Origin of the sequence: Echinicola rosea, from assembly GCF_005281475.1 — a bacterium.
Classification (GTDB): domain Bacteria; phylum Bacteroidota; class Bacteroidia; order Cytophagales; family Cyclobacteriaceae; genus Echinicola; species Echinicola rosea.
The window spans coordinates 1,682,303-1,739,973 of sequence record NZ_CP040106.1; the positions used below are offsets into that span (position 1 = coordinate 1,682,303).

Here is a 57,671-nt window from a genome sequence, read left to right on the forward strand (position 1 = left end):
CCATCAATGAAAAGCTGGCAGCCAAGAGCCTCAACCGCCTTGGCTTTCAGCCGGAAATGCTGACCTATTTGGTGAGAAGGTATGCGGAGATCAGTGGAATGAATGCGCTGAAAGAATTGAAGCTTTTTTACGATTACAAGTACGAAACCAGCCTGAAGTACCAGACAAAGCATAAACTGAAAGGGCTGAGGAATTTATTATGGCATAGGGAAAAGCTGAAATCCCCCTGTTGAGTGTGATAAAGCCTTCCAATGTTGTGAAAATTGGAAGGCTTTATTTTTTTGGTTCTGATGATGAGACGATTATATCTTATCTTTCGTATAGAGAAATAAAAGCCATGAAATTTCACCTTTTAATATTGACCATTTTTTTGTTTTTTGGGGGAGTGTTGTGGGCGTGCAATGATGAAAAAAATTTTGGTGGGAAGTGCCCTCCTGTGGATCCTTATTTTAAAATTGAAAGTATCCGGTCCTATAATCTTAAAGTAGTAGGTTCCGGTAACAATCCTTGGACGGGTATTCCTGAAGGAGACCAGGTTTACTGGTGGAATTTTTTCATTCGTTTTGCCTTCGATTCGGAATATTTAGCACTTGAAGGTTTTGGTCCCAACAGTAACTTGAAGGCATTGTCATGTTTGCCTGCTGGCTATAAGGGAGATAAAGTAGGGGTTGATACCCTTTACCTGAAAACGCTATCTGATTTTAGCATGGATTATGCTGCAGGAGATACCCTAAACTCCATAATGCTGATGCAAGATTGGACTTTCAGCAGAGACAATTTTGAGGAGTTTTTTTCGATTGGTACATACCTAAAAGAAAATGGTGCGGGGATTAATCGGGAGGTTTTTGAAATGAAGATGACAGAAGGCCCGGCAAAAGCAGGTGAGTATACTTTTGAATTGATTTATGTGCTGAACAATGGAGACGTGTTTAGGCACACCACGGCACCTGTTTTATTGAGGAACTAATTACCAATGGATATGGTACAAAAAGTCGTATTATGGAAAAAGAGACTTGCCATTGGTTGGATAGTTCTACTCGTTTGCTTAGGCTTGACCCCAATGGCCATTGCGCAGGACGTCGTGGAAACACCAACCGTAAAGGATTCCGTTAGCGCTGCAATGGAAGAGGTCGCTGGGGATTATAGGTACATGGACGGTATTTATGATGCTACCATTACCCTGGATGAAAAAGGGATTTTCTGTCTAAACCGTACTACCTGTTTTGGTAGGCTTATAGAAAAGAAGGGCACTTGGAAGCTGATCGATCAGCAAGTATCTTTGACGGATGAAGATGGACAGACAGAAACGACCCGATTTATCCATGCAGAAGGCAAAACGTTATTGATGCGAGGGCCCTATGAGCGGGTAAGGGATTTTAAAAATATGCAAAACCAGACAACCCATTAATATACAATTCCATGAAAGACCTTCAATTAGTTACTGATCCAGCGGTGGAACAGGTTTATAGCAAATATCCAGATCATGTCAAGCCAAAGATGGTCGAGCTGAGAATGCTGGTGAGGGAGACTGCCAGGGAAATGGAAAATGTCGGAAAATTGGAGGAAACGCTGAGGTGGGGAGAGCCCAGCTTTATCACCAAGGTGGGCAGTACTCTGCGGATGGACTGGAAGGCAAAACAGCCAGACCAATATGCGCTATATTTTAAATGCACCAGCAAGTTGGTACCCAGTTTTAAGATGGCTTATCAGGATGTTTTTATGTTTGAGGGGACCAGGGCGATTGTTTTTCAGATGGATGACAGTATTCCTAAAGTGACACTGAAAAAATGTATCGGGGCAGCGCTGACCTATCATAAGGTGAAGCATTTACCCCTGTTGGGACTGGGGTGAAATTGTTTTTTGGGGTTTAAGTGTCTTATATCCGTTTGTATGACCAAAATTATGCTCAAATTAGGAGGTAATCTATGGCAACTACATCAGGAGATTTGTATGACCCGACATTTGTCAAAGGAATGTTTGACAGGATGTCCAACACCTATGGGCTGGCGAACTTGGTCACCTCCTTTGGGTTTACGGCCGTTTGGAGATACCAGTGTATTGCTGCTCTGCCCGTGTCCGAAGCACGGACAGCAGGCTATGACCTGATGTCAGGAATGGGGGAGTCGTGGCCTGCCATTCAGCGCCGTTTTGGAAAGGATGTTAGGATTATGGCAGTAGATATATCTGATGAGATGAATCATAAGGCTAGGCGAAATATTCAAAGGCATGGATATCAGAAAATTAAGTTAAGGCAATTGAATATACTGGACCATGACCTTCCGGAAGAATCCGCAGAATTTATTGTATCTACTTTTGGGCTAAAAACCTTTTCCCTAGTACAGCAAGAGGCTTTGGCCAAGGAGATGGCCAGGCTTTTAAAGCCGGGAGGTGCTTTTTCATTGATTGAGATTTCAGAACCAAGGCCAAGAATACTTAAATGGTTATATATGTTTTACTTAAAAGTGGTCATTCCATGGATTGGAAAGGTTTTTCTAGGGAATAAGGAGGATTACCGTATGCTGGGAAAGTATTGTGAACATTTCAAAAACAGCAGGGACTTTTACCGGTATCTTAAAGCCTATGGCATGGAAGTATCGTACAAATCATATTTTTTTGGATGTGCTACAGGTGTTTATGGAATAAAGCGGTAGTCTTATGTGATAGTATGTTTTTGGTTAAAAACATTTATATACGTAATTTATACCTACATTTTGTGTTAATACCTATGTTATTTATAAAAAATAGAAGTTATAAGGAAATGGGTAGGCTTTTTGCTAACTTAATGGAAACAACGCTGAGGATATCAGTAAAGTAAAATGACATTTTAAACCTAAATTCTATCATATATGAACAACGGATCATTTTTAGTAGCAGTAGCCTTAGTGATAGGGCTAGCTGCTTGTGACGGAAAGAAAACTTCCGAGACTACCACATCTGAAAGCATGGAAAGCCATGAAGCGTCAATGGAAAAGGAAATAGCGTTTACTGTAGCAGAGAAGTATTTTATGAAAAACGATGCGCCAAACTTGGCTGATCCCAAGATAGAGACTGCTAAGGAGTTTGCGAAGTTTTTTGGGTCTGCCACAGTGATGGGAGAAGATGGAAAGCCTACTGCAATCGATTTTCAGACCCAATATGTCATTGCGGTGACCAAATCGGCCACAAATGTGGACACTGAGCTTAGCCCGGTGAGTTTGGTAAGCGATGGAGAGGGAAAATTGACACTTTCTTACAAAGTGGAGAAAGGCGAAACTCAAAGCCATTCTATGAAACCGATTTTGATCGTTATTGTAGGGAAGACTGCTGACGGAGAGGTGACCGTAAGAGAAGTGGATTAAAACATGAAGTGTAGTTTTATACATTGCCCTGGGATAGGTTTATTCCAGGGCTTTTTTTTGTCTTATACCAAAATATCATAAACTTTGTCCATTAACCGATCATTATGCTCCGATATTTTGTGATTTATAAGCCTTTTGGTATTCTGAGCCAGTTTAGCGGAGATGCCAATACCCTCAAGGAACTTGGGGATTTTCCCAAGGATGTCTATCCTGTGGGGAGACTTGACAAAGACAGCGAAGGGCTGCTATTGATCACCAATGACAAGTCGCTTAACCATTACTTGCTCAATCCGCAATTTGGTCATCAGCGTACGTATTTGGCACAGGTGGAAGGGATTCCCGATGAAGTAGCCTTGCGGACTCTTGAAGCCGGGGTGTCCATAAAAGTGGACGGCAAAATGTACAAGACCAAGCCCGCCAAGGCCAAATTAAAAAAAAATGCGCCATTATTACCCGAAAGAGACCCGCCGATTCGTTATCGTAAGACAGTTCCCGATTCTTGGGTGGAGCTGGTGCTCATAGAAGGTAAAAATCGCCAAGTTCGCAAAATGACTGCGGCGGTAAACCATCCGACCCTCCGGTTGGTGCGGTGGTCGATGGAGGAATTGGATATTTCGGGCTTTGAAGTGGGCGAAATCAGGGAGCTGGATCAGGCAGGAATTTATCGGTTGCTGGCCGTAAGCCCAGCTAAGCTGCAGACAAAGGCACAGCCCGGTGGGAGACACCAAAAGCGACCATCACTGCCCAAAAGAAAAAAAGGGCGGTAAAACTTGTGATTTTCAAGGGGTGTTAAATTGTGTTAAAAGGCAATTTATTCTAATTTAGGCTTCTTAATTTAGCAAGATGGCTGTCCGCCAGCGATTTTATTTAACAAAGCAAAACATAAATCAACTCAGAATAATGCATCAGGAAAAGATTCAGGACGCGATCAAGGAGGTCAGAAAAGTGGTAGTGGGACAGGATCGAATGGTCAATCGGCTGTTGATCGGGCTTTTTACCAACGGGCATATTTTATTGGAAGGTGTGCCAGGGTTGGCCAAGACCTTGACGGTGAATACCCTCGCCAAAGTGCTTCACCTCGACTTTAACCGAATCCAATTCACACCCGATTTATTGCCGGCTGACCTTATTGGTACAATGATCTATAACCAGCAAAATGGTGATTTTGAGGTAAAGAAGGGACCGATCTTTTCCAATCTTATCTTGGCCGATGAGGTAAACCGTTCTCCTGCCAAGGTGCAGTCAGCCCTGCTGGAGGCCATGCAAGAGAAGCAAGTGACCATTGGTGAAAACACTTTTCAGCTGGATCGGCCTTTTTTGGTACTGGCCACCCAAAACCCCGTGGATCAGGAAGGTACTTATCCTTTACCGGAAGCCCAAGTGGATCGATTTATGATGAAGGTACATATCGACTATCCGGGGAAGGAGGACGAACTGGAAGTGATGCGCCGAATGGCCAATATGAGCTTTAGTTCAGAAGTGGAACCGATCCTTTCCAAGGAAGATGTTTTTGACATTAGGGACAAGATCAACCAAGTAGAAGTTTCAGAGCCGTTGGAACATTACATTATCGAACTGGTATTTGCTACGCGCTTCCCTGAGCAATATGGCTTGAAGGAAGAAGCGAAATATATTCAGTTTGGGGTATCGCCTCGTGCCAGTATCAATCTTAACCTTGCATCACGGGCGGTGGCCTTTATGAATGGCCGTGACTATGTGCTTCCAGAGGACATCAAAGATGTCGCCGAAGATGTACTCAATCACCGGATTATTCTTAATTATGAGGCTGAAGCGGACAATGTCAACACCAGAGACTTGATCCAGATCATCTTGGATAAGATTCCGATTAACAAATCGGTAACATTGAAATAACCGTCTTGAATATGATATGCAAAGCCTTTGATTCGTCAAAGGCTTTTTTTTTGGTCTTTTGTTAATTCAATATTAAAACGCCTGATCTTTTTTAAAAAATACATAATTGGAAAAATTCCATGGCGAGCAAAAATTGATTCAGCTTTGTGGAGCGAAAACAAAAAAAGCAAACAAACTAAATCAATTTCATATCATGAAAAAACTCAATCTACTCTTTTTAATGTTGATCGGAGCATCGGTGATGTTCACGTCTTGTAGTGATGATGATCCAACTCCGACCCCAAATCCAGATCCGGAAGATGAAATGGTTCTAAGTGAAAACATCGCCGAAGATATGACCTTGGAGTCCGGCAATGTGTACACCCTTGCCAGCAGAGTGTCTGTATTGGATGGTGTTACTTTGACCATCGAGCCAGGTGTAATCATCAAGGGTGAAGCCGGTTCAGGAGCAAACGCCACTGCGCTGATCATCGCCAGAGGAGGTAAGATCATGGCAGAGGGTACTGCTGATTCTCCCATTATCTTCACTACTATCGCCGACGAAATCATGCCGGGTGAAGTTTTCCATGAAGATGGACTTGCACCCTCTCAGAATGGTCTTTGGGGTGGTCTATTGATCCTAGGTAGAGCACCTATTTCGGTAGGTGGTGATAATACTGAAGCTCAAATCGAAGGCATTCCACCATCCGATACCAACGGTCTTTACGGAGGATCCGATGCTGAAGATGACTCTGGTGTATTGAAATATGTTTCTATCCGTCATGGAGGTGCTAACATCGGAGACGGTAACGAAATCAACGGATTGACACTAGGTGGCGTAGGTTCTACTACCGTGATCGAAAATGTAGAAGTGATCGGTAACCAAGATGACGGTATCGAGTGGTTCGGTGGTACAGTTAGCGTTAAAAATGCAATTGTATGGAATGCTGGTGATGATGCTATCGATGCTGATCAGTCTTGGAATGGTGTTCTTGATAACTTTATCGTTGTAAATGCTGGTGACAAGACTTTTGAGCTTGATGGACCAGAAGGTGCTTATGTAGATGGAAACTACACGTTGACCAATGGATCTATCATCGCCGGGAGCGCAGCAGGTTTGGTGGACAATGACGAAAACACCAATGTGAACATGTCTAACATCTACTTTACTAGTTTGATGGATGGCCAGACGTTTGACGAACTACCGACTGTAGCCAGTGAGTTCAGCAACTTTGAAGTGACACTTCCTGAAGGTGGTACAGTAGCGGACTTCTTCTTGGGTGGATCTGCTGATTTCACTACAGCTGTAGCAGAAGGAGAAAATACGGTAGGTGCTGACAAGTCTGTTTTTGCAGGATGGTCTTGGACTTCCGTATCAGGCTCCTTGGACATTTTGAAATAATACAATAATCATCCACATAAAGAAGGGATCGTTCTCGATCCCTTCACTTTACTTTTTAAACTTAAAATCGTTCGCTGTAACATATAATTCTAAAAACAATGAAAAAGATCTTTGTAGCCTTTACCTTCTTGGTATTTGCTGCTATCCCTCAACTCGCTTTGGCCCAGCAGGGAACCATTCGAGGAAACATTATTGACGAAGGTTTAGGAGAACCTTTGATCGGGGTTTCTGTGTTGGTTAAAGAAACACAGACCGGTGCTGTTACGGACCTGGACGGAGCTTTTGAAATCAAGCTTGCGCCCGGAACTTATTCGCTTGTAGCGTCTTTCATTTCTTTTAACAAAGTAGAAATCAGTGGTGTAGAGGTAAAGCCTGGTGAGGTCACACTATTAAGTGACATCAAAATGGGGGAGGCTACTGAAGAATTGGAGTCTGTAGTGGTATCTGCCAAAGCGATCAGGACCACTGAGGCAGCCTTGATGACCGTAAAGCGAAATGCTGCCAATGTGATTGACGGTATTTCTGCTTCCACTTTCAGAAAAATCGGGGACAGCGACGCTGCTTCTGCCATCAAAAGGGTGACGGGAGTTTCCATCGAGGGTGGAAAATATGTTTACATTCGTGGTCTGGGCGATCGCTATACCAAAACCGTTTTGAACGGTGTGGATATTCCTGGGCTGGATCCTGACCGAAACTCTATCCAAATGGACATTTTCCCCACTAACGTGGTGGATAATATTATTGTATCCAAGTCATTTACCAGTAACCTGCCGGCAGACTTTACCGGAGGTGTTGTGGATATCGAAACGAAGGATTTTCCAGAAGAAAAAACATTCAAAGTAAGCATTAGTGGAGGTTACAATCCTTCCATGCACTTTAACAGTAACTACCTTCGTGTGAATGGTAGTGGTACAGATTTTTTAGGCTTTGATAATGGTTACCGTGATATTCCTACGGGAGGTAGTACAGATATACCCCAGTACGCTCAGGTGGTCGGCAATCCTGATGGCCCCAGAGGACAAGAATACCAAAGGATACTAAGGGACTTCAATCCCACCATGGGCGGTTATCGTGATCGCAGCTTGATGGACATGAGTCTAGGGCTATCTTATGGTAACCAAGTGGCCGTAGGGAATGATAATAAATTAGGCTATAACTTAGCATTGACCTATAGCAATGAAACTACCTTTTTCCAAGATGCAGAGTATAATTTGTTTGGTAAGCCAAGTGATGCCGGCGAATATGAGTTGACTCCACTAGAAACCCAGATTGGTGATTATGGAGTAAACAATGTCCTTCTGGGTGGAATGGCTGGCGTGGCCTACAAAACAGGTCTTTCCAAATTCAAATTGAATCTCCTTCGCCTGCAAAATGGCGAGTCCAAAGTGGGACAGTTTGATTTTGAGAGTACCAATGTAGGAACCGTTTACGGGGCTAATCAGTACAATATCGAATACAGTGAGCGTTCGTTGACCAATATCCTGTTAAGTGGTGAACATAAGTTGGGTCCAACAAATGATTGGGAGTTAAACTGGAAGGTTTCGCCAACTAGATCGGTAATCAATGATCCGGATGTAAGAATTCTTCGGTTCAGGGATACCAATAACTCTATCTCCACTGAGGTGGGACTTCCCGAGCGGATATGGAGAAATCTGGAGGAGGACAATGTAGTAGGAAAAGTAGATGTCATTAAGAACTACACGTTTAGGGATAGCCCTGCCAAGTTTGGTTTCGGAACCAGCTATACCTACAAGCAACGGGATTTCTTGATCCAGAGCTTTCAGTTTCCCATGGGCGATAACAACAATACTGATCCATTTAACGGGGATCCCAATGATGTGTTTACTGAAGACAGGTTGTTTTCGGCTGATCACGTGAACGGTATCCGGTATGATCCTTTGTTTTTGCCCAATAACCCGAATGAATACAATGCCAGCATCAATAACCTTGGTGTGTATGTAAATACGGAGATTACTCCTTGGGAAAAGCTTAAGGCGATCATCGGCGTTCGTATGGAAAAATATCAACAGTATTACACTGGTAAAAACCAGACGGCTACCATCGTTTACGATAATGAAAAGGTACTTGATGATACTGATTTCTTCCCTACCCTTAACTTGATCTATGACCTGGGAGAAATCCAAAACCTACGTTTTTCATATTCCAGAACTATCGCAAGGCCTTCATTTAAAGAGATGTCATATGCAGAAATTTTGGATCCGATTTCGGGAAGAACATTTGTAGGGGGCTTATTTGAAGAGCGGACAAATGGCGGTGCAGATGTGCTTTGGGATGGTAACCTACAGTCCACTCGAGTTCATAACTTGGACGCTCGCTGGGAAATGTTCCCTAAGCGGGGTGAGATATTTTCAGCCAGTCTTTTCCATAAAAGATTTGCCGATCCGATCGAAATGGTTCAGTTCCTTTCTGACCCTGGATCCTTCCAGCCTAGAAATGTAGGTGATGGGCAAGTGACAGGGGTAGAGTTGGAAGTGAGAAAGTCACTTGATATCATCACTCCGGCTGCAGAAAATTTCTTCTTTAATGCCAACCTTACCTTTACCCAATCCAGCATTCAGATGTCCGAATCTGAGTTACGGTCCAGAGAGCTTTCCGCAAGGGAAGGAGAAGAAATCTCTTCCACACGGGATATGGCCGGTCAAGCACCCTATATCATCAACACCGGGTTGGCCTACGAAAACTGGGAATCCGGATGGGAAGCTGGCGTTTACTATAACGTGCAGGGAAGCACTTTGTCTTATATAGGCTTTGCCAATAGAACGGACACTTACACGGTGCCTTTCCACAGCTTGAACCTGAACATCAACAAGTCATTTGGCGCAGATGACCGGTTCCAGACCGGCTTGAAGGTGACCAACTTGCTGAATGATAAAAAAGAAGAAGTGTTCCGCTCTTACAATGCTGCTGACCAAATCTTCACCAGCCTTTCTCCAGGTACGGAAATCAGCATCAAACTGGGCTACACTTTCTGATAATGTGCCTTCAATAGTTAGTTAATTAACCTTTATTATACGAAAACGTGGGTAGCAATATCCACGTTTTTTTCTTTTATTTTTCTATATTTCGACCATGTATTTGTTGTGCTTAGGTTTATTAGGCCATGAAATCAACATTTCTGTTTTACTCCTATCATGTTATGAATAAGAAATTGCTACTATTACTTTTTGTTGTTTTGGGAAATAATCTTTTTGCTCAGGACTTCGTCCCATTACAGGATTTTATTCCCTTGAATAAATACAAAATTGAAATCAAGGATTTGGATAAGTACAGCGCTTATTATTTTGAACAAATTTTAATGGATACTATAAGCGAAAAGCATTCAATTATATATGACACTTTATATAATATTGATTCCGAGTATATCATCTTTTTTTCAGCCAATAGTAAACCCAGTGAGCGTATCACCATAACCTATAATGATAGTGGCGATACAACCAGGCTGGTATATACAGATTGTATTAACCAAATAACAACATATCGCTACTATGACCAAGGCCAAAAGTTTGCTGAATATGAGTATAAGAGCCATACTGAAATTTCTGGCTGGGTGGTGGATGAAAAAGGGGAAAAATCAACATCAGATGTCGATTATTACCGCCCTAGGTTACGTGTCTCTTTTAAGGATCATGCGCAGTTTTTGGATAGGAACCTCAGGTTTCCAAAAGACTGTCGCCGAAAAGGGATCGAAGGAAATGTTTACTTGAGCCTCAAGATAGATTCCGAAGGAAAATTGATTGGAGTTGATGTGATGAACCCTGAGGATGTTGATTTGAGCCTACAGCATGAGGCCGTTAGGGTAATGTCGCGGTACCCTTGGGATTTTATACCCGCTCAGGACAGGTCAGGAAACCCCGTTGAAAGCGAGTTAAAACAGCCAATTAATTTTAGGCTTTAACAATTTTTAAAAATAGAATCAGTCAAAATCTGCCCAATCAGCGCTGTTTGCGTTCCATTAAAAAACGATGCTCCTCATTGACCCTCTTTCCAACCTTAAACCCGGAATATGCATTAGCCTATCTGTTGCTACCTGAAACTGCTTCAAAATCAGCCATTTCACTTTAGTTTTCGGCATAACCGTAGCGGTGCTACGCTAATGCCTCCAAACTAACTGATTTTCTTGCAATTTCAGCTCTCACTACGATTCCTAACGCATATTTGGGGTTCAATCCAGTTTAGTTAGTGTGTATCTGGAAAATATGGGTTCTATATTTTTCCCTTGGGCAGTTATTTTTCTAGCTAAATCCCTGGGTGGTTTTCATCCCTTTACCTTTGTTACTTTTTTGCTTCAGGTCAAAAAAGTGACCAAAAAACCCCGCCGCTGTGCAGCTATTGGGCTAAAATTAAAACCTTCCCTCATGCAGGCAAACTCCTTCATTTTAGCTTCCAACATTCTTTTGGTCAGCATTTCGTCAAACAAGCCTGCCTTTTTGCCCGCTCGCTTTTTAATTTCTTAACGCCCAATACCTGCAAGGCGGATTCAGTTAAAAAGTCCCAAAAATGTATGGCTTCCGTCATTGGCGGAGGGTCATATAGAAGGTGCAGGTGGTCACCTGCACCAAAAATGATTACACACAAAAGGGTAAGTTCCGTAGGAACGGCAGATATAAATGCATTTTGCCTGTGGCTGCTGCTGGTGATCCGAAAGTCTTGGATGAAATCCCCAATTTTCTAATCGTTCAGTTTTTCAATATGCCTTCTATTTCACAACACTTTCAGGGATTTTTTTATCTTTGGTATGCCCTAACGGTTTTTGGTTGGGATTGTGCACGATAGCGTACGCTTGGGGCTTTTGTATCAAATTGATTTTTCTTAAAAACTTTCAGAGAGCATGTTGACAAAACTTAGCAAATTACTTGGTGCTGCACTGCTGGTACCATTTGCCAGTTGGGCGCAGGTGGATGCCAAGATCGCGCAGTACCCCGATGTATCTGATTCGCATATCACTTTCAGCTATGGCGGTGATATTTGGGTTGTGGCCAAATCGGGTGGCTTGGCCAATCGGCTGACGACCTCAAAAGGGACAGAGTCCTTCCCCAAGTTTTCACCTGATGGCAGTAAGGTAGCCTTCAGTGGGGTCTATAACGGCAACACAGATGTCTATGTGATGCCCACCCAAGGTGGTGTTCCTGCACGATTGACCTACCACGGCATGAGTGATCGGATGGTGGACTGGTATGGTGACGGCGAGCACCTGCTTTTTGCCTCTTCCCGAGAAAGCGAAAAGCAGCGCTACAACCAATTCTATAAAGTGTCTGTGGACGGTGGACTGCCCGAGAAGCTCCCAGTTCCCTATGGGGAGTTTGGGATGATCTCCCCTGATGGCAGAAAGATCGCCTACACGCCCAAAAGCAGGGCATTTAGGACCTGGAAACGCTATAAAGGCGGTATGGCGACGGATATTTATACCTTTGATCTGGCTAGCAATGCTTCGGAGAATATAAGCAATAGCATCTTTAATGACGAATTTCCCATGTGGACGGAGGACAAGATCTATTTTTTGTCCGATCGCGGATCCCATCAGCGAAACAATATTTACAGCTATGACTTGACCAGCAAGGAAATTGAGCAAATCACCGATTTTAGTGATTTCGATGTGCTATTCCCAAGTATTGGAGATGAGGAAATTGTCTTTACGGCAGGCGGGGAAATTTACCTGCTGAACCTTTCTTCTGGAGAATATTTGCCAGTAAGCATACAGGTGAGCAGTGATGTGGCTTCCCTTATGCCCCGTAAGGAAAAAGTAAACGATTACATCCAAAATGTGTGGCCCAGCTATGACGGTAACCGAGCGGTGTTCGAAGCTAGAGGAGAGCTCTTCTCAGTTCCTGCCAAGGATGGTCCAGTGATCAATCTCACACAGTCTTCCGGAGTGGCGGAGCGCTATCCTTCTTGGTCACCTGACGGCCGCTACGTGGCATACTGGAGTGATCGCTCAGGCGAATATGAGTTGACAGTCAAAGACCTGAAAAACGGCGGTGAGGAAAAGGAACTCAGTGCTTACGGGGCTGGTTACCGTTATCAGCTATTTTGGTCTCCGGACAGCAAAAAGCTGGCTTTCGTGGACAAGGCGATGGACATTTATGTTTATGACAAGGAAAAAGACAAGACCACTCATGTGGACAAGCAGCTATCCCTGTTTCAATATGGCTTGGATAATTTTTCCGTTTCCTGGTCGCCCGATAGTCGCTACATGGCCTTCGAAAAGAACCTGACCAATCAGCACAATGCCATTGCGATTTTTGATACTGAAGAGACCAAGCTCCATCAGGTGACCTCGGGCTTTTACAGTGACAATAGTCCTGTTTTTGGGCCAGAGGGGAAGTATCTGTATTGTCTGACCAATAGGGACTTTGATCCCGTGTACAGTGACTTTGAGGGCACTTGGGTCTATGCCAATGCCACCCAGTTGGCGGCCATTCCCCTTACCAAGGACACCGTCAGTCCGCTAGCTCCAAAGAATGACAGCACATCGGTAAAAGCCGATGAAAAATCCGATAAAAAGAAAGACAAGGATAAAAAGAAAGATACTGCCGAAGAAGAGGAAAAAGAGGCCGATAAGGCCATTAAAATCGATTGGGACGGTTTGGAGCGACGAATGGTGGTTTTACCACCAGCAGCAGGGAATTATAGCAGCCTAGGTGCCGTGAAAGGCAAAGTCCTGTACCTCAAGCATCCTGTCACCGGTGCTGAATCCCACCAATCCGAACTGGCTTATTATGACTTAGAGGAGCGCGAATCCAAGACTGTGATGGGCAATGTCAGCGGTTATCGGTTGACGGCCAATGGTGAAAAAGCACTGGTGGTTTCCCAAGGTGCCTTTGGTATGATCGCCATCGGAGAGGGCAAGAAACTAGCGGACAAAATGCCCACTGACAGGATGGAGATGACCCTTGTGCCCAAAGAAGAATGGCGGCAGATTTTTAACGATGCCTGGCGTTTAGAAAGGGACTTCTTCTATGATCCCAATATGCACGGTGTGGACTGGGAGGCCATGCGGGACCATTATGGCAGATTAATCGATCATGCCATCACCCGGGAAGATGTCAACTACATCATCGGGGAGCTGATCGGGGAGATCAGTGCCTCTCACACCTACCGTGGCGGTGGAGATACAGAAAGTGCTTCCAGCAAGGCAGTGGGCTATTTGGGCATTGATTGGGGAGTGAAAGATGATGCCTATTACGTGAAGAAAATTATCCGTGGAGCCCCATGGGACAATGAGGCCAGATCACCACTCGATGAAGCTGGTGTGGATATCAGTGAAGGAGACTTTATCCTAGCGGTAAATGGTGTCCCATTGGATATGGAAAAGTCCCCTTGGGCAGCTTTTGAGGACTTGGCAGGTGAGACCGTGGAGCTTACGGTAAATGATCAGGCATCAAGGGATGGTGCCAAAAAAGTGATGGTCACCACTATGGGGACAGAAACCCGTTTGCGAAACCTCGCATGGATCGAATCCAATAGGAAGCGTGTAGAAGAAGCTACGGATGGCAAAATTGGGTATATCTATGTGCCAAGCACAGGCTATGACGGTCAACAAGAGCTGGCCAGGATGTTTTATGCGCAATTTGACAAAAAAGGGCTGGTCATCGATGAGCGCTTCAACAACGGCGGCCAGATTCCAGACCGGTTTATCGAATTGCTGAACAGAGAGCCATTGGCTTTTTGGGCTGTCAGGGATGGAGAGACTTGGCAATGGCCACAAGTCGCTAATTTTGGTCCGAAGGTAATGCTGATCAATGGCTGGAGTGGCTCAGGTGGTGATGCATTTCCGGATTATTTCCGTAAGGCAGGCCTTGGCCCACTGATCGGTACCAGGACTTGGGGAGGCCTGATCGGTATTTCTGGCGCACCTTCCTTGATCGATGGCGGTTCGGTGACAGTACCTACTTTTAGGATGTTTGATCCGAGTGGTGAGTGGTTTAAGGAAGGGCATGGTGTAGATCCCGATATTGAAGTGGAGGAAGATCCGACAGCCTTGGCCAATGGAAAGGATCCACAATTGGAGAAAGCTATTGAAGAGACCTTAAGGCTGTTAAAGGAACATCCTCCGGTCAAGCCAAACGTACCGGAATATGAAGTGAAATAAATCTAAGGATATGAAATTAGTGATGTGACATTTCTATATATTAAGATTTGCACATAGATCCCAAAAAAATAACTTAATCATGCCATGGCTGCACGTCATGGCATGATTTTTAAGTGAGTAATTGAAGAACCTGTGAATTTTTAGTAATTTAAATGATAATACCACATCAATATTTATGGTTTTACTGATCCTTTACCTGACGCTGGCGATAGGGGTGTCTTTTTTATGTTCCACGCTGGAAGCAGCATTACTAAGTATTACACCTTCGTACATTGCTACACAGCAGGAAAAGGGAAAAGCATATGCCACGCAGTTGATGCGGCTAAAAGAAAATATCAACCAGCCCTTGGCGGCTATTTTGTCCTTTAACACCATCGCACATACCGTAGGTGCTGCAGGTGTAGGGGCACAGGCGGTAGAGGTGTTTGGCCAGCAGTATTTTGGCTATATTTCTGCAGGATTGACCATTGCCATTTTGGTGTTATCTGAGATTATTCCCAAATCCATCGGCGCTAATTACTGGAAACAACTGGCGCCGTTTATTGGGGGAATCCTTAAGGTGATGATCTATGGGTTATATCCGTTGGTGAAGGTTTCGGAGTATTTGACGCAGTTTTTCAAATCCGAGGAACAGCATACCACCAGCCGTGAGGAATTGGCAGCCATGGCGACCATCGCCACCAAGGAAGGTGTCTTTAAGGAAGATGAGTCAAAGATCATCCAGAACCTGATCCGGTTTAGATCTATATTGGTGACCAATGTGATGACTCCCAGAACGGTCACGGTGGCCATGGAAGAAAATGAAACGGTAAAGGATTTTTATGCAAAGTCAGATTCGAGGAGATTTTCGAGATTTCCGATTTATAGCAAAACTATTGATGACATCACGGGTTATATCATGAAGCATGATGTGCTGGCAGAACTTGCAGAAGACCATTTTGGCAAAAAGCTTGTGGAGCTAAAGCGCGAGATTACCATCGTATATGAACATTACCCTATACCGTCGGTTTTGGAAACCATGCTGAACAAGCGGGAGCACATCGCCCTTGTCGTGGATAAATATGGAGGGATGTCAGGTATAGTAACCATGGAGGACATTCTGGAAACGCTGCTGGGAATGGAGATTCAGGACGAGAGCGATGAGGAGAAGGACATGCAGGTTTTGGCACGGAGCAAATGGGAAGAAAGGGCAAAAAAAATGGGGATTATCTTCGATACTCCTGGGGAGAACATCGATTAACCGAAATAATTTTAAAAGTACACTTAAGAGATTTTTATGGAAAAGCAATATCCCAGTAGCATCATACTGGCAGCAAAACTAATCGTCCTGTTTCTGACAGTGGCCATCGCCTACTTTTTGAAAAGTGTGTTGGTTCCATTGATGTTTGCATTGGTGATCGCTATTATGTTGTTCCCATTATGTAACTTTCTGGAGCGAATAAAACTGCCCAGGGCTGCAGCATCCATCATCTCGGTCATTGTAGCTACCTTGGTCCTTTCTGGCTTGCTGTATTTTATTGTTCACCAAGTTATCGTTATTGGTAAGGACGGACAGGATATTGCCAATAATTTTGGTGACATTTATGATAAAATCCAAAGTTGGTTGGAGTCAACCTTTGGGCTTCAGCCGGGAGAGCTTATCCAACGGATTCGCAAAGAGGGGCAAGAGTCCCTTTCTGGAGTTGGGAAATACCTGACATCTGTTTTCAGTTCAGCTGGAGGAACCCTGGCCAATGGTGTTTTGGTGCCACTTTATACGTTCTTTTTCTTGTATTACAGGGATTTTTTCAAAGATTTTCTGATACAGGCTATCAAAGGTGCTTCTGCAAGCAAGGTGATGAATACGATCAATAAAATCTATCATGTCATCCAAAGTTACTTGTTGGGGTTAGTGATGGTCATGGGCATCATTGCGGTGCTCAATACAGTGGGGCTGTTGGTGATGGGGCTTGAATACGCCTGGTTTTTTGGGACCTTGGCGGCGATCTTGATCTTGATTCCGTACATTGGGGTGGCGATCGGTTCGTTGGTTCCGGCATTATTTGCCTTGGCCACAATGGATAGCCCTTGGTATGCACTGGGCGTCATTGGTTGGTTTCAGGTGGTACAGTTTCTGGAAGGGAATTTCATCACGCCAAATATCGTAGGGGGAAAGGTCAGCTTGAACCCATTGGTAGCGATTATATCGTTGTTGTTGGGAGGAATGCTATTTGGCCTGGGAGGCTTGATCCTTGCCATTCCAATGGTGGCCGTGATGAAGATTATCTTTGAAATGACCGATGCCACGAAGCCTTTTAGTTTCCTGATTGGAGAGCCTGCAAATGATCATTTGAAGAGAGGTTCCTATGGCAAGTTGCTCGACAAGCATCACCTTAACGAAGAAGAAGACGATTCATCTTCTATTTAACGAAAGACAATATAACAAGAACATCATGACAAATCTTATTCGCATTATATTGGCAGTGATATTACCTCCTTTAGGGGTTTTTTTTACCGTGGGATTGGGCAAATCCTTTTGGATCAATATCCTGCTGACGCTTTTAGGGTTTATCCCTGGGATAATCCATGCCGTATGGATCATTGCCAAGCAGAGTGAACAATAAGGATAGGGAAAGTGTAAAGTAGATGGCTTGACCATGAAATTGACAAGGAAAAGGCTTGCCCATATCGTTTTTGAGTCTGACGATGCTGCTTCGAAGCGCTTTGATGTGGTGCTTTTGGTTGCGATTTTAGGCAGTGTGACGATTGCAATTTTAGATTCTGTTCAAGCACTGCACAATGCATATGGGACGGTATTTTATCTCCTAGAGTGGAGTTTTACGGTGCTTTTTACTATCGAATATCTGCTGCGGGTATGGCTGAGCAGACGTACTGCAGGCTATGTTTTTAGCTTTTACGGAATAGTGGATTTACTGGCGATCTTGCCCACTTACCTTAGCTTGGTCGTGGCCAATAGCCATTTTTTGGCAGTGGTCAGGGCCTTACGGTTTTTGAGAGTGCTCAGGGTGCTTAAGCTAGGGCGTTACTTGCGGGAGGCACAGGTACTGACGGATGCGTTGTACAACAGCCGTTTGAAAATCCAGGTTTTCTTAGGATCTGTCGTTACCATTGTTTTGGTAATGGGTACCGTCATGTTTTTTATCGAAGGGCCGGAGAGTGGATTTACCAGCATCCCCACAGCGATGTACTGGGCCATTGTCACCTTGACCACGGTAGGCTATGGCGATATCTCTCCTGCCACACCCTTGGGACAATTGATGGCCTCGCTGATCATGCTGCTGGGCTATGCGATCATTGCGGTTCCGACAGGAATAGTCACTTCGGAGATATCGGCTTCTGCAAAGCGGGAAAAGCAAGGCGATCGGGCCTGCCATACCTGCCATGCCATGGGGCATGATAAAGATGCCTATCACTGTAAATACTGTGGTACAAGGCTCTAATGCTAAATAAACCCTAAATTGTTATTCGTTTTATATCAAGTTGGCCTAACTTTACCGCATTTAATGGATAGGTATGTATGTAGATAAAAAGCTCATCAAACAAATCATCGAAAAAGTCATCTTGGTGCTTAGTTTTGCGGGGTTTGCCTTGGTGATATATGAAGAAGGCTTCAAAAAACCCTTCTTGACAGCGACAGATTCCCATATGGTGCTCAAGCTAATGCTGTCATTGATTTGGGCTGGTTATATTGCCCTGTACTTTTTGGTCAAGGCCAAAACGGGAGCCTTTACCAAAAAACGAATATCAGAACTGATCGCAATCCTGATCATCAGTGGGATATTGATGTTTATTTTTACGGATTATTCTATCCCGGGGCTTGACGTGGTCACCCAAGCGACGACCGACCGTTTCTTGGTGGATTTATTGGTGGCCGGGGTGTTTTTGATTGAGCTTTCAAAAATAAGCTTGGGTGTCAATGAATTACAGCTGAATCCCCCATTGATATTTATCCTGAGCTTTTTGGTGTTGATCCTTATTGGGACAGTTCTGTTAATGTTGCCCAATTCGGCTCATAAGCCCATCCATTTAATAGATGCCCTTTTTACTTCTACAAGTGCAGTATGTGTTACGGGGCTTATTGTGTTGGATACAGCCAAGGATTTTACGCTCTTCGGACAAATGATCATTATGCTCCTGTTTCAGTTGGGTGGTTTGGGAATGATGACTTTTACCAGTTTTTTTGGTTTTTTTTTCCGGGGAAGCTTCAGTATCCAGAACCAGCTTTTCCTAAAAGACTTTATAAATGAGGAGGACTTTGGCCAGATCTTCAGCACATTGCTGAAGATAATACTATTTACTTTTTTAGTAGAGGGAATAGCGGCCATCTTGATCTTTTTCTCATTGGAAAGTGAGCTTTTTGGAGGAGTGGGGGAAATGCTATTCTTCAGCATCTTTCACAGTATTTCCGGTTTCTGTAATGCAGGGTTTAGCATTCTCAGCGATGGCCTTTACGAGCAAGGGTTCCGAGACAATTATAATATGCAGCTGATCATAGCCTTTTCCATTATTTTGGGAGGGATAGGTTTTCCCGTGGTGCTCAGCTATTATGGGTATTTGAAGCATTTTATCCGGGGGATGTATAGAAAGTTTGTTTACAGGGAAAGCTACCGGCATTTGCCCCGAGTGGTGAATATCGGGACCAGATTGATCGTGATCACGACGGGGATATTGATACTGGTGGGTTTTGCTTCTTACTGGATGCTGGAATATGACCATACCTTGGCAGGGCGGGACAGCTATGGGAAAATGGTGACTGCCTTTTTTGGAGCGGTGACGCCACGTACAGCTGGATTTAATACCGTGGACATGACGGCACTTTCTGTACCTACCGTGCTGATATATTTGCTGCTGATGTGGATAGGAGCTTCTCCGGGTTCCACTGGAGGTGGTTTGAAGACCAGTACCTTTGCGGTGGCCATCCTGAGTTCTTTTAGCATTGCCAAAGGGAAAGATCGGGTGGAGGTGTTTAGAAGGGAAATATCAAGTAGCACCTTGAGAAAGGCTTTTGCAGTGACATTTCTTTCTTTTATGGTCATCGGGTCCGCCGTTTTTGCCTTGATGCTATTTGATCGTGACCTACCGTTGTTGAGTGTGGTTTTTGAGGCATTTTCTGCCTTTTCCACTGTAGGGCTAAGCTTAGGGATTACCGGGAGCTTGAGCTTTGGAAGCAAGATGGTATTGATACTGGCCATGTTTATTGGTCGGGTGGGGATACTGACGTTGTTGATTGCGGTGAGCAAGGGAGTGAAAAACCTGAGCTACCGTTACCCAGAAGAAAGTGTCTTTATTACCTGAGATCGAGATACGTATATTAGCGAGCAGTAAATGGTAAGAAATGGGGTTTATAGTGCTTAATATAGGGGATTTTGGAGTGTTGGTCGTATGACAGAACAACCAGTAACTTAATAAACTAACGATATGAAATTTATCATAGTAGGGATGGGCAATTTTGGGGCTTATTTGGCTGCCCGATTGACCGATAAAGGCCATGAAGTCATTGGTGTGGACAGTGATATGTCGAAAATCGAAGGGGTCAAGGAAAAGGTGACCCATACCATCTGCATGAATGCGACCGATAAACAAGCTGTCAAAAACTTGCCTATCAAGGATACCGATGTCGTGCTCATCGCCATTGGCGAAGATATGGGCGCTTCCATTATGGCCACGGCCGTTTTTAAGGAACTACAGGCCAAAAGGATCATCAGCCGGGCGATTACCAATACCCACGAGACGGTCATCAAGGCCATCGGTATCGATGAAATCATCCACCCCGAGGAAGAAACGGCCGAGCGATTGGCCAAAAAGTTGGAGATGAAAGGCGTAATCGACAGTTTTGATATTTCTGACGGGTACAACATCGTAGAGGTGAATGCACCGAAAGATTTTGTCGGCAAGACCATAGGGGAAACCGACATAAGAAACAGTTTTAATGTCAATATCCTGACGATTATCAAAGTACGGAACCGTCCCAATCTCTTTGGCAATATGCAAGAAAGGCAAAAGGTATTGGGCGTGGTCAGTGGAAACACTATTATAGAGGAAAATGATATCCTTGTACTTTTTGGAGATTTTAAAGATATCCAAAAGATTTTGGACCTGAATGAGGAGTAATAGGGATACTTGGTAAGGTGTGCGGGGGAAATAGAAGGTTGAAAAAGTGCGAGGCTATTTCGCAGATCGGTGTCATTACAGCTTGATTTGCGAAGCAGCCTCTTTTTTGATAGCTTCTGGCAGTTACTTTTTTACCAAAAACACCGTCAAGCTTCTCGGGCCATGGGCACCGATGACAAGGGATTGTTCGATATCCGCCGTTTTTGAGGGGCCGGCAATGAAGACACCGTAACCACCATCGGCTACATTGACCTTTTCATAGGCCTGATGCATGTTGGTAAGCAATGTTTCTTCGCGAATGACAATGATCAGGTGCTGGGCGATAAAGGGAAGTACACGGTGGACGACATTGTTTTCGGGCATCCAAATGGCACCATTTTCGGATACGCCAAGCTCTCCATTCAAAATGGCAAGTTCGACATGCTCCAAGTCGTGCGGATTGGAAATTTTGCTTACATCTACATTTCCATTTACCTCATCCACCAAGGAGGCGATGAGCTGGTCGTTTGTGTAATTTTCCTTTACGAAAGCATCCAGTTCTTCCAAAGTATCCACTACTTGTAACTTACCACCATTGCCGGTAAGACCCTTTTCGTAGCGCTCAATGAGGTTGGTTTCATCGGAAAACTTGAGCAAATCCGGTAAGGGGCTTGCGGCGGGTTTGTTCTTTTTGATGGCTCCTAATATGGCTTCCTTGCTGGTCATTGTTTTCTGTTTTTTTTGTACCATTCCTTAAAACTCTCCTTGGGAACCTCGGGTAGGTCCCGGTGTCTTCCCCAAACATTGATGCTGCTGTAAACCAAGCTTTTAGGGGTGATCTTCAGGGCGGTTCTTGCTACTTTCCCGGCCAGATCATATAGTACAGGTTTGCCAAAGGTCATTCCGGCCACTTTCATGGACAACTTTTTGCTTCGGTCCATGTCTGTGTTCTCAGCAATTACCTGACGCCATTTGTACAGTTGTTCGTGGATATTGATCTTCACCGGGCACACGTCTGAGCAGGAGCCACAAAGTGTCGAGGCAAATGGCAGTGAGCTGTATTTCTTGAGGTCCCTCCCAGGAGACAAGATCGATCCTATCGGCCCGGGCACAGTGTAGTTGTAGCTATGTCCTCCACTTCGTCTATAAATAGGGCAAGTATTCATACATGCGCCACAGCGGATACATTTCAGGGAGTTTTTAAAGTCCTCGCGACCAAGTTGGTCTGTTCTGCCATTGTCCACAAGGATGATGTACAGCTTTTTGCCTTCAGCAGGTCGGTGAAAGTGGGAGCTGTAATTGGTGATGCTCTGTCCTGTAGCACTCCGTGCCAAAAGCCGAAGGAATACCCCTAGGTCAGCGGCACGTGGGATGAGCTTTTCGATCCCCATACATGCGATATGGACATCAGCCAAGTGTGTTCCCATATCTGCATTGCCCTCATTTGTGCAGACCACAAAGCCTCCCGTCTCCGCAATGCCGAAGTTGACCCCGGTAATGGCGGCATTGGCCTGTACAAACTTTTTGCGGAGGTGTTGCCTCGCTGCTTCGGTCAGGTAGTTGGGGTCACTGGCACCTGCTTTGGTACCAATATGATTGTGGAAAATATCGCCAATGTCCTGTTTTTTGAGGTGGATGGCAGGTAAAACGATATGGCTTGGGGTCTGTTTGGCAAATTGGATGATGCGTTCGCCCAAGTCGGTGTCGACGACATCATAACCTTTCTTTTCTAAGTAATGGTTGAGTCCACATTCCTCGGTAAGGATGGATTTACTTTTGACAATATTTTTAACCTTGTTCTCTTGGAGGATGCGATAAACATGTTGGTTGTGCTCTTTGCCATCTTTGGCCCAGAGTACTTCGACACCATTGGCTTTCGCATTGGCCTCAAACTGTTCTAATAGCTCATCTATATGTGAAAGCACATAGTCTTTGGTGGCGGATGCCGTATCCCGTAAGGTCTCCCACTCAGGAATTCCCTGGGCAGAGCGGTCCCTGTTTGAGCGTACATGCCAGAGGGTGTCGTCGTGCCAATGTGTTCTGGCGTCATCTTTTATGAATTCTGCCGCTTCTTCGGCGTGGGTCTTTAATTTCATGTTTCCATTAAATTATGCTGTTACCTCTGATGCGGGACTATCAAAGGCTGGTTTTCGTACGTTGAGCTGCGAGCTCACTATTGATCGTGCCAGGGCATAGCCCTAGGCACAACGGGTTATCTCCATGATCTCACTTCTTGAGACTCAAATCTCAGTACTTCCTACTACTTCATTTCCATTCAGGATCTCGGCAATGTGCATTACTTTGATGGGGCTTTTTTGGCGTTTGAGCAGGCCTTGCATATGCATGAGGCAGGACATGTCCGCACCAGTAAGGACTTCTACACCATTGCGCTGATGATCTGCAATGCGGTCCTTTCCCATGGTGACAGAAATGGCTTCCTCGGCGATCGCAAATGTTCCTCCAAAGCCACAGCATTCATCCTTGCGGTCCAGTTCGACCATTTGGATGTTGCTCACCATGTTCAATAAGGAAAGGGGTTTGTTGAATTCTGGATCCATTCGTTCAGAGCATTTGGCCAACCGAAGCCCACGAAGCCCATGGCAGCTGGAGTGGAAGCCTACTCTGTAGGGGAAACTTGCATGCACTTGATCCACTTTCAGAATGTCCGTAAGAAATTCGCAGAGCTCAAAGATTTTGGGCGACCCTTCGGTTTTGGGAAGGACATGGTCCTTGACGTGAAGGGTGCAGCTTCCCGATGGTGCCACGATGTATTCGAATTCACCAAAGTTTTTCATGAATAGATCAGCGGAATCTTTCCCATAGCTTTCATAGCCGGAATTGGCCATTGGCTGGCCACAGCAGGTCTGAGAAAGGGGATAGATGACATCTACGCCATATTTTTCCAGAAGCTCCAAGGTTGCTTGTGCCGCTCCGGGATAAAACTGATCTACATAACAAGGTATAAAGAGTCCTACTCGCATAGTTTTATTCATTCGATTTCCCAATATAAGTTTGGCAGGGCGAAGGTTCATCCTGCACCATACTGTTTTGGTTGCTGAATACGCAGGGAAAGTTAGGTACAAGTACCTACTTCTTCTCAAGAGGGGAAGCATGTCCAGTCATGTCCATGCCGTTGTGTTCGTCTTGAAATATTTATAAACAGGTACTATACTCCCATCTGATTTATGGACAGGTAAGTAAAGTACACCATTGGATAAGAAATGCATTATATTTCCCTCGGAAGGTGAAACCCCGCTTTCCAATCTGAAAATAAAGTTACCGTAAATAAACCTATAAAATCAATTAACAGCTACATGAATAGTAAACATTTCTTTGCAGCTTTTATCATTTTCTTGGCTCAAATAGGCTGCTTAACAGCCCAAAGCACTACAGGAGAACTTTCTAAAGACCAAAACACCTACCGCGTTTCTGCCGGCAACAAAAGCTTGCAGTTGCAGTTTCATTCCCCGGATGTCTTTCGAGTGAAGACTTTTTGGGGCGAGCAGCCCGAGGAGCACTATTCCTATATGCTCAAGCAGCAAGCCTTTGACCTGCTTCCTGTAAAAACGGCCAAGGAGGATAGAGCTTTTGTTTTTGAGACAGGGAGACTAACGGTGAAAGTGGACCAATACAGCTTAAACCTAATGGTGTATGATTCCCAGGGGAACCTGCTTTCGGGTGAGGATGTCGCAGACGCTGACGGTGGTGCCTATCAGGATGGTGGTACAGTGGGAGCGGTAAAAACCCTACAGCCTGATGAGCACTTTTTCGGTTTTGGCGAGCGAATGGATTTTGTGGACCGTCGGGGCAAAGAAGTGGATTTGAATGTAGGCAGAGGATTGGGCAGGCCTCATATTATCGGAGCTTACAATGTGCTGGAGGCCAATTATGCACCGGTGCCGTTTTTTATGAGCACAAAAGGCTATGGAATCTTTTTCCATAATTCCTATGCCACACATTGGGACCTTGGCTCGAAGAGCAATGAGCACCTGAGCTTCGAGGCCGAGGGAGGTGAGCTGGACTATTTCTTTATGTATGGACCGGATTTCTCCAAACTGCTGTATCATTATACTGGGCTGACGGGAAGGTCGCCGTTGTTGCCGCGTTTTGCGCATGGGCTTCAAGTAGGTACTTATAGTGGAGGTACCTGGGGACATGAAGAAATGACCAGTACCCATTATGTGGTGGAGCTGGCCAGAAAATACAGGGAAAAAGGAATTCCATTTGATGTCTTGCACTTGGATTCTACATGGAGGATGTTTGGTGAAAATGGCGGAAGTGGGGCCACTACTTTTGAATGGAGGGAAACCTTCAAGGATCCTGCTAGTATGTTTGACAGCCTCTATGCGATGGATATCAACATGGTAGGGCTCCACCTGAGACCCCGGTTCGATAATGGCAAAAAACTGGATTTGCTCAATCAGGCCAGGGCCAAAGGCTATGTCTATCCAGAAGAAAACAATCCAGGTGAATTTGTCAATTTCTTTGATGAAGAGGCCGTGGATTGGTGGTGGGAAAATGGCGTGATGCGCATTGCGGAGATTGGTGCCATGTTCCTGAAAACCGACGAAGGAAGTGCTTTTGGCCGGAAGGCCAATGAAAGCGATAAGACTGGCCCAAGGACGGAAGAAGCCAGAAGGCTGCACAATGCCTTTCCCGTGGCTTATGCAAAAGCACCTTATGAGAAATTTAAAGAATATAACGGTATGCGAGGGATGAACCATACCCGAGAAGGTTATGCCGGGATTCAGCGTTATCCCTTTATTTGGGCAGGAGACTGGCCCAGTGAATGGCAGTATTATGGCCCCGTCATCAAAGCCGGGATCAATATTGGCCTTTCGGGTGTAGGATACTGGTCGCATAATATGGGCGGTTTTGAGCATGATGCGGATCCGGAACTGTTTGCTCGGTGGGTGCAGTTTGGGATGTTCAGTCCGGTGGCGCACGTTTTTGGCATGGATCATCCAGGATATAAAGAGCCTTGGAACTATGGTGACAAGGCAGAGGAAATCTTTACGCAGTACGACAAACTACGCTATCGCCTGATTCCATACATTTATACCACAGCATTTCAACAGTACCAGACGGGTAAGCCGATCATGCGGGCCTTGGTATTGGAGCACCAAAATGACTACAATACCTATACAGTGGATGATCAATATTACTTTGGTGAACAGATGATAGTTTGTCCCGTTCTGACCAAAGAAGCGCAGACCCGCACGGTATATTTGCCCGAAGGCACTTGGTATGATTACTGGGATGGCACCAAATATAAAGGCAAGCAATACTATAATATCGTCACCCCACTTGAGGAGTTGCCAATTTTTGTGAAAGAAGGGGCGATTATCCCGATGCAGGATGAGGTGGCTTATGATAACAAAGAAGCCTATGGTACGATCACCCTCGACATTTTCCCAGGAGCATCTTCCCGATACCGTCTTTTTGAAGATGATGGAGTGTCTGAAAAGTACATGGATGGGCACTATGCGGAAACCCTCTTTCAGGCCACATCGGATGAAGATGGTTTGGAGGTTAGGGTAGGTAAGTCAGAAGGGGATTATCATCCCGGTACGCGCAGCTATGTGCTAAAGATCCATACCGATGTGGAGCCCAAAGCGGTTAATCTCAATGGGAATGATCTTACGCAGTTGGGTGCAGCTGCGGTAAAGGAGGGTAATGCAGGCTGGGCTTATGATGCAGAAGCCAACGTGCTTTGGGCAGGAGGAGAAAAAGCCGCTGACGAGGAAATTCGATTTGTTGTCCAGTAATATGGCTGGCGATCAAAACTTTATGTAAGCGGTTTTATCAGTACAGAACAGGACAGTATTTTAGTTTTAAAAGGATAAATTCGCTATTATAAACTTCAAATCTGCAAATTAAAAACACATAACATAATGAGCACAGCAGAACGTACTTTTAAGCATGTAAACTACCTCTGGGATGAGCAAAAAGCCCAGGAACTTGAAGGAGATGAGGTAGCCCTTTTGATCTACAGGTCCAACATTCTTGGTGCCGACCTTCGCATTACCAACTATGGTGGCGGCAACACCAGCTGCAAGACCATGGAAACGGATCCTTTGACCAAAGAAGAGACCGAGGTGATGTGGGTAAAAGGTTCAGGTGGTGACATCGGTACCTTGAAGAGAAGTGGCCTTGCCGGACTTTATGTGGAGAAGTTTCATTCTTTGAAGAATGTGTACAGGGGACTGGAGTTTGAAGATGAGATGGTAGGGCTGTTTAACCACTGTATCTATGACCTGGATTCCAAGGCACCTTCCATTGATACCCCTTTGCATGCTTTCTTGCCGTTCAGGCATATTGACCACCTGCACCCTGATGCGGCCATTGCGATTGCTGCTTCCAAGGATGGTGAGAAGATCACCGAGGAGCTTTTCGAAGGTCAGATTGCGTGGGTGCCGTGGCAGCGTCCCGGCTTTGACCTGGCCCTGCAATTGGAAAAGGCACTGAACGAGAACCCCGGTATCCGCGGCATCATGCTGGGCGGACACGGACTGTTTACCTGGGGAGATACAGCTTACGAATGCTACATCAACAGCCTTGAGGTCATTGACAAGGCATCCGAGTACTTGGAACAAAATTACGGCAAAGATCGTCCTGTATTCGGTGGACAAATGATCGAATCCCTCGCTCCTGAACAACGTAAAGAGCAGGCATCCATCATCGCCCCGGTATTGAGAGGGTTGGCTTCTGGCTATAACCGAATGGTGGGACACTTCACCGATGACGAGCGCGTATTGCAGTTTGCCAATAGCCATGACCTTGAAAAACTGGCGCCATTGGGTACGAGCTGTCCTGACCACTTCCTCAGAACCAAAATCAGGCCTTTGGTACTGGATTTCCCTGCTGATGTGGATTTGAGCAAAGCCGATGAGATCAAGGAAAAGCTTGACAAGGATTTTGAAGAGTACAGGGCGTACTACAAAAAATATTATGAAGACCATAAGCGTGACAACAGTCCCGCAATGCGTGATCCGAACCCTGTAGTCATCATCTGGCCGGGAGTGGGCATGTTCTCCTATGCCAAAAACAAGCAGACTGCCCGTGTGGCCAGTGAATTCTATATCAATGCGATCAATGTGATGCGCGGTGCGGAAGCGGTTTCCGAATATGTGGCCTTGCCCCTTCAGGAAGCCTTTGATATCGAATACTGGTTGCTGGAAGAGGCCAAGCTTCAGAGAATGCCTAAGGAGCAGCCGCTTTCCAGAAAAGTAGCTTTGGTGACGGGCGGTGCCGGTGGTATTGGCAAAGCGATTGCCGATAAACTGGCCAGTGAAGGTGCCTGTGTATTCATCACTGATATCAACCAAGAACGTCTGGATGAGGCTGTAGCCACTTATTCCAAAGACGTGGGCGGAGGAGCTGTGATGGACGTAACCAAAGGTGACGACATCGTGAAGGCCTATAAACAAGCCGCACTGAAATTTGGTGGCGTGGATATTATCGTCAATTGTGCTGGTCTGGCCATCTCCAAACCAATCGAGCAAACTTCCGAGAAGGACTGGGACCTGCTACAAGACATTTTGGTAAAAGGCCAGTTTGCCGTTTCCAAAGCTGGTGTGGAAACCCTAAGAGCACAGAACTTAGGCGGGGACATCATCAATATTGCCAGCAAGAATGCACTGGTTTCCGGTCCCAACAACGTGGGGTACGGTACGGCCAAAGCTGCCCAGGTTCATATGAGCCGGCTTTTGGCAGCCGAGCTGGGAAAGGACAAGATCCGTGTAAACGTGGTGAATCCAGATGCCGTGATCGAGGGAAGCAAGATCTGGGAAGGCGAATGGGCAAAAGGAAGGGCAAAGGCCTACGGTATTACCGTGGAGGAACTGCCGGCTTTCTATGCAAAAAGGACCATTCTGAACGAAATCATCGGTGTGGATGACATTGCCAACGGAGTATTTGCCTTCGTGGGGGGCGACCTAAGCAAATGTACAGGTAATATTCTTAATGTAGATGGCGGTGTAGCCGCTGCCTTTGTGAGATAATTATGCGAATAGAAAAGCAAAAAATAAAAGAAGTAAACGATCAGGCTCTCCCGGACCACCGGGAGAGTTTTGATCATTTGAGCAGTGTGCTGGGAAAGAAGGGTGTCGATGCCAATGTACTTGTGGAGAAACTCAAGGAATTCCAAGTGGCCGTGCCGAGCTGGGCGCTGGGCACGGGGGGGACCCGTTTCGGAAGGTTTTCCGGGGGTGGGGAGCCAGGTACCTTGGAGGATAAGATTGCCGATGTAGGTCTGCTTCATCAGCTGAGCCAATCTGCGGGGGCGATTTCATTGCACATTCCATGGGATATCCCCAATGATGTGGAAGCCACCAAAGAACTGGCTGCTTCCCATGGGTTGATTTTCGATGCAGTAAACTCCAACACTTTTCAGGACCAGCCTGATCAAGAGCTGTCCTATAAGTTCGGTTCCCTTTGCCATGCCGACAAGGCCGTAAGGGATCAGGCGGTGAAACACAACCTTGAAGTGATCAAATATGGCGATGCCCTGGGATCCAAGTCGTTGACGGTTTGGTTAGCTGACGGATCATCCTTCCCAGGCCAGCTGAATTTTAAAAAGGCATTTCAGCGCACACTGGAATCGCTCCGCGAAATATATGCAGGCATGCCTAAGGACTGGAAGTTGTTTGTGGAATACAAACCCTATGAGCCGAATTTCTATTCGACCGTTATCCAGGATTGGGGTACCTCGCACATGTTGGCCGATAAGTTGGGAGATCGAGCGTACAGCTTGGTAGACCTGGGCCACCACCTGCCCAATACCAATATCGAGCAGATCGTGGCCACCCTGATGATGGTGGGCAAGCTCGGCGGTTTTCATTTCAACGATTCCAAATATGGGGACGACGATGTGACAGTGGGCTCGCTTAAACCATATCAATTATTCTTGATCTTCAATGAGTTGGTGGACGGTATGGAAGACCCCTCTTCGGACAATCCCTATCCTGCATGGATGATCGATGCCAGCCATAACCTGAAGGATCCATTGGAGGACCTGTTGCAGTCATTGGAAGCCATTAAAATGGCGTATGCCCAGGCCCTTTTGGTGGACCGTGGGGCGTTGGAAGAGGCCAGGGAAAACAATGATCCCACCTTGGCACAGGAAATACTTCAGGCCGCATACCGTACGGATGTCCGGCCGCTGTTGGCTGAGGCCAGGCTGCAGGCTGATGGAGCCCTGGATCCGATAGCAGCATACAGAAAACTTAATGTCCGTAAGGAGCTGATAGCCCAGCGTGGTGAGAAAGTGATCTCTACGGGACTTTAATGGACCGTTTGACGTCATTGCGGGCTGGTCTGCCGACAGGTTGAAGAGCATGACGGAATTGAGACCGTTGTTGGCTTGTTCGGCATTCCCGCATTGACCCAGCCAAAACCTTAAAATCATTACAGCAAATTCCGGTAATCCGTTCATCTCTTTTTTTCAAGGGTTTAATAGGTTTGAAAATTTTCTTCTGAAAAAAATTGAACTGGGTTGCCGGCTTTGTATTACCAGCTTCTAACGCGAAGCTTAATTAACTTGCCCCATGACGCCAATTCCGGTAATAGCCATATTTGATATAGGAAAGACCAATAAGAAGTTCTTTTTGTTTGATGAGCATAGTAATGAGATCAAGCAGGAGTACAATAAAATCCCCTTGACAGAGGATGAAGATGGTTTTGAATGTGATGATTTGGAGGCGCTTTCCAAATGGATTATATCCACGGTAGAAGGGATATGTCAATCACCGGATTATGCGCTAAAAGGGATTAATTTTTCCACCTACGGTGCATCATTTGTACATATTGATGCGGACGGGATTCCGCTGACGCCACTTTATAATTACCTGAAAGAAATCCCTCAGGAAATTATCGACGAATTTTATGGTCAATATCCGGAGGAAACCAATAACCTCGAAACGGCATCTCCATCCCTTGGGATGCTCAATTCAGGTTTGCAGCTGTATTGGCTGAAAAAGACCAAGCCCGACTTATTTTCGAAGATTGCCTATTCGCTGCATTTCCCTCAGTACTTGAGCTATTTGTTTACCCGAAAGGCCGTCAGCGAGCCGACTTCCATTGGATGTCATACGCGGCTATGGGACTTCCAAAAAGACCAATATCATGATTGGGTAAAGCAGGAAGGCATAGACCGAGTACTTCCTGATATCGTAGCGACTGGACAATTGTATCAGGTCGAGCTGTGCGGGCGCAAGGTGGATATCGGTGTAGGCATCCATGACAGTTCCTCTGCCTTGGCCTCTTATTTGGTGCGGGTGAAGGAGCCATTTCTATTGATTTCCACCGGTACTTGGAGCATTTCCCTGAATCCTTTTACAACAGACCCGCTGACGCAGGATGAATTGCACAATGACTGCCTAAATTTCCTCAGTATCGAGGGCAAGGCGGTGAAGGCATCCCGTTTTTTCATGGGGTATGAATTTAATTACCAAATCGACCGAATTAACAAGCACTTTGGTAAACCGGATAAATATTATAAAACCGTTCCTGCCAACCCGGCCATCATCGAAGCGATCAAGACGGGCAAGGTGAGCAATACCTTTTACCCCAAACATATAGCGGAGACGCCTTTGGTAAAAGCGCTTTATAAAGGGAATGAATGGAATCCAGCATCCTTTGCCAACTTTGATGAAGCTTATCATCAATTGATCTGGGGACTGACCCTGCTGCAGGTGGAGTCCTTGAAATTGGCCAGGGGAAATTCACGTATCAAAAAGGTTTTTATCGATGGTGGTTTTGTCCACAATGAGGTTTTTATGGAGTTGTTAAGGTATTACCTTCCGGAAAGCGAATTGGAATTTTCGGATTTTCCGCTTGGCTCAGCCTATGGAGCGGCCTTGGTCTTGGAGGCCAGCGAGCAGAAGATGGTATAGAAGTCTGAAGACTTCTGTAAGTATTGGTTCTAGTCCGGAGACTGGAACCAATGGACAGCATGATCCAAGTTGGTCCAAATCTTCAGACTTGGACCTCATACTTTATGGAAGTCTTCAGACTTCCAATTTTTTTATTAGCTTGTTTTAAAGGATGTTAAAATGAGCAGAAAGTACCAGATCAGAGATCAAGATGAATTGTATTTTGTGACTTTTACCATTGTAAGATGGATAGACGTGTTTACCCGGGATCGCTATAGGGATATATTTATCGATTCCTTAAAATTTTGCCAGGATAATAAAGGGTTGGAAGTGTATGCTTTTGTCATCATGACCAATCACGTTCATCTTATTATTGGTAGAAAAGGAAAGAGTTCCCTTCAAGGAATCATCCGGGATGTAAAAAAATACACTGCCGTGAAAATTTTAGAGGCTATTGAGCAAAATACGGAGGAAAGCAGGAGGGATTGGTTGTTATATTTTTTTGAAAGGGCGGGAAGTTTTAAATCCAGCAATACCAAATATCAATTTTGGCAGCACCATAGTCATCCACTGGAGTTAAATTCGACGAGGAAGATGATAAACTACTTGAATTATATTCATCAGAATCCAGTAAAGGCTGGAATTGTATATCAGCCAGAGGATTATGTATATAGCAGTGCTGCAAATTATGCGGGGATGGTGGATAAAGTGTTGGATGTGAAATTTATTGGGTGAGAAGTCTGGGAAGTCTGGAAGTCTGAAGACTTCTGTAAGTAATGGTTGCAAGTCTAGAGACTTGAACCAATGGCATAGAGAATGGTCCAAGTCTGAAGACTTGGACCTATACCGTGTAAAAGTCTTTAGAATTTTAGCCCTTAGGGCGTTTGGCTTGGAGTTTGATGTCCACCAAGTCCGAAATGTGTACGGGCTGGTTGGTTTCGATGCTTTTTCTGGCTGCAATGCCGATCAGGATGGACATCGCACCATCTCGGGTGCCGGCAGATTGACGGTAGGGGTCAGCCATATCGGGGTCTTTAAAGAGTTTGTCCTTAAGCCTGACGTCGCCGCCACCATGGCCACCGCCGGAATGGGGAATGGTAATGATTTCCGTTTCCCCAAAATTTTTGGTTAGGCGGAGTTCGTCAGCAGGTTCTACTTCCCAGGGTTGGCGTTCTTTGATCCACGCTTCCAATCTTCCCTCGGTCCCGTTAAAAGCGATGCGATAGCCTTCGTAGGGGGAGTAGGTGGTAAGCGAATAGCTGACTTGAACATCATTCATATAGCGGATCTGTACAGCCATCTTATCATAGATGTCAATGTCTTCCCGGTAAACACAGCCATCCCGTAAGTAGCCGTCATATTCTTCATTGGCCACATAGAGGTCCATTAAGCGCTTGCTTTTGGTGATGTCCCAGTAAAAGTCACAGTCATCCTTGTGTGGGCAAGGCCGACAATTAGTAGAACGGAAAGGGCCATTTTTACCATAAAACTCCAACTTTCCATAAGCAAATACCTCTGCAGGATCGGAATCCAGCCACCAATTGAGCAAGTCAAAATGATGGGTGGATTTATGCACTAGAAGAGTGCCTCCTTTGTCACGATACCCGTGCCATCGCCGAAAATAAGAAGTGCCGTGATCGGTGTCCAGGTACCAATGGAAATCTACAGAAGTGACCTTGCCAATTGCTCCTTCATGGAGCAGCTCATATATTTTTTGACGATGTGGACTGTAGCGGTAATTGAACGTCACAATCACTTGTTTGCCCGTGCGGCGTTCTGCATCAAGGATATTTTGGCATTTGACCTCATCGGTGGTCATAGGTTTTTCGGTGATGACATTGGCTCCAGCTTCGAGGCCTTTGATGATGAATTGGTCATGGGTGGAATCCATCGTGGTGACGATCAGGACATCGGGCTTAACGGTGGCCATCATCTCATCGAAATCGATAAAGGTGGGACAATCTGCCCCTATGTATTGCTTTCCGTAGGCGAGCCGGCCCTCATTGATGTCTGAAAGTCCCACAAATTCTACTTCATTGGGATAGTCTTCAACAACGCTTCTACCAAACATGCTCGTACCTCTAATTCCAGTACCTACCAAGGCCACTCGTAACTTGGCTGCTGGGTTTTCTCTCAGGTGAAGCGCTTTGGCAATTGGATGAATGAAAAAAGAACCGGCTGCCAATGTTCCGGCTTTGGACATAAATCTTCTTCGATGAAGATTGGTGGTTTGATCTGACATGATGTTTTGGGTTATTGTTGTAATTTGATATAATATAATGAAACATATCCTTTAAAGCACTTTATATTTTGGGTAATCCACAAGTGGATTTTTATGTACGTTGGGTGGTGCTTTTTTGCGTAGAAACGATGGGATTCCGTATCAATCAGCTATATTCTGGTTGTTTCCCGTGGTGAAATGGATTTTCAGGAAATGGTTTTTTTATCTTACGGTTTTTTATCCAATTTTGGCACGTTGTTTTCAGAAAGTGTTTATAAATAGGAATGATATCATGATGAAAGCTTTATGGTTAATAATAGGATTTACCTTTACGGTAATGGTGGCCAATTGCCAAGACTTGGATACTTCCATGTTGGTAGGGAAATGGAAGATGAGTAGCTATGATGTCATTGATAATGTCCGATTATCAGACCATTACCGCAGCGCTTCACCTCAGGTACGTGAGCGGATGGACCGCAAAATTGCACGCTATATTGACAATACCTTTTATCATTTTACTAGCCAGGACAGTGTGTTCTATACAGATTTGAGTGAGGGCACCGTCGTCCAAAAAAGTGCCAGTTATATTTTACAAGATAATGGGATTTTAGTAATCAAATCCGAGGAGGGAAAGAAAGAGAAAAAAGCTAAAGTCAAGGATCTGACCATAGATCATTTGGTGATGTCTCCCATTGGAGATGACGGAAAAGCGAAAGGAGAAATGATCTTAAAACGGATCCAATAATGGGAGGGCATTAAGCATGGATTGAGGTTGCCAATTGTTAAAAAAACGGCTATTGTTTTAAAAAAAAATGGCTCTATATGGATTATAGTGGGTAAAGATATTAGTCCGGTTAAATTAATGTTGATTCATGTTCCTTTTCAATGGGCAATTTTCTATTCTGCCTTGAGGTATTTGACGTTAAGAAATCAAAGAAGTGGGCTGGAAAAAGCGCAGGCTTGTTTGACGTGAATCAGTACAAAAAATTGGTATGCTGCACAAATAGAGGAGTTTGCCTGCGTGAGTGCTGGCTTTGATTTTAGTCATATAGCTCACCGCAGCGGGTTTTTTTGGTTACGTTTTTCACCTGAAGGAAAAAAGTAACAAGGCAACAAGATGAAAGGCAAGCTAGAATTTGACATGCAAAGTAATAGTTACCCATAGTAAATCATATAGAACCAAAAAAATACATGTTTTGGTGTATTTTGAGATTGTAATGATTTGGTTAAATTTAAAGAACACCATTATAATTTTGCTTTTGTAAAGCAGTGCTTTTCCCCGAGAATGCTTCTCCCCTACAGATTCCCAAAATTTGCATTTAGACCATGCTGTTGGTCTAGTGATTTCCTCTATTTTGCCTAATTTAATAACCCAATTCCGACCTAATACGATTACCCAATCAGACATTTTAAGATGTCTCCAGAAGTGAATTTCAGTATTTTATCACCTAAAACTTAATCGTATGACTAAACTTCAAAAAAGTAAATTGTTACCTGTTAATTCAGGGGGCGTGATAAGTAGGGGGTTGGATCATGGTTTTAAATTTATGTGTATTTCCGTAGGTGTGGCGATGGAGGTATTGGCCTGCAAAAACTGCAGGCGGGATCTATACTTAGGTATGAAGGGACAATTTCGCCGAAAAAAAAATGTGGCCTAGGGTTTTCCAGGCTACCAAAAAAAAACCATCCGCCGTGGCGGATGGCCTTTCGACATCCAAAACAAACAATTAACCAATTAAATTACCTTCATCATCCCATTGGGCCAGGGTGTGCCTGGTGTCGGGATTCATATATATTGGGATATATTTTTCTTCCAGTTTAAAGCCGTGCTTCGCCATCACATCGTCAGGAACCCCTTTCCACACATTTGGTGTATTACCTTGGTAGTTCAGGTCTTTGAAGCCTTCGGGTGAGGTGAAGAAGCCTGTGGCGGTTAGATTTCTCAAGGTATTGAAGAAAGTCACACCTCTTTCCATCTCTGGCTTTGCCTTGTCCGGATAAGCGATACTATCAATGATCTTGATACGTTCGTCTTCGCTAGCTTCCATGAAGGATTTGCCATATTGATCTTCCGCCTGAGTATCGAGCCACATCAAACCACCTCTCATCGGCGTTTTGTATGCCGGCATGTCCTTGACGATAAACTCAATAAAATCCGGCACTCCGGCTTCTGTGGCACTCCCTGATACATCATCTTTTGGGATGATCACATCTACCAGATAGTGCAACTTTTTCATTTCATCTTCTGTAAAGAACTCCTCTTTCTTCAGGGCAGCATTGAGTGCCATCTCTTCAGGAGTACGGCCCCACTTGGTACCATCGCCGATCTTAGGGGCATGTACTACCTCTTTTGGAGCTTCAGGACCACAGCCGGTCATAAAAAAGCCGGTTGCTAAAGAACCCGTGAATAACAGTTTTAAATTTTCTCTTCTATTCATCGTCCTCTCCTTTAAATATTTTTCTTTTTCAATTCGCTTACAATGTAATCAGAAGTCCTCCAAGCCAGGGCCAAGATGGTCCAAGTAGGGTTTTTATCTGCTTGTGATACAAATGGTCCACCATCTACCACGAAGAGGTTCTTGCACTCGTGTGCCTGACAGTTACTATTCAGGACAGAGGTTTTAGGATCATTGCCCATTCGGGTGGTTCCCACCTCGTGGATGATCCTGCCTGGTGTAAGCAGTCCGTATTGGGTTTCAGGGCCTGGTTTTTCTCCATAAATAACTGCACCAGCATTGGTCAGTACTTCTTCGAATGTTTCGTGCATGTGCTTGGCCTGATTTACCTCTTGGTCTGTCCAGTTGTAATTGAATTTTAAAACCGGAATACCGTATTTATCTACCGTACTGTTGTCGATCTCGCAATAATTTTCATACCTGGGGATGCTTTCTCCACGGCCGGACATGCCTACCATGGTGCCGAAGTAAGAGCGGATGTCTTTCTTTAGTCCTTCACCGTAGCCGCCATTGGTGCCAGGATTGCCAAACTCATCCTTGATATGCTGGCGTATGGTGTCCATGCCAAAGCCGAAACCATAGCTTGGCATACCCATGCCGCCCCAGTATTCGATATGATATCCGCGGGCAAAGTCAAGTTTGCTATTGTCCAGCCACCATGGTGTGTAAACATGCATGCCGCCCACACCATCTTCGTTGTATTTTTTCCTGTCGAGCATACCTGGGATAAAGCCCATCCTGTCCGATCCAGTGGAGTCATGGAGGTAATGGCCGATCATGCCACTTCCATTGGCCAGTCCGTCAGGATGGCTTTTGGATTTGGAATTGAGCATGATACGTGCAGATTCACAGGCGGAAGCACCCAGTACCACCACGCGGGAACGTAACTTATATTCCTTCATGTCCACTTTGCTGATGTACGAAATACCGGTAGCATTTCCTTTTTCATCGGTGGTCACCTTGCGCACCATGGCATAAGTAAAGAGGTCTACTTTACCTTTTTTCATGGCAGGTTTTACCAAACAAGTGCCGGACGAAAAATCTGCATAAGCTTGACAGGCGCGGTTACATTGGTTACAGAAGAAGCAGGCTCCACGCTCATTGTTGATCGGTTTGGTGAGGATCGAAAGCCTGGAAGGAATCACCGGTACGCCGATTTTATCCGCTCCTTTTTTGATGTAAAGTTCATGCAATCGAGGCTTTGGAGGAGGGAGAAAATAGCCGTCAGGCTCATTATAAATCCCCTCTTTTGAGCCAAATACCCCAATAAGCTGATCAACTTTATCGTAATAAGGCTTGAGGTCGTTATAGCCTATCGGCCAATTGTCTCCTAGACCGTCAATGTCTTTTCGCTTAAAATCGTTTGGACCAAAGCGCAGGGAGATTCTTCCCCAGTGGTTGGTACGTCCACCTACCATCCTGGAGCGGAACCAATCGAACTTGGTGTCGCCCTCGAATGTGTAGGGTTCGCCTTCGATGTCCCATCCACCAATGGCTGCGTCAAAATCCCCAAAAGGCCTGTTACGGGTACTGGCTCCTCTCCGGGGAGATTCCCATGGTGGTCTGAGCTGGGTACGGTCTTCTTCCTTTGCAGGGTCAAAATCCGCTCCTGCTTCTACTACGGCCACGGAAAACCCAGCCTCTGAAAGGATTTTTGAAGCCATTCCTCCCCCAGCGCCTGAACCGACGATGATCACGTCATACGCTTCACCGGACGATTTTATCTGAAAACTCATGTGTGATTATTTTGTGATTGTCTCTTAAGTTAAATTAATTTTTCACGAAAGCAAAGCCGTTGATTGAGCGTTTCTAAAATTTTTTTAATGAAAAAAAATTAGAACGTCAGGATCAGAGATGGCTTATTTTCTGCAAGAAATATAATAAAAATTTATTAGCTAAATGGTTTTAGTGATTGATGAAATTTTGTAAATCACTTTGTGCGGTTGATTGATCGTTAAAAATTTTAGTGCTACGTTGTCAAAAGAGTATTTTAATCGTTTTGTGATTAGAAAATGTGTAAATAATCTTCTTATTAACCGCTTCAGTGAAAAAAATTATAAATGGTTTATTCACTGTTTTATTGAATACATGACAGGAACATGCATGTCCTTCTTTGTAATGTTAGATGGGCCATGCGATGTCCTGTCCACATTTTTTAGGAAGATTACAATTCAGGCTCAAGGTATTTCCAAACGGTTTTTGCGACGATCTTGTGGCCTTCGGCCGTGGGATGGATACCGTCAGGTTGGTTGAGATCAGGGTTTCCGCCCACGCCTTCTAAAAGGAATGGGATCAGTATCAGGTCGTTTTGTTCCGCAAGGGAAGGGAAAATTTCCTTAAAATCTGTCGTGTAAGCTTCTCCCATATTTGGCGGTATCTGCATTCCTGCCAAAAGAATCTTGGCGGAAGGATATTCTTTTTGGACCTTGTCGATAATCCCCTGAAGGTTTTCTTGGGTAGTGGAGAGCTTGATGCCCCGGAGTCCGTCATTGCCACCAAGCTCCAAAATGAAAATATCAGGTTTGGCTTCCAAAAACCAGTCAATCCTGCTCAATCCGCTGGCGGAAGTTTCACCGCTGAGGCCACCGTTTATGACTTTGTAAGGGAGTCCAAGGCTATCGATCTTTTTTTGGATCAAGGCAGGAAAAGCCTCCTCCTGATCGACACCATAGCCTGCTGACATACTGTCTCCAAAAAAGAGCACCGTTTTCTGCTTTTCCTCACTTTTATCGTCCACTTTGGCTTCGGAGGACGCTGTCTTTTCGGATGTCTTTTGGCCTTCACTGCATGAAGTAGCAATGAATGCCCCACACAAAAACATCAACAAAAGAGAAATTGCACGTATTTTATTCATGATATGAAACTTATTGAGACGGATTTACGATTTATATAGTTATTGAATATGCGATACCCAATCCCTAAAATTGATTAAATTTCGCTTTAACCCCATACAAATTTAAGAAATAATCAGGTGGCTTGGATTAAAACCAAAAACCACGCCTGAATTGTTTCGGCACCAACAATAAAATTGCACCCATTTATATGGCTATACTTTCTATAGATAATGTTAGTAAAATTTATCAAAGCGGTTCGCGCAAATTGACCGTTCTGGACCAAGTAAACCTCCGTGTGGAAGCAGGGGAAAGCATTGCAATCGTAGGTCCTTCTGGTAGTGGGAAGACCACCTTGCTCGGGCTCTGTGCGGGGCTGGACAGTGCCACTTCTGGTAGCGTGCAGCTGAACGGCCATCGACTGGAAGTGCTTTCTGAAGACCAGCGGGCTGCCGTGAGGAGCAAAGAGATCGGTTTTATTTTTCAGAATTTCCAGTTATTGCCCACTTTGACAGCATTGGAAAATGTCATGGTGCCCATGGAGCTTAAGCAACGAAAAGACGCCAAAGAAAAGGCCTTGGAGCTGCTCCAGCAGGTGGGGCTTGGTGATCGGGCGACGCACTATCCTTCCCAGCTTTCGGGAGGAGAGCAGCAAAGGGTCTCTATCGCCAGGGCTTTTGCCAATGAGCCGAAAATCCTCTTTGCAGATGAGCCCACCGGTAATTTGGATACCGATACCGGTGAGATGGTTGAGCAGTTGATCTTTGAACTGAACAGGGCATCGGGTACCACGCTTATCTTGGTTACCCATGATGTCGAGCTGGCAGCCAAAACCAATAAAATCATCCATATCCGTGGCGGTAAAATAGAAAGAGAGCAGCATGCATAGATTTTTATGGATTTTGAAAATGGCCCTGCGGGACTTCCGCAAGAACAGGGCAAAACTATTATTGTTTGTATCTTCCATTGTCATTGGCATCGCTGCGCTGGTGGGGATCAGTTCATTTGGGGACAACCTCGAAAAGGATATTGATAGCCAAGCAAAGGAGCTTTTGGGAGCTGATTTGGTACTGGAAAACAATCAGCCTTTGGGTGAGCAGGCGATGGATACCTTAGCTGATGATATTGCGTCGGAGATTAATTTTGCCAGCATGGTGGCTTTTCCGAAAAGCGGCGAAAGCCGGCTGGTGCAGGTGAGGGCCTTGGAGGGAGCCTTTCCATTTTATGGTGAGCTGGTGACTACACCAGAGACAGCAGGAAGGGAATTTAGAGATGGAGCAAAAAAAGCATTGGTGGAGAAAATCCTCATGGACCAATTTGGGGCCAAAGTGGGAGACAGTGTGAAAGTAGGCAAGGTGACCTTCCTCATCGCTGGGGAACTGCATGAAGCGCCTGGGCAAAATGGGATTACGGCCACTGTGGCCCCTGTAGTGTATGTGCCAAAAAAGTATGCAGAAGAAACAGGACTTATCCAATACGGCAGTAGGATCAACTACTCACGCTACTACAGCTTCGGCGAGCAGGTGGATGTCGAAAAGCTCATTGAGCCCTTCGAAGATGCATGGGAAGAGGCCCATATCGATGAGGATACTGTCCAGGAGCGGAAAGAAAGGACAGGGAGGTCGTTTGAAAATTTATCGGATTTTCTAAGCTTGGTGGCGTTTATTGCCCTGTTGCTCGGCTGTGTGGGGGTGGCGAGTGCCGTAAATGTTTTTGTAAAAGAAAAACTGCCTGCTGTGGCGGTGTTGCGCTGTCTTGGCGTTTCCTCACGTGATACTTTTTTGATCTATCTGAGCCAGATTATTCTAATGGGGCTGGCAGGCTCCATTTTAGGGGCTGGTTTGGGGACGGTTATCCAGTTTGTCCTGCCCGAAGTGTTCAGCGATTTTCTTCCGGTGGATGTCACAGTAGAGATATCCTGGGCAGCGGTGGGCTTTGGGGTAGTGACCGGTTTGCTTATTTCTATTCTCTTTGCGTTGCTCCCGCTTTTAAAAATCAGAAATGTGCCTCCGATGATGACTTTGAGGACAGATGCTGATATGATGACCTTCGTCAGGGATCCATGGAGATGGCTGGTAATGGTGGTGATTACACTATTTGTTTTTGGTTTCAGCCTGTCGTTATTGGATGGCTGGGAAGAGGCGCTTGGCTTCACAGGTTTTGTGCTATTGGCTTTTGGTGTCCTATGGATGGTAGGCACTGGGGTGATGTGGTTGATACGGAAATTTTTGCCCTTATCGCTGGCTTATCCAATCAGGCAATCATTGGCCAATTTGTATCGTCCAAATAACCAGACCATTTCGCTTATTGCGACTATTGGCTTGGGTACAGCCATGATCTCCACCTTGTTTTTTGTGCAGAACCAGTTGTTGGATCAAGTGAAATTTGCCGACAAGGAGGATCAGCCAAATATGCTGTTTTTTGACATCCAGACGTCCCAAGTGGAGGGTGTCAAAAAAGCTGTTCAGGAAGAGGGGCTGCCCATTATGCAGGAGGTACCCATCGTCACCATGCGAATGGATGAGATCAATGGGCTGGACAAGTCCGAAAACCGTGATTTGCCAGAGGAGGAGCAAAAATCAAATAGGTTGTATAATCGGGAATTCCGGGTGACATACCGCGATTCGTTGATTAGCTCAGAGACCTTGGTTGCCGGGGAGCTGCATAAAGTCACCCAGCCCGGGGACAGCATTTTCGTTTCATTTGATCAGGGATATGCAGAGCGGGCTGGCGTCGAGTTGGGTGATGAGATCGTCTTTAATGTACAGGGAAGGCCGCTCAAAACCTATGTTGGGAGTTTTAGAGAAGTGAATTTTCGTAAGGTATCCACCAATTTTCTGGTATTGTTTCCGGCAAATGTATTGGAAAAAGCACCTAAGTTCCATGTGGTCATCACCAAGTCCAAAAATGACCAACAAGCCGCCAATGTGCAAAATGAAATCGTTAGGAAGTTTCCCAATATCTCGGTGATCAATCTTGGAATGATAGTGGATACATTGGAAGATATTTTGGGCAAGATCAGTTTTGTCATCCAATTTATGGCGTTATTCAGTATTGTGACAGGTATTTTGGTATTGGTCAGTTCCTTGATCATCAGTAAATACCAACGGATGCGGGAAAGCATTTTGCTTAGGACGTTGGGGGCGAGCAACAAGGTCGTCCGAAAGATCAATACACTGGAATATTTCTTTTTAGGTAGCCTGGCCTCGCTGAGCGGTATTCTGCTGTCTTTTGTAGCGACGGCGCTGCTGAGTGTTTTTGTGTTTGAATTTCCAGTCAAATTGGCTTGGGGAAGTGCCTTAGTGATCTATGTGGTGATTACAGCCATCACGGTTCTTCTGGGCTGGCTGAATGGTAAGAACATTATCAACAAGCCACCAATGCAGATTTTGCGAGGGAGTTGATAAATGTCTGTTTGAAGGTACAATGGGCAAGGATCAGTTCTTTACCAATAGTCGCCTGCAGGTAAACCCTATAAAAAAAATGAAAAAATAATTCCAAAACTATGAAACCTTTTACTTGTATTAAATGTATATACATTAGATACAATAACAAAGTACGATTATGAGACTGGAGGAAGAGATAAAGCAAAAGAACTTTAAGAGTGAATACAATAAGGCGGTGGTCAATATTCTTTATACCCAGAGTTATTTGGTGACACGTCAAGGAAAGCTCTTTAAGCCCCATGGTCTTTCTCCCGAGCAATATAACGTGTTGCGGATTTTGCGGGGACACCATCCTGAGCCTATCACGGTGTCTTCCATTCAGGACAGAATGCTCAATAAAATGTCAAATGCTTCCAGGCTGGTAGAAAAGCTCAAACAAAAGGGCCTGGCAGAGAGGAAAGAATGTCCGTCCGACAGAAGACAAGTGGACATTACCATCACTCCAAAAGGCAAGCAGTTATTGGAGCAGTTGGATGGAGATATCCAACAATTCAACCATGAGGTGATTGGCCTTGATGATGAGGAAGTCGCCTTATTAAATTCACTCTTGGATAAACTAAGAGGGTAAAAAATTTCGTTATAAATGTGTATAGACATTAAATGTAAAAACTTAAATTGTAAAACTATAAAATTCAATTTGTTATGAGCACAGTAAAATGGACAATCGACCCTACCCACTCAGAAATCAACTTTAAGGCAAAGCACTTGGTGATCTCTACTGTGACTGGGAAATTCAAGGAATTTGAAGGTGAGGCAGAATCACCAGCTGAAGATTTTAATGGAGCCAAAGTGGCATTTTCTGCCAATATCGACAGCATCGATACCAATCAAAGCGACCGTGATGCACACTTGAAATCCGAAGATTTCTTTAATGCCGAAAAATTCCCAAAACTTTCTTTCTCCAATGGAGTTTTATCTAATGAGGGAGGAGCGTATAAGCTAAAAGGAGACTTGACGATCAAGGATACCACAAAATCTATCGAATTGGATGTGGATTTTGGTGGCGTAGCGGAGGATCCTTACGGCAATACCAAGGCAGGCTTTGAGCTGGAAGGAAAGATCAGTAGAAAGGAATTTGGGCTTACCTGGAACGCCGTGACTGAAGCAGGAAGTGTTGTGGTGGGAGATCCTATCAAAATTTTGGCCAGTGTACAATTGGTAAAGAATTGATCCAACTCAATTATATATACACACGATAAAGCCATGCCTGATTGAGGGCATGGCTTTTTTTATGGGATTTTTACTTCAATGCTACCTGTTTTCGATCGTTTTTTTGTACTGCCCCCAATAGTAGATAGGGAAAATCAGGGCTTTGAGCTTCCAGTCATTTTTTTCCCTGATATTGAGTGACTCATCCTTGTGTACCTTGGAATACATCATGGAAGCCATGATGGCATGACCAAAAAGAAGAAGGAAAATGATCGCATAAATGATTAATTCTGTCATGGGAAGTGGGATTTCAGGTGTTTTTGGAAAAGGCTGTTCGGGTGAAAATGATAATTTATTTCTATATTGACTGTGCGTGTAATGATATATGATATACCTCTAAAAAGGTGCTGCAAATATCTGTAAATATATACTATTATGAAAATTGGTTTGATCAAAGAAGGTAAAGTCCCTTCCGACCGTCGTGTAGCATTCAGCCCAGCGCAATTGAAGGCAATGAATGCAACCTATACAGGTCGCGCGGCTTTTGTCGTTGAGAAAAGCGAAATCCGGGCTTTCAAAGATGAAGAATATGAGGAGGAAGGTATAGAGGTGGTGGATGATGTGTCAGACTGTGATGTGTTAATGGGAATCAAAGAAGTGCCCATTGTCTCGCTGCTGGAAGGGAAGACGTATTTTTTCTTCTCTCATACCATTAAGGCACAACCCTATAACCGAGGGCTTTTGAAGGCCGTTTTGGAAAAGGATATTCGACTGATTGACTATGAAGTCCTGCGCAATTCGGGCGAGCGGGTAGTGGCCTTTGGGAGATGGGCAGGCATCGTCGGTGGCTACAATGGTCTATGGACTTATGGAAAAAAGTCGGGGCTTTTTGATATGAAACGTGCCAAGGATTGTTTTGACCTGAAGGAACTTCATGAAGAAGTGAAAAGCATTCAGCTTCCCCCGGTCAAAATGGTCATCACGGGAAATGGCCGCGTGGGCAATGGTGTGAAAGAAATCCTGGAGGTAGCCGGTATCCGAGAAGTCCGTCCAAAAGAACTCTTGCAGAACTATTACGATGAACCTGTCTTTGCACAGCTGTCGATGGGAGATTATAACCGGCGCAAGACTGACGGAGGATATGAAAAAGAAGAGTTTTATAGCCAGCCAGAAAAATATGAGAGCCATTTTCTCAAGTATGCAGAAGTAAGCGATGTGCTTTTTGCGGCAGCTTTTTGGGATCCGAAGGCTCCGAAGCTTTTTGAAAGAAAGGAGGTGGCCAGTGAAGATTTCAATCTATCTGTCATTGCAGATATTACCTGTGATATTGATGGTTCGGTACCGACGACTGTGAAACCTTGTACCATAGACGATCCGGTTTACGATGTGGACAGAGAATCCTTTGAGGTGTTGCCGGCTTTTGGCGAACAGCTAAGTATTTCGGTGATGGCCATTGATAATTTGCCTTGTGAATTGCCACGGGATGCTTCGGAGGATTTTGGAAAACAACTGATGGAAACGGTTATCCCTGCTTTGCTGGAAGAAGAGAATCCGATCATTGAAAAGGCGACCATTGCGGAGGCGGGTGAGCTGACCACTTACTTTGACTATTTGGAAGATTTTGTCCGTGAAAGTCCCGAAGACGCATGAATCCCATTAATACCTATCTAGAGCATACGCAGTTAAGTCCTGTCCTAACTGATCAGCAGGTCAACCAGTTGATTGAAGATGCCCTGCAATACCGATTCATGGGGGTTTGTATTCCACCGTTTTGGGTAAAAAAAGTAAAACGTGAGTTGGAAGGTTCGAGCGTACAGGTGGTGACCGTTGTGGGGTTTCCCTTGGGATACCAAATGACTGAGACCAAAGTTTACGAAACCACAAAAGCAATCGGCAATGGTGCGGATGAAATTGACGTGGTATGGTCGCTCAGTGCGTTTAAAGCTGGGATGAACTGGCCGAAAATCGAATTGGCCAAGCTTTCTTCGGTTTGTCATGAAGCGGGGAAACTTCTTAAGGTCATTCTCGAAACGGCCTATCTGGATCGCGATGAACTGGTAGCTGCCTGTAAAATCTGTGCTGATGCAGGGGCGGATTTCGTGAAGACTTCCACCGGCTTTGCTTCATCAGGGGCCCAACTGGAAGATGTCATGCTGATGCGAGCGATATTGCCTGCTCAGGTCGGAATCAAAGCCAGTGGTGGCATCAAGACACTTGGTCAGGCAGAGGATTTTGTAAAAGCAGGAGCCGATAGAATCGGTACCAGCATGGCTGTTCAGATCATGGAGGAATGGCTTTCCCAAGAAGAGTGACCGTACTTTTACCTTCCTCCATAGAAATTGAGCACCGTCTCCGAAAACCGCTGCGGGATCTCTGCCGGCGCATTATGACCTGTGCCGTCCAGGATAACCAATGTAGCATCAGGGATGTTTTCAGCAATCAATCTGGTATGGGATTCCTTGACATAATCGTGTTCACCTGCCATGATCAGTGTAGGACAATTGATCTTGGATAAGGAAGCGGGAGGGATGTTTGGTTCTGACTGTAAACTTTTTTTGACTCGTAAGGAAAATTCCTCCCTTTTGTTTAGTGTGCGACTTTCCAAGTCCTCGATTTGTTTTTCCAGGATTTTGTTGATTTTGGAATCTACGGAACTATGGTCATTGTAGAGGACTGCGGCCATGGCTGCCAAGCTCTTGACTTTTTCGGGATAGTTCATGGCCAGTATCAGGCCGGTGTTTCCACCATCGCTCCATCCAAGGACATTTACTGCTTCTATTCCCAGTTTATCCAAAAAGGCGTTGACATCTTCAGCGTATAGCTCATACGTCAGTTTCCTGCCATCTTCAGTGGATTTGCCATGTCCTCTTGTGTCCAGTGCGATGACCTTGTAATGCTTCGCCATGGTGGGGATAATGCTGGAAAAACTCGCCATAGACATGTCGGCGCCATGCAATAATAACAATGGTTCACCCTCTCCGTAGGTTTCGTAATAGAGGTTGATACCATTGGCCTTTACCTGCTTTCCCACCTTATTGTTGCCGCCGATTGCTGTACTATCGCCTTTTACACTTAGTCTTAAGATATGATTGTTCCCAGGAGTGGGGTCTTTGATGAGGGCAGCACTGTCTTCTTTGTTTAGGTTCACAAATGCAGAAAGACCACCGTCTAAATCCTCGAAAGTTCCATTCACCAAAATAGGGGCTTCATCTTTTTTGCCTTTGAGGGTGAGCTTTAAGTCATCTAAGTAATACACCCCAGCATTTTGGCACAATACGCCGATTAGAAGTTTGGCGCTTTTTTTATGGATTTTCCCAGAAAGGGTCAATGTTCCCCACTCGTTACTTTCCATTCGAGCCGGTCCTTCACCCAATTGGTTTTCCAAAAACCGGCCTTGATCATCATAACAAGCTGCAAAGCCTATCATTTGGTTGTTGGATTCATGCTTGGTAAGCGCAGTGAAAGTGAATTTTTTACCTTGGTAGTCTTGGATGTCGATGGTTTGGACAAAACCGGAATACTTTTCTTGGGCTGTGGTCAAATTTAAAATTCCTAAAAAAAGCAGTGCCAGTCCTACAAAAACAGTTTTTTTCATGGAATCAAATGGTTTTGATAAAAGTAACTTTTAAATGCCATAGCGGCAGTAAAAAAGATCAATTGTGCATTTCAAACGAAGATTTGGGAGTGGTGGTTTTCTGAATTTCCATTTTTTCTTTTCCCACATCCAGGTTTCGCGTGTCGTCTTCTTTGTTCAGGTAGATCAAAATAAAAGGGATTACGAAGAAAGTCAACAGAATATAGGCAATGCCAATGACTTTTTTCTTGGCGGCACTTTTTCCAAAATAGATGGCCAGCTTTACCGGGATGTTCCTCAAGCCGGGGAAAGGCAAAAATATAAAGGCTCCGATAAAATTGAACAAAAAGTGGACGATGGCAATGGCGATAGCGGCTTCGGTCTTATAAATGGCTGCAATGGCCGCCGTGATGGTGGTACCGATATTGGCGCCAATGATAAATGGAAAGACCTTGTTCAAGGACACTTTTTTGGTAGCCACTGCTGGCACCAAAAGGGAGGTGGTGACGGTGCTGGATTGGACAGCAGCTGTAAAAAACACTCCATAAGCAAATGAGCGATAGGGATATTTAAAAATGTGCTTACTTACTTCCTTAAAACTGGTAGAGATAAAGGTCTTGTAAACCGTAGAGGATAGTATCTTGATGGACAGAAAAAGCAGCACTACGCTGAGCACCAATGCCAGTACTGGAATCTGGATCCAGTCGATGATCAGGTTACTTAGTGAGCGGGTAAAGATGATATTATAACTGTAGTCTCCTTCCACACCGCTAGTTATGGTCACCAATGATTGGGAGAGAAAGGAAGCTATTTTGCTGAGGAAGTTAAAGTAATACTCTAGCGGCAAAAGGATGATTACCGTAATAATATTGAATAGATCATGCAGGATTCCGGCAGAGATGGCTTTTCGGAATTCACTTTTCTTCATGATATAGGTGAAGGAAACCAACGTCGAGGTGATGGTGGTACCGATATTGGCACCCATGACAATGGGGACCGCCTGGGTGATGGATAGATTTCCCGAAGCGACTACTGCTACCACCATGGCCGTAACAGTACTGCTTGACTGTATCAGGCCCGTCATCAACAGCCCGATAAATAGTCCGATAAACGGATTGCTTGTGGCCAGGAAAATTTCATTTGCCACCTCATTGTTCATGTTCAGAAGAGAGACTGTCAAAAGATCAATGGAGGTCATGAAAAGAACGAGCGCAAATAACATTTGCGCTGCCATGATCCACCTTTTGGTGTAATCTTTCTTTTGGGTCAATTCTGTCATTTAGTAATGAGTGCTCTGCTTGATTAAAGGCCCAATTTAGGGTAATTCACAAAATAAGGCGAATAACCTTAGATAATTTTGTATTTAATGTGAAGCTTATGTTAACAATCAGCTTAAAATTCAGGATATCCAAATACTGTGACGATATTTTATTTTTATCACTGGTAATTTTTTAGGTAAATGTTTTGCTCCCAATTTTTTTTGAAACATATTGTAGTATATTAAGTTTTTTCGCGAGCCAGTGATGTTATGTTAACAATTTCATAATGTATAACTCCTATAAAGTTATTTAACTTTGTGACCGAGTAAAAAAATCCTCTCAGTAAATCGCCAAAAAAAAATCTATGGCTAAATTAAAAGATCAGAACATTAATCAGGATGCTTTATCTAAAGCGGCCTATTCACTTTTTGATTTTACAAAGAAGGAAAAGTCCTTTTTAATTGTTTTGTGCATCCTGGTATCCATCGCCGGCTTTATCACCCAATACACCTATGCCGCCATGTGGTTTGGGTTTTCACTTGCAGCCTATTCGGCTATTGGCAATGACAGTATCCAGACCATCGGGACATTCATCGCCTCCAACCAAAGCCGTAAGTGGTATTGGCTGTGGTTGTTTATGGGAGGGATTTTCGTGGCCACTGCTATTTACAGCTGGGTGACCTACGGTGGTGACGTGAGTTATCAGCGGCTCTATGTCAAGGGGCTGGACAAGGCTCCAGAAGAATTTGTATTTCTACAACTGGCAGCGCCGATTGTCTTGATGGTCATGACCAGACTGAGAATGCCTGTTTCTACCACTTTCTTACTATTGAACGTATTTACGTATAAGGCAGGTACGATAGCTGGTGTGGTGCAGAAAAGTTTGATTGGCTACTTGTTGGCATTTGTGATCGCCATTGTCGTGTGGTTTGTGCTGGAGAAGTTCGTTACCAGTTATCTTAAAGGGAAAACCAAAAATTACTGGTATGTCCTTCAGTGGATTACTTCTGGTACGTTGTGGTCACTATGGCTCATGCAGGATGCAGCTAATATCGCTGTGTTTTTGCCAAGGGTACTGAATATCTATGAATTTATTGCCTATGCAGGATTTATCTTCTTTGGAATGGGCTTTTTATTCTATTTTAAAGGAGACCGGATTCAGGGCATTGTAAATGAAAAAACAAAAGTGACCGATGTAAGGGCGGCTACCATTGTGGATTTTGTGTACTGTATCTTACTGTTTTACTTTAAGATGTACAGCAAAATGCCCATGAGTACCACTTGGGTTTTTATTGGTCTATTGGGCGGTAGAGAGATAGCCATTGCCATGGCCAAATCCAAAAAGCTTAAAAAGAGAAAAGCCCGGTTGGTACGCGCTTATATGCTGGCAAGGAACGATATATTTAAAGCGGCCATTGGTTTGATTGTCTCTTTGGTACTGGCACTGATCATTAATGAAGGCGTGCGAAAGGAAATATTTGAGTTGATATTTTAAGCATTATAGATAAAAGCGGCAAAAGCCGCTTTTTTTTTGCCTCATTTTTAAATGTTTGCATTTGGATAGGTGAAAGGGCTTTGTCTCCCGCCAAATTTACCTTAACTTCATTTTCCCAAAATCAGCAAATTATGGATTTGTACACGCCGGAATATTTTATGAACGAAGCCTTGAAACAGGCCAAAATGGCTTTTGAGGAAGGTGAAATTCCGGTCGGGGCAGTGATGGTCTGTAGAAATAGGGTGATCGCAAGGGCATATAATCAGACAGAGAAACTTAATGATGTGACGGCTCATGCTGAGATCTTGGCCATTACGGCAGCATCCGATTCACTTGGGGCAAAATACCTCACAGCGTGCGAACTTTATGTCACATTGGAGCCTTGTGTAATGTGTGCCGGCGCCAGCTTTTGGGCTCAGCTAGGTGGCATCCATTTTGCAGCTCGTGATCCTAGAAGAGGATATTCTAACATTCAGGAGGGGCTTTTGCACCCTAAAACCAAGGTCAGTCAAGGGATTATGGAGGTAGAAGCCAAGGATTTGCTAGATTCCTTCTTCAAAAAACTGAGAAAATAGCATTTTTATGCACATTAGAGAACTCTTTTCGATTCATCTTGGTTTGTAAATTACACAATTTTAGTAGAGAGAATTATTTTAATGTTTAACCATAAAATTTTATAAACAATGGCTTTTGAATTACCAAAACTACCGTATGACTACAATGCATTGGAACCAAATATCGATGCTAAGACAATGGAAATCCACTATGGTAAACACCACAATGGATATGTTACAAAATTGAACGATGCTATTGCAGGAACTGACTTGGAAGGTAAAAGCCTTGAGGAATTGATGAAAGTAGCCGGTTCTAACGGAGCGGTAAGAAATAACGGTGGTGGTCACTTTAACCACTCTCTTTTCTGGACCATTCTATCTCCAAACGGTGGAGGTCAGCCTTCAGGAGATTTGGCTTCTGCTATTGACGCGAAGTTTGGCTCTTTTGATGCATTCAAAGAAGAATTTAACAAAGCCGCTGCGACAAGATTTGGTTCAGGTTGGGCTTGGTTGTGTGTCGATAAGAACAAAGAGCTGTGTGTATGCTCTTCTCCAAACCAAGATAATCCATTGATGGATATCGCAGAATGCCCTGGCACTCCAATCCTTGGACTAGATGTTTGGGAACACGCTTATTACCTAAACTACCAAAACAGAAGACCTGACTATATTTCTGCTTTCTGGAATGTAGTGAACTGGGAAGAAGTAAGCAAAAGATATGCTGCCGCCAAATAAGGTGGACGGAAACCATAAAATTAACTGAGAAAATTCCTCGATTCGCTGATGCGGGTCGGGGATTTTTTTGCACCAAAGACCTAAGCGGAGATTGACTAATAAGATATCGTCCGATTAAATTTTTACTTACGCTGAGAACGCAGCTTTAAACGAATACAAAAAAGATTTACTTGATTTCGTAAAACTACCCGTTCTTTGAATGGATGATATGAAAGTCTCCTTTAGGGGATTTAGGGGAGGATTTGGACGATGTTTTTTAACCCGGAATCAATGCCGTTTAGTTAATGTGTATCTGGAAAATACGGGTTCTATATTTTTTCCTTGGGCAGTTATTTTTCTAGCTAAACGGCATTGTGCCCTAAATATGCATTAGCCAACCTGTCGTGACTAGAAATTGGGGGCTCGTGATATAGTGAACAGACTGTTTGTAAATGAACGATCATAATGTTCGAAAATGTACACTTTTTTGTGTGGGTATTTTTTTAAACAACTGAAATACAGATAATTATATATTTTATTTTGGTCTGGCACTGCTTTTTCTAAAGATAGGGCGTAGCATTGATAATTTTGAAAACTATGAGAATTTCTTACCAAATATGTACTGTACTGTTTTTCTTTTTGTTGGCGACCGGCCATACCGTAGCAAGGCAGAGCAGTGAGCTAATAGGCAGGGTCATGGATACCAATGGAGCAGCCTTACCTTTTGCCAATGTTTCCGTGTTGGAAAAAGGAGGAGGTGGTATGGTCGTAGGTGCTGTTTCAGATGAAAATGGAGACTTTATGATCAGTACATCCAAGGTGGGAGAAGTTATCCTGAGCATTTCCTCCATTGGGTACAAGACTTACCAAACATCTCCATTTACCCTTGAATCAGGTATGAAAAAGGATTTTGGAACCATTCAAGTGGAAGAGGAGGCGACCTCCCTGGATGCAGTGGAAGTACGGAGTAGTAGGCCAGAAGTCATCATTGAGGCAGATAGGACAGTGGTAAATGTCGAAGGTACTGTAATGGCAGAAGGTAGTACGGCACTTGATGTAGTAGGGCGGTCTCCAGGCGTCTATGTAGATGCCGATGGAAACATCAACCTCAATGGACGGTCTGGGGTGATTGTCTTGATAGATGATCGCCAAACCTACATGAGTGCTAAAGACCTGGCCAATTTTCTAAGGGCCATGCCTGCGGACAATATCAAGAGCATTGAAGTGATCAATAATCCACCTGCCAAATACGATGCGGAAGGAGCGGCAGGAGTGCTCAATATCCAGTTGAAAAAGAATGATTACAATGGTATGAATGGAAGCATCCAGGCCGGGCACTATTATAATGGCCGACATGCTCCCTTTGCTGGAGGAAGCTTAAACCTTAAGCGGGGTAAGTGGACCACCAATCTTAGCCTAAACTATAACACTTGGGTACGTGACATTGACCTGCAAATTTTAAGGAGGTTTAAAGAAGAAAACGGTACATCTGAGTTTGATCAGGACGCTCTTTTACAGCTTGGAGAGGAGAATTTTTTCCTGTCTGGCGGGGCGGATTATCAGATAAACAAAAAGCATTCCGTTGGGTTTAGTTTTCAGGCTTCTGATCGGGATGGCGAAGAAAATGGAGATTCCCAAACGGATATTTCCAATCCGGACAATCCGGACATCAATCACCTGCAGGCGCTGAATGACAGCGAATCAGGGAATACCCGGATTTTCACCAACTTCCATTACGTAGGTAATTTGGACACCTTGGGCACAAAGTTATCGGCTGATGTGGACTACACCGTAGTGGATGGAGGAAGCCTTAGCTTGCTGACCAACAATTATTGGGTCAATGAGGCCACAGAGGCGGGTACCATGGATAGGATTCGAACGGAAAATGACATGGCCTACACGATTTTTACGGCCAAAGCAGATTTTACCAAGCCCCTAAGTGAAAAGGTGAAGCTTGAAACTGGAGTAAAGGGCAGCTGGGTGGAATCGGACAATATGCTGGACATCTCCAAGAGCACTGAAGATGGTCCTTTCGAGCCGGACCAAAATAGCAACCACTTTATTTATAATGAAAATGTATTGGCAGCTTATGCCTCAGTAAAATCTCCGCTAGGCAAAAAACTGGACTTTCAAGCTGGGCTCAGGATGGAATATTCAGACATTACCGGCAATTCAGTGACCCTTAACCAAGTCAACAAACAGGAATACCTGAACCTGTTTCCAAGTATGTTTTTACAGCACAAAGTGTCCGATAATTATTCCATCATCTATAATGTCAATAGAAGAATCACCCGCCCTAATTATCGTTTGCTGAATCCCTTCGTGTTTTATGTGGATCCATTGACTACGGAAAAAGGTAATCCCAATCTTCAGCCCCAGTATGCCAATAATTTTGAAATGAGCCATGTTTTTAAGCAGGCTTACCAGTTTACTTTGGCCTATTCCAGGACCACGAATTCTATCGATCAGGTGATGATCCAAAATGATGAAACCAAAGAGACCACCCTTCAAGTACAAAACTTTGATAAATCAGAGGACTTTAGCTTGAGAATGATGGTGCCGGTAGAGATTGCTGAATGGTACAGCACCAGCAATATGCTTCACTTGTATTATAAAGCCTACCAGTCTCAATTGGGGGATGACTTTTTGGATGTAAGTCAGTTTTCTTACATGGCCAGAACCCAGCACAACATCACCCTTCCCAAAGGGTTTAAGGTAGAGCTGGTGGGCATGTATATCAGTCCTTTTCTTGAGGGACAGATGAAATTCAATGGCTTTGGCTGGGTGGATGCAGGGGTTACCAAGTCCTTTAAAGACGATAAGTTCAGTGTGACTGTAAATGGCCAGGATATTTTCAGGACAAGAGGGATCAAAGGCGGGGTCAATTTTGCCGATATCAATACCGATATCAGGCAATACAATAGCCAGCAAGCCGTCAGGGTGACGTTTCGGTGGAACTTTTCTAAAGGCGAAAAATTTAAAGTGTCCAATAGAAGCGGTAGTGCGGAGGAGCGAAACCGATTGGACTAAACAAAGAGGTTGATTTGATTTAATATAAAAAGATAGTCTCCGAGTGGGGGCTATTTTTTGTTATACCCGATCTGGAGACCATGATACTGGTATTACCATTCTTCCAGTGAAAAATCAAAAGTCCTTGTCCATTTCCCGTTTATTTTTTGGTAAGTTGCCAGTGAGCTGGTGGACGATTCCTTAGTTTGGCAGGAATAGAATATACAGGCAATTGAATAATTCTGCATAAAGACAGGCCTGGAAGTGGTAATGACATAGTCTTTGGAAGTGACATTCGATGCCAATTGGTATTGGTTTACCGTTGATGCCTTTTTAGTTTTTATCGGTGCATCAATCAGCCTAATGCCAAATTGATTGGACTTGAGTGGATTAAAGTAAATGTTGTCATGATGCTTTTCACATATTTCGGAAAAGGCCTTTTTCGAAACCAAGTTCTTGAAAGCTTTTCCCGTCAGCGATGATTGGTCGTTTTCTACTTTTTGATATGCTTGGGACAAGGAACCATGATCATGCAAGAAATACTGAATGGGTTGGGTCTGGCTGACCAAATATACATAGCCATCGTGTTTGGTGGTTTCTTGTACAAATTGGTCCAACAAGGCGTACGTTTCCCTGTTTTCTTGATGACCACAAGCAGTTACAAAAATCAATATTATCAAGGGTATAATTATTCTTTTCATGAGGTTGGAATCTAGTGAGGCGTAGGATGCGATTTTTGTGGAGGAGCCATGGCAGTCTCTGCCTATACGGGATTGCTGCGTCCTTTTCCTACGCGCGATCCATTGCACAAGGGCTCAAATTACCGAGAGATGCCGATTTTATGATCGAACCCAAGTTGCTAAGACGATGTGTAATATATTGGGATTAGTCACCGATGGCAAAAATATTGCTACGCATAAGTACGCAAAATCTCTATCGTTATATTTTTACATAGAAAAGTTAAAAATACAAACCCTTGAACACGGTTTGTATTCAAGGGTTTTGCTTATTTCTTGATTTCCAAAAGGATAGGAAAATCGCTGTCTTTCTTATTTGAAGTGATAAAGGAAGATCAGTTTTCCCGTAAAGGCAGGTTTTTTCTGGTCTTTGATTTCTAATTTTATGCTCATTTCTGTTTTTACAGTTCCCCTAAGATTAGTGATATTGGTCAGGGATGCGTGGAGTCGGACTTCGCTGTCGACGACTACGGGCTGTGCAAAGCGGAGGGATTCAATGCCGTAATTGACCAGCATTTTGAGGTTATTGACCTTTACGATTTGCTCCCATAGGAAGGGGACAATGGAAAGTGTGAGGTAGCCATGTGCGATAGTGTTGCCAAAAGCTCCTTCTGCTTTGGCTTTTTCCGGATCAGTGTGAATCCACTGATGATCGAGCGTAGCATCGGCAAATTTATTGATTTGATCCTGTGTGATTTTGTGGTATTCAGAGGATCCTAGGCTTTGGCCGATGTGTTTTTCGAACTCCTCGAAACTGTTGATGACTAATTGGCTCATGAAGTAATTTGATAATTTGAAAAGCGAATATACACAAAAGGCAGTAGATAAGAAACTGGGAACTATCAAGCTTGTTGATCGCGATTTCTTAGTTTTTTTTAACGTTTCTAGTGAAAAACTATTGTTTTTAAGAAAAAAATAGTTGATTTGAGAAAACTATTTAGTTTTTAAAGAAACACTACTTACTTGATTTTAAGATGATTGCGATTTTTAAAAGGGCAATAATTATTGCCTTATTGCTATTTTTGTTTTTAGAAAATATTGTAGCAGCTCAAGAGAATGCAGGAATTCAGTTGATTAATTCAAAGATCAACAGTGCCGAAACCATTCGCCTTACAGCAGATTATGAGGTTTTTATCCATGTGGAAAATAAGATAGTCATTCTGAACAAGGATGGGCTAAAAGATGGAAACATTTGGCTACAGTACAGTGATTTGATGTCTATTGAGGAATTTGAGGGTGAAATCACAGATCTGCGCACGGGTAAGAGGCTCAAAAAACTAAAGCTAAAGGATTTTGAGGACGTGTCCTATATCAGTGAAGGGTCGGTATTTGAGGATGACCGATTGAAATATTATAAGCCTTCATATAACCAATTTCCAATAGAAGTCTCTTTTGAATATACCGAAAAGATAAACGGAAATATGTATTTCCCAACATGGACGCCGGACGGGAAAGAGAAGCAGCTGGTAGAAAGAGCCACATTTGAGCTAATTTATCCTGAGAATTTGGGCCTGCGGTATAAGATGGAAAACTTGGAACAGTCCCCGTCGATTTCCAAAAACGATGGTGAAGTGATCCTGAAGTGGGAATTTGAAAACCGCTATAGACCTGAGGCGTCGGTGGAAGATAGTTCGGCACTGGTGAAAATTGCACCACGGAAATTCTCCATGGAAGGTTATGGCGCAGATATGAGTACCTGGGATGGATTTGGAAAATGGGTGAACAAACTCATGGCTGGAAGGGCCGAGCTTTCTCCTCAGGCCAAGGCCACCGTAGCAGGAATCATCGATACGTTGGAGACAGACAGGGCAAAAATAAAGGCCTTGTATCGCTACTTGCAGCAAAATTATCGCTACGTCAGTATCCAAATGGGAATCGGCGGACTTCAGCCTGTCCATGCCAATGAGGTGTATGAGAAGAAGTATGGAGATTGTAAAGGCCTGACCTTTCTGATGAAAGCAATGCTCAAAGAAGCTGGGTTACCTGCCAACTATACCTTGGTGCGTGCAGGAAGCGATGCGGAGGACATAGATGCGGGGTTTTCTTCCAGCCAGTTTAACCATGTCATTCTACACGTGCCAACAGAAAGTGATACCGTATGGCTTGAATGTACTTCCAGTACCCTGCCTGCGGGATTTTTGGGAGATTTTACGATGGATCGGCATGTACTGGCGGTCACTGACACGGGGGGAGTTTTGATAAAAACGCCACGCTATGATACTGATCAATACAACCAAATTAAGAACATATCCAAGGTGAGCCTTCTCGGCAATGGAATGGCCCGTATTCACCAAGTCAAAGAGTTGACTGGCTTTGCAGCCCAGAATTACCTGTATGCCCAAAACCATCTTAATGAAAAGGACATCCAAAAATACCTCTATCATGACCTTGGATTCAGTGGAGCACATATAGCGGATTTTGACCTTAGTGTGAACGAAAGCAAAGGTATTCCCATGGTGGTGTTGAACCATGAGACATTCTTGCAGCAGTTTTACCAATCCACTAGTAAACGAATGATCATTACCCCGCAGTTTCAGATGGTAACCAGTGACCTGCTTAGC

General features: G+C 44.4%; 48 protein-coding genes (2 of these 48 running past the window's edge). 36 read left to right on the forward strand and 12 right to left on the reverse strand.

The annotated features are described in order from the left end of the window. From FDP09_RS07020 to FDP09_RS07110, 19 genes are all read left to right on the forward strand, one after another. A protein-coding gene (locus tag FDP09_RS07020) for a lipopolysaccharide kinase InaA family protein (protein ID WP_137401983.1) crosses the window boundary here: on the forward strand, positions 1 to 233 show its end. The gene continues 547 nt to the left of window position 1, outside the view; the window shows 233 of its 780 coding nt (coding positions 548-780); the start codon falls outside the window, past its left edge; its stop codon occupies positions 231 to 233. A 104-nt stretch (positions 234 to 337) separates the two neighbouring features. Continuing rightward, entirely contained in the window at positions 338 to 967 is a 630-nt protein-coding gene (locus FDP09_RS07025) for a hypothetical protein (protein ID WP_137401984.1), read from the forward strand. A gap of 12 nt (positions 968 to 979) precedes the next feature. Beyond that, entirely contained in the window at positions 980 to 1,408 is a 429-nt protein-coding gene (locus FDP09_RS07030; RefSeq protein WP_137401985.1) for a hypothetical protein, read from the forward strand. Between the two features lie 11 nt (positions 1,409 to 1,419). Next, a complete protein-coding gene (locus tag FDP09_RS07035) occupies positions 1,420 to 1,851 on the forward strand; it encodes a DUF1801 domain-containing protein (protein WP_137401986.1) in 432 nt (143 codons plus the stop codon). A 74-nt stretch (positions 1,852 to 1,925) separates the two neighbouring features. Then, the gene (locus FDP09_RS07040; protein WP_137401987.1) at positions 1,926 to 2,651 is read left to right on the forward strand and encodes a class I SAM-dependent methyltransferase; all 726 of its coding nucleotides are present in this window, start codon (positions 1,926 to 1,928) and stop codon (positions 2,649 to 2,651) included. Between the two features lie 195 nt (positions 2,652 to 2,846). Continuing rightward, the gene (locus FDP09_RS07045; RefSeq protein WP_137401988.1) at positions 2,847 to 3,338 is read left to right on the forward strand and encodes a hypothetical protein; all 492 of its coding nucleotides are present in this window, start codon (positions 2,847 to 2,849) and stop codon (positions 3,336 to 3,338) included. A 104-nt stretch (positions 3,339 to 3,442) separates the two neighbouring features. Further along, positions 3,443 to 4,105: a pseudouridine synthase gene (locus FDP09_RS07050; protein WP_187328817.1), complete on the forward strand. Its 663-nt coding sequence runs from the start codon at positions 3,443 to 3,445 to the stop codon at positions 4,103 to 4,105. A gap of 133 nt (positions 4,106 to 4,238) precedes the next feature. Further along, positions 4,239 to 5,210 carry an AAA family ATPase gene (locus FDP09_RS07055; protein ID WP_137401990.1) on the forward strand — a complete coding sequence of 324 codons (972 nt, stop codon included), beginning with the start codon at positions 4,239 to 4,241 and terminating at the stop codon, positions 5,208 to 5,210. A gap of 193 nt (positions 5,211 to 5,403) precedes the next feature. Then, entirely contained in the window at positions 5,404 to 6,591 is a 1,188-nt protein-coding gene (locus tag FDP09_RS07060) for a hypothetical protein (protein ID WP_229683302.1), read from the forward strand. A gap of 98 nt (positions 6,592 to 6,689) precedes the next feature. Further along, the gene (locus FDP09_RS07065; RefSeq protein WP_137401992.1) at positions 6,690 to 9,584 is read left to right on the forward strand and encodes a TonB-dependent receptor; all 2,895 of its coding nucleotides are present in this window, start codon (positions 6,690 to 6,692) and stop codon (positions 9,582 to 9,584) included. 164 nt (positions 9,585 to 9,748) lie between these two features. Further along, positions 9,749 to 10,507 carry an energy transducer TonB gene (locus tag FDP09_RS07070; protein ID WP_187328818.1) on the forward strand — a complete coding sequence of 253 codons (759 nt, stop codon included), beginning with the start codon at positions 9,749 to 9,751 and terminating at the stop codon, positions 10,505 to 10,507. 301 nt (positions 10,508 to 10,808) lie between these two features. Then, entirely contained in the window at positions 10,809 to 11,066 is a 258-nt protein-coding gene (locus tag FDP09_RS07075; protein WP_137401994.1) for a hypothetical protein, read from the forward strand. A 374-nt stretch (positions 11,067 to 11,440) separates the two neighbouring features. Beyond that, positions 11,441 to 14,701, forward strand: a complete 3,261-nt coding sequence (locus tag FDP09_RS07080; protein WP_137401995.1) for a S41 family peptidase — start codon at positions 11,441 to 11,443, stop codon at positions 14,699 to 14,701. 175 nt (positions 14,702 to 14,876) lie between these two features. After that, on the forward strand, positions 14,877 to 15,941 hold the full coding sequence (locus tag FDP09_RS07085) for a hemolysin family protein (RefSeq protein ID WP_137401996.1): 1,065 nt from the start codon (positions 14,877 to 14,879) through the stop codon (positions 15,939 to 15,941). Between the two features lie 36 nt (positions 15,942 to 15,977). Further along, positions 15,978 to 17,108: an AI-2E family transporter gene (locus FDP09_RS07090; RefSeq protein ID WP_137401997.1), complete on the forward strand. Its 1,131-nt coding sequence runs from the start codon at positions 15,978 to 15,980 to the stop codon at positions 17,106 to 17,108. Between the two features lie 25 nt (positions 17,109 to 17,133). After that, on the forward strand, positions 17,134 to 17,304 hold the full coding sequence (locus tag FDP09_RS07095; protein ID WP_137401998.1) for a YqaE/Pmp3 family membrane protein: 171 nt from the start codon (positions 17,134 to 17,136) through the stop codon (positions 17,302 to 17,304). A 33-nt stretch (positions 17,305 to 17,337) separates the two neighbouring features. After that, on the forward strand, positions 17,338 to 18,141 hold the full coding sequence (locus FDP09_RS07100) for an ion transporter (RefSeq protein ID WP_137401999.1): 804 nt from the start codon (positions 17,338 to 17,340) through the stop codon (positions 18,139 to 18,141). 73 nt (positions 18,142 to 18,214) lie between these two features. Then, complete coding sequence (locus tag FDP09_RS07105; protein WP_137402000.1) at positions 18,215 to 19,996, forward strand: TrkH family potassium uptake protein; 1,782 nt, start codon at positions 18,215 to 18,217, stop codon at positions 19,994 to 19,996. Positions 19,997 to 20,119: 123 nt separating this feature from the next. Then, positions 20,120 to 20,812, forward strand: coding sequence for a potassium channel family protein (locus tag FDP09_RS07110; protein WP_137402001.1), 693 nt, complete (start codon positions 20,120 to 20,122; stop codon positions 20,810 to 20,812). A gap of 123 nt (positions 20,813 to 20,935) precedes the next feature. Here the strand turns inward: FDP09_RS07110 and FDP09_RS07115 are convergent, their stop codons facing one another. The 3 genes from FDP09_RS07115 to FDP09_RS07125 all read right to left on the reverse strand — a co-directional run bounded on the left by FDP09_RS07115 (position 20,936) and on the right by FDP09_RS07125 (position 23,772). Beyond that, positions 20,936 to 21,517 carry a LutC/YkgG family protein gene (locus tag FDP09_RS07115; RefSeq protein ID WP_137402002.1) on the reverse strand — a complete coding sequence of 194 codons (582 nt, stop codon included), beginning with the start codon at positions 21,515 to 21,517 and terminating at the stop codon, positions 20,936 to 20,938. Then, positions 21,514 to 22,887 (reverse strand): lactate utilization protein B, encoded by a 1,374-nt coding sequence (locus tag FDP09_RS07120; protein WP_137402003.1) that lies wholly within the window; start codon positions 22,885 to 22,887, stop codon positions 21,514 to 21,516. The genes FDP09_RS07115 and FDP09_RS07120 overlap by 4 nt, the downstream gene beginning before the upstream one ends. 144 nt (positions 22,888 to 23,031) lie before the next feature. Then, the gene (locus FDP09_RS07125) at positions 23,032 to 23,772 is read right to left on the reverse strand and encodes a (Fe-S)-binding protein (protein WP_137402004.1); all 741 of its coding nucleotides are present in this window, start codon (positions 23,770 to 23,772) and stop codon (positions 23,032 to 23,034) included. A 333-nt stretch (positions 23,773 to 24,105) separates the two neighbouring features. Between FDP09_RS07125 and FDP09_RS07130 the strand changes: the two genes are divergently transcribed. From FDP09_RS07130 to FDP09_RS07150, 5 genes are all read left to right on the forward strand, one after another. After that, on the forward strand, positions 24,106 to 26,559 hold the full coding sequence (locus tag FDP09_RS07130; RefSeq protein WP_137402005.1) for a glycoside hydrolase family 31 protein: 2,454 nt from the start codon (positions 24,106 to 24,108) through the stop codon (positions 26,557 to 26,559). 126 nt (positions 26,560 to 26,685) lie between these two features. Further along, the gene (locus FDP09_RS07135; RefSeq protein ID WP_137402006.1) at positions 26,686 to 28,794 is read left to right on the forward strand and encodes a bifunctional aldolase/short-chain dehydrogenase; all 2,109 of its coding nucleotides are present in this window, start codon (positions 26,686 to 26,688) and stop codon (positions 28,792 to 28,794) included. Between the two features lie 2 nt (positions 28,795 to 28,796). Then, positions 28,797 to 30,080, forward strand: coding sequence for a TIM barrel protein (locus tag FDP09_RS07140; protein WP_137402007.1), 1,284 nt, complete (start codon positions 28,797 to 28,799; stop codon positions 30,078 to 30,080). Positions 30,081 to 30,339: 259 nt separating this feature from the next. Next, positions 30,340 to 31,686, forward strand: coding sequence for an FGGY-family carbohydrate kinase (locus tag FDP09_RS07145; RefSeq protein ID WP_137402008.1), 1,347 nt, complete (start codon positions 30,340 to 30,342; stop codon positions 31,684 to 31,686). 159 nt (positions 31,687 to 31,845) lie between these two features. Continuing rightward, a complete protein-coding gene (locus tag FDP09_RS07150) occupies positions 31,846 to 32,400 on the forward strand; it encodes an REP-associated tyrosine transposase (protein ID WP_137402009.1) in 555 nt (184 codons plus the stop codon). 133 nt (positions 32,401 to 32,533) lie between these two features. Here the strand turns inward: FDP09_RS07150 and FDP09_RS07155 are convergent, their stop codons facing one another. After that, positions 32,534 to 33,907 (reverse strand): Gfo/Idh/MocA family protein, encoded by a 1,374-nt coding sequence (locus FDP09_RS07155; protein ID WP_137402010.1) that lies wholly within the window; start codon positions 33,905 to 33,907, stop codon positions 32,534 to 32,536. Between the two features lie 271 nt (positions 33,908 to 34,178). Between FDP09_RS07155 and FDP09_RS07160 the strand changes: the two genes are divergently transcribed. Further along, positions 34,179 to 34,631 carry a hypothetical protein gene (locus FDP09_RS07160; protein ID WP_137402011.1) on the forward strand — a complete coding sequence of 151 codons (453 nt, stop codon included), beginning with the start codon at positions 34,179 to 34,181 and terminating at the stop codon, positions 34,629 to 34,631. 982 nt (positions 34,632 to 35,613) lie between these two features. Here the strand turns inward: FDP09_RS07160 and FDP09_RS07165 are convergent. The 3 genes from FDP09_RS07165 to FDP09_RS07175 all read right to left on the reverse strand — a co-directional run bounded on the left by FDP09_RS07165 (position 35,614) and on the right by FDP09_RS07175 (position 39,196). After that, positions 35,614 to 36,324 (reverse strand): gluconate 2-dehydrogenase subunit 3 family protein, encoded by a 711-nt coding sequence (locus FDP09_RS07165; protein WP_137402012.1) that lies wholly within the window; start codon positions 36,322 to 36,324, stop codon positions 35,614 to 35,616. 11 nt (positions 36,325 to 36,335) lie between these two features. After that, the gene (locus FDP09_RS07170) at positions 36,336 to 38,078 is read right to left on the reverse strand and encodes a GMC oxidoreductase (protein WP_137402013.1); all 1,743 of its coding nucleotides are present in this window, start codon (positions 38,076 to 38,078) and stop codon (positions 36,336 to 36,338) included. A gap of 428 nt (positions 38,079 to 38,506) precedes the next feature. Next, a complete protein-coding gene (locus FDP09_RS07175) occupies positions 38,507 to 39,196 on the reverse strand; it encodes an arylesterase (RefSeq protein ID WP_137402014.1) in 690 nt (229 codons plus the stop codon). A 188-nt stretch (positions 39,197 to 39,384) separates the two neighbouring features. Here FDP09_RS07175 and FDP09_RS07180 point away from each other — a divergent pair, with 188 nt between their 5' ends. The 4 genes from FDP09_RS07180 to FDP09_RS07195 all read left to right on the forward strand — a co-directional run bounded on the left by FDP09_RS07180 (position 39,385) and on the right by FDP09_RS07195 (position 43,789). Beyond that, positions 39,385 to 40,062 carry an ABC transporter ATP-binding protein gene (locus FDP09_RS07180; protein ID WP_137402015.1) on the forward strand — a complete coding sequence of 226 codons (678 nt, stop codon included), beginning with the start codon at positions 39,385 to 39,387 and terminating at the stop codon, positions 40,060 to 40,062. Next, on the forward strand, positions 40,055 to 42,577 hold the full coding sequence (locus FDP09_RS07185) for an ABC transporter permease (protein ID WP_137402016.1): 2,523 nt from the start codon (positions 40,055 to 40,057) through the stop codon (positions 42,575 to 42,577). Before FDP09_RS07180 ends, FDP09_RS07185 begins: the two co-directional genes overlap by 8 nt. Positions 42,578 to 42,737: 160 nt before the next feature. Then, entirely contained in the window at positions 42,738 to 43,187 is a 450-nt protein-coding gene (locus FDP09_RS07190; RefSeq protein ID WP_187328819.1) for a MarR family winged helix-turn-helix transcriptional regulator, read from the forward strand. Positions 43,188 to 43,261: 74 nt separating this feature from the next. Further along, entirely contained in the window at positions 43,262 to 43,789 is a 528-nt protein-coding gene (locus FDP09_RS07195) for a YceI family protein (RefSeq protein ID WP_137402018.1), read from the forward strand. 81 nt (positions 43,790 to 43,870) lie between these two features. Here FDP09_RS07195 and FDP09_RS07200 read toward each other — a convergent pair whose 3' ends face one another. Then, positions 43,871 to 44,065, reverse strand: coding sequence for a hypothetical protein (locus FDP09_RS07200; RefSeq protein WP_137402019.1), 195 nt, complete (start codon positions 44,063 to 44,065; stop codon positions 43,871 to 43,873). Positions 44,066 to 44,203: 138 nt separating this feature from the next. Between FDP09_RS07200 and FDP09_RS07205 the strand changes: the two genes are divergently transcribed. Both FDP09_RS07205 and deoC read left to right on the forward strand, forming a co-directional pair. Beyond that, positions 44,204 to 45,418, forward strand: a complete 1,215-nt coding sequence (locus tag FDP09_RS07205) for an NAD(P)-dependent oxidoreductase (protein ID WP_137402020.1) — start codon at positions 44,204 to 44,206, stop codon at positions 45,416 to 45,418. Then, positions 45,415 to 46,080, forward strand: a complete 666-nt coding sequence (deoC, locus tag FDP09_RS07210) for a deoxyribose-phosphate aldolase (protein WP_137402021.1) — start codon at positions 45,415 to 45,417, stop codon at positions 46,078 to 46,080. Before FDP09_RS07205 ends, deoC begins: the two co-directional genes overlap by 4 nt. 8 nt (positions 46,081 to 46,088) lie before the next feature. Here the strand turns inward: deoC and FDP09_RS07215 are convergent, their stop codons facing one another. Both FDP09_RS07215 and FDP09_RS07220 read right to left on the reverse strand, forming a co-directional pair. Next, on the reverse strand, positions 46,089 to 47,363 hold the full coding sequence (locus FDP09_RS07215) for an alpha/beta fold hydrolase (RefSeq protein WP_137402022.1): 1,275 nt from the start codon (positions 47,361 to 47,363) through the stop codon (positions 46,089 to 46,091). 58 nt (positions 47,364 to 47,421) lie between these two features. Next, on the reverse strand, positions 47,422 to 48,621 hold the full coding sequence (locus tag FDP09_RS07220) for a Na/Pi symporter (RefSeq protein WP_137402023.1): 1,200 nt from the start codon (positions 48,619 to 48,621) through the stop codon (positions 47,422 to 47,424). A gap of 344 nt (positions 48,622 to 48,965) precedes the next feature. On the opposite strand from FDP09_RS07220, the gene FDP09_RS07225 reads away from it, so the two are divergent. The 4 genes from FDP09_RS07225 (at position 48,966) to FDP09_RS07240 (ending at position 54,394) form a co-directional block, all read left to right on the forward strand. After that, entirely contained in the window at positions 48,966 to 50,096 is a 1,131-nt protein-coding gene (locus tag FDP09_RS07225; RefSeq protein ID WP_137402024.1) for a hypothetical protein, read from the forward strand. 131 nt (positions 50,097 to 50,227) lie between these two features. Continuing rightward, on the forward strand, positions 50,228 to 50,671 hold the full coding sequence (locus FDP09_RS07230) for a nucleoside deaminase (protein ID WP_137402025.1): 444 nt from the start codon (positions 50,228 to 50,230) through the stop codon (positions 50,669 to 50,671). Between the two features lie 108 nt (positions 50,672 to 50,779). Then, positions 50,780 to 51,385, forward strand: a complete 606-nt coding sequence (locus FDP09_RS07235) for a superoxide dismutase (RefSeq protein ID WP_137402026.1) — start codon at positions 50,780 to 50,782, stop codon at positions 51,383 to 51,385. A 576-nt stretch (positions 51,386 to 51,961) separates the two neighbouring features. Beyond that, positions 51,962 to 54,394, forward strand: coding sequence for an outer membrane beta-barrel protein (locus FDP09_RS07240; protein ID WP_137402027.1), 2,433 nt, complete (start codon positions 51,962 to 51,964; stop codon positions 54,392 to 54,394). A 92-nt stretch (positions 54,395 to 54,486) separates the two neighbouring features. Here the strand turns inward: FDP09_RS07240 and FDP09_RS07245 are convergent, their stop codons facing one another. Then, positions 54,487 to 55,074 (reverse strand): hypothetical protein, encoded by a 588-nt coding sequence (locus tag FDP09_RS07245; RefSeq protein WP_137402028.1) that lies wholly within the window; start codon positions 55,072 to 55,074, stop codon positions 54,487 to 54,489. Positions 55,075 to 55,422: 348 nt separating this feature from the next. Continuing rightward, the gene (locus tag FDP09_RS07250; RefSeq protein WP_137402029.1) at positions 55,423 to 55,887 is read right to left on the reverse strand and encodes a MaoC family dehydratase; all 465 of its coding nucleotides are present in this window, start codon (positions 55,885 to 55,887) and stop codon (positions 55,423 to 55,425) included. 197 nt (positions 55,888 to 56,084) lie between these two features. Here FDP09_RS07250 and FDP09_RS07255 point away from each other — a divergent pair, with 197 nt between their 5' ends. Then, positions 56,085 to 57,671, forward strand: partial view of a transglutaminase-like domain-containing protein gene (locus tag FDP09_RS07255; RefSeq protein ID WP_137402030.1) — the 5' portion only. Its footprint extends 258 nt past the window's final position; only the first 1,587 of its 1,845 coding nucleotides appear in the window; it begins with the start codon at positions 56,085 to 56,087; its stop codon lies beyond the right edge, outside the window.

Excerpts from the sequence above, each read along its gene's own strand:
- deoC (WP_137402021.1), top strand. The coding sequence starts at position 45,415 with ATGAATCCCATTAATACCTATCTAGAGCATACGCAGTTAAGTCCTGTC.
- FDP09_RS07070 (WP_187328818.1), top strand. The coding sequence starts at position 9,749 with ATGAATAAGAAATTGCTACTATTACTTTTTGTTGTTTTGGGAAATAAT.
- FDP09_RS07095 (WP_137401998.1), top strand. The coding sequence starts at position 17,134 with ATGACAAATCTTATTCGCATTATATTGGCAGTGATATTACCTCCTTTA.
- FDP09_RS07110 (WP_137402001.1), top strand. The coding sequence starts at position 20,120 with ATGAAATTTATCATAGTAGGGATGGGCAATTTTGGGGCTTATTTGGCT.
- FDP09_RS07250 (WP_137402029.1), bottom strand. The coding sequence starts at position 55,887 with ATGAGCCAATTAGTCATCAACAGTTTCGAGGAGTTCGAAAAACACATC.
- FDP09_RS07080 (WP_137401995.1), top strand. The coding sequence starts at position 11,441 with ATGTTGACAAAACTTAGCAAATTACTTGGTGCTGCACTGCTGGTACCA.
- FDP09_RS07125 (WP_137402004.1), bottom strand. The coding sequence starts at position 23,772 with ATGCGAGTAGGACTCTTTATACCTTGTTATGTAGATCAGTTTTATCCC.
- FDP09_RS07165 (WP_137402012.1), bottom strand. The coding sequence starts at position 36,324 with ATGAATAGAAGAGAAAATTTAAAACTGTTATTCACGGGTTCTTTAGCA.
- FDP09_RS07170 (WP_137402013.1), bottom strand. The coding sequence starts at position 38,078 with ATGAGTTTTCAGATAAAATCGTCCGGTGAAGCGTATGACGTGATCATC.
- FDP09_RS07040 (WP_137401987.1), top strand. The coding sequence starts at position 1,926 with ATGGCAACTACATCAGGAGATTTGTATGACCCGACATTTGTCAAAGGA.
- FDP09_RS07115 (WP_137402002.1), bottom strand. The coding sequence starts at position 21,517 with ATGACCAGCAAGGAAGCCATATTAGGAGCCATCAAAAAGAACAAACCC.
- FDP09_RS07190 (WP_187328819.1), top strand. The coding sequence starts at position 42,738 with ATGAGACTGGAGGAAGAGATAAAGCAAAAGAACTTTAAGAGTGAATAC.
- FDP09_RS07205 (WP_137402020.1), top strand. The coding sequence starts at position 44,204 with ATGAAAATTGGTTTGATCAAAGAAGGTAAAGTCCCTTCCGACCGTCGT.
- FDP09_RS07030 (WP_137401985.1), top strand. The coding sequence starts at position 980 with ATGGTACAAAAAGTCGTATTATGGAAAAAGAGACTTGCCATTGGTTGG.
- FDP09_RS07145 (WP_137402008.1), top strand. The coding sequence starts at position 30,340 with ATGACGCCAATTCCGGTAATAGCCATATTTGATATAGGAAAGACCAAT.
- FDP09_RS07140 (WP_137402007.1), top strand. The coding sequence starts at position 28,797 with ATGCGAATAGAAAAGCAAAAAATAAAAGAAGTAAACGATCAGGCTCTC.
- FDP09_RS07180 (WP_137402015.1), top strand. The coding sequence starts at position 39,385 with ATGGCTATACTTTCTATAGATAATGTTAGTAAAATTTATCAAAGCGGT.
- FDP09_RS07090 (WP_137401997.1), top strand. The coding sequence starts at position 15,978 with ATGGAAAAGCAATATCCCAGTAGCATCATACTGGCAGCAAAACTAATC.
- FDP09_RS07235 (WP_137402026.1), top strand. The coding sequence starts at position 50,780 with ATGGCTTTTGAATTACCAAAACTACCGTATGACTACAATGCATTGGAA.
- FDP09_RS07245 (WP_137402028.1), bottom strand. The coding sequence starts at position 55,074 with ATGAAAAGAATAATTATACCCTTGATAATATTGATTTTTGTAACTGCT.
- FDP09_RS07055 (WP_137401990.1), top strand. The coding sequence starts at position 4,239 with ATGCATCAGGAAAAGATTCAGGACGCGATCAAGGAGGTCAGAAAAGTG.
- FDP09_RS07105 (WP_137402000.1), top strand. The coding sequence starts at position 18,215 with ATGTATGTAGATAAAAAGCTCATCAAACAAATCATCGAAAAAGTCATC.
- FDP09_RS07025 (WP_137401984.1), top strand. The coding sequence starts at position 338 with ATGAAATTTCACCTTTTAATATTGACCATTTTTTTGTTTTTTGGGGGA.
- FDP09_RS07135 (WP_137402006.1), top strand. The coding sequence starts at position 26,686 with ATGAGCACAGCAGAACGTACTTTTAAGCATGTAAACTACCTCTGGGAT.
- FDP09_RS07050 (WP_187328817.1), top strand. The coding sequence starts at position 3,443 with ATGCTCCGATATTTTGTGATTTATAAGCCTTTTGGTATTCTGAGCCAG.
- FDP09_RS07160 (WP_137402011.1), top strand. The coding sequence starts at position 34,179 with ATGATGAAAGCTTTATGGTTAATAATAGGATTTACCTTTACGGTAATG.
- FDP09_RS07220 (WP_137402023.1), bottom strand. The coding sequence starts at position 48,621 with ATGACAGAATTGACCCAAAAGAAAGATTACACCAAAAGGTGGATCATG.
- FDP09_RS07100 (WP_137401999.1), top strand. The coding sequence starts at position 17,338 with ATGAAATTGACAAGGAAAAGGCTTGCCCATATCGTTTTTGAGTCTGAC.
- FDP09_RS07075 (WP_137401994.1), top strand. The coding sequence starts at position 10,809 with ATGGGTTCTATATTTTTCCCTTGGGCAGTTATTTTTCTAGCTAAATCC.
- FDP09_RS07200 (WP_137402019.1), bottom strand. The coding sequence starts at position 44,065 with ATGACAGAATTAATCATTTATGCGATCATTTTCCTTCTTCTTTTTGGT.
- FDP09_RS07175 (WP_137402014.1), bottom strand. The coding sequence starts at position 39,196 with ATGAATAAAATACGTGCAATTTCTCTTTTGTTGATGTTTTTGTGTGGG.
- FDP09_RS07045 (WP_137401988.1), top strand. The coding sequence starts at position 2,847 with ATGAACAACGGATCATTTTTAGTAGCAGTAGCCTTAGTGATAGGGCTA.
- FDP09_RS07230 (WP_137402025.1), top strand. The coding sequence starts at position 50,228 with ATGGATTTGTACACGCCGGAATATTTTATGAACGAAGCCTTGAAACAG.
- FDP09_RS07085 (WP_137401996.1), top strand. The coding sequence starts at position 14,877 with ATGGTTTTACTGATCCTTTACCTGACGCTGGCGATAGGGGTGTCTTTT.
- FDP09_RS07240 (WP_137402027.1), top strand. The coding sequence starts at position 51,962 with ATGAGAATTTCTTACCAAATATGTACTGTACTGTTTTTCTTTTTGTTG.
- FDP09_RS07215 (WP_137402022.1), bottom strand. The coding sequence starts at position 47,363 with ATGAAAAAAACTGTTTTTGTAGGACTGGCACTGCTTTTTTTAGGAATT.
- FDP09_RS07060 (WP_229683302.1), top strand. The coding sequence starts at position 5,404 with ATGAAAAAACTCAATCTACTCTTTTTAATGTTGATCGGAGCATCGGTG.
- FDP09_RS07035 (WP_137401986.1), top strand. The coding sequence starts at position 1,420 with ATGAAAGACCTTCAATTAGTTACTGATCCAGCGGTGGAACAGGTTTAT.
- FDP09_RS07130 (WP_137402005.1), top strand. The coding sequence starts at position 24,106 with ATGAATAGTAAACATTTCTTTGCAGCTTTTATCATTTTCTTGGCTCAA.
- FDP09_RS07155 (WP_137402010.1), bottom strand. The coding sequence starts at position 33,907 with ATGTCAGATCAAACCACCAATCTTCATCGAAGAAGATTTATGTCCAAA.
- FDP09_RS07185 (WP_137402016.1), top strand. The coding sequence starts at position 40,055 with ATGCATAGATTTTTATGGATTTTGAAAATGGCCCTGCGGGACTTCCGC.
- FDP09_RS07195 (WP_137402018.1), top strand. The coding sequence starts at position 43,262 with ATGAGCACAGTAAAATGGACAATCGACCCTACCCACTCAGAAATCAAC.
- FDP09_RS07150 (WP_137402009.1), top strand. The coding sequence starts at position 31,846 with ATGAGCAGAAAGTACCAGATCAGAGATCAAGATGAATTGTATTTTGTG.
- FDP09_RS07225 (WP_137402024.1), top strand. The coding sequence starts at position 48,966 with ATGGCTAAATTAAAAGATCAGAACATTAATCAGGATGCTTTATCTAAA.
- FDP09_RS07120 (WP_137402003.1), bottom strand. The coding sequence starts at position 22,887 with ATGAAATTAAAGACCCACGCCGAAGAAGCGGCAGAATTCATAAAAGAT.
- FDP09_RS07065 (WP_137401992.1), top strand. The coding sequence starts at position 6,690 with ATGAAAAAGATCTTTGTAGCCTTTACCTTCTTGGTATTTGCTGCTATC.